Below are 52484 nucleotides of genomic sequence, written 5' to 3' on the forward strand. Positions count from 1 at the left end.
CGATATCTGCCTGCTCCGCCGCCGCCTGGGCATCCGGTGCCGCACCCAACACCCCCAACTGCACCGCCAACTGCGCCTGCTGCGGCAACAACGACGCCGACAACCGATCAACATCCAGGATAAAAGCCTGAACCCGATCCTGCGGCCCTTCGAGCTGATTGAAATTGTTCGCCGACGAAATCTGCTGCTTGAGCGCATCGAGACGCTGTTGCAAGGCTTGCAGATCACTTTGATTAATCACCGGCAGCGGCGCCGCCGCTGTCGTTGAAGGCGCCGGCAGATCCGCAGCCCACAGCGAGAAACTGCCGGGAACGAGCAGCATGAAAGCGACCAGAAACAACGACTTCATCGTGTTACGCATGGGTGGACGGGCTCGAAGGGAACACACAGCCTATGAGGTTAGGTGATCGGGCCGGAAGGGGTGGAAAAGTTTCACGGGAGGAGGTGGATCAACTGCGGTTCCAGTGTGTCTGCACGCACGTCGAGCAGGGCCAGAGTCACGGGGAGTTTGAAACGACGGCGACCGGCGCTGCCGGGGTTCAGGTACAGGCGGTTGTCGCGCCATTCGATTAACGGCTTGTGGGAATGGCCGGTGATGATGAGTCGGGTATTGGCGGCGAGGAGGGCAGGGACGTCGGCGATGTCGTGGATCAACAGCGTTTGCCAGCCGTTGAGATCGAGGCTGAGGTGGTCGGGGATATTGGCAGCCCATGGGAGGTTGAGGTCATTGTTGCCGCGCACGGCCTGGACGGGGGCTATTTGGGATAGCTGATCGAGGATGTCAGAACTGCCGATGTCGCCAGCGTGGAGGATGAGGTCGCAGCCCTGGATGGCACTGAGGGCTTCGGGACGCAGGAGGCCGTGGGTGTCGGAGATGATGGCGGTTTTCATGGGGGGAGATTAGCAGGGAATGAGTGGGTGTTTTTGGCGAGAAGCAGGCATTGGACTGCAACCGTATCTCCTGCCATGCGCTTCATCGCACGGCAGGTCAACTTCTGGCTTACATCGAACGGCTCTCGTATCATCCTCGATGATCCGCCCACCGCCGCTTCAACCTACGCTTTCACCGGTATGCCTGCGCCTTGAATCTTCGAGCATCAACATGACCACTTACCATGCCAGGTTCACGGAGGGGCCTGTCAGCAGACATGTATTGAGCATGGCAAGCACCAGCGCACTGGGCTTGCTCGCCGTATTCCTGGTCGACATCCTGACACTGATGTACGTGTCGATGCTCGACAATCAAAGCCTGCTCGCCGCCGTGGGGCTGGGCAAGACGCTGATATTCATCAACGGTGCGGTTTCCTCCGGACTGGTGATCGGTGCCAGCGCGTTGCTTTCCGAACGTATCGGCCGACATGCTTCCACAGCGTTGGCCAGACTCACCAGCCACATGCTGATCATGGCGTTGGTGCTGTCAGGCTCGATTGTCCTTGTGGAGTTGCTTTTCGCGCTGCCTCTGGCGCGATTGCTGGGTGGCAACCTGGCGGTTTATCAGGATGCACGGCTTTATATGTGGACGGTTGTGCCCTCCAGCCTGCTGATTGCCGGGACACAGATGTGCGTGCAGATGCTTCGCGCTCAAGGCCAGGTGAGGCTGGCGCTCGGCGTTTTGTTGGCGGGGGCGGTGACGTTGGCGGTGGCCGATCCGCTGTTCATTTTTGGCCTGGACATGGGCCTGGAAGGCGCCGGTGTTTCATCCCTGCTGGCGGCGGGGACGTCTTTTATCCTCGGCCTGATTCTGGTCAAACGGCACATCGGTTTGTCGGCGCTGATCAATCTTCGGTTACTGGCGCTGCACACTCGCCGTGCTCTGCGAGTCGCGCTCCCGGCGATGGTGGGAAATCTGGCCATGCCCGTGGGCATCACCTATTTGATGGTGGTGATGGCGGGCGTGGGTACGTCGGCATTGGCCGGGATGGCGGTCGTCGATCGAATCCTGCAATTTGGCTACTGTGTGTTCTTCGCCTTGCCGGGGGCGTTAGTGCCAGTGATCGCGCAGAACCTGGGGGCCGGGCGTGATGACCGGGTCAAGGCGATTGTGGTCTTTACCCGCCGCTGCGTCGTCCTTTATGGTGTGACGCTGTGGTTTTGCCTGGCGTTGGCGGGGCCTTGGATCGCCGATTATTTCCATCTGGTCGACGCGGGCCGAGCGCTGTTCATGGCGTTCTGTCAGATCGGTGCGGGGCTCTGGATTGTCTTCGGACTGGACTTCGTCGCGCAGTCGATGTTCCTGACAATGAACCGTGCCTGGTGGGTGCCGGTGTTCGGCTGGATTCGCGGAACCCTGGGAACTCTGCCGTTCGTGTACGTCGGCGTCCATGGCTTCGGTGCCAGCGGCGCGGTGATCGGCATGTGGACAGGCAACACACTGGTGGCCATTGCCGCAATCGTGACGGCCTCGTTTGTAGCGCGAGGATTTTTCGCTCGTCGCGCGCAGGCGTCGCAGTTGCATTGAACCCATACATTCACCGCAGCTGAACCGGCCGTGGTGGCGCAGACTTTTTAACGGATTTTTATGGCAGTCATGGACACTCAAAACCCACTGCAAGCGCAAAGCCCCAAACGTCGGCGCGCACCCAAAGGCGAAATGCGCCGCATGGCGTTGCTCGATGCCGCCACCGAGGTCTTCGCCCGGGACGGTTATCTGGGCGCGTCGATGCGTGATGTCGCGGATATCGCTGGCATCACCACGGTCGGCTTGCTCCACCATTTCCCCAACAAGGTCGCACTGCTGCGAGCACTGCTTGATCGTCGCGATGAGCGAGTGGTTGCTCGCTTTGGTGATCTGGCCACCGCGCCGACGCTGGAAGGGTTTTTGCAGTTTCTGCGATTGAGCATGAGTTTTAGCGTCGAGGATGCGCGCGAGTGTCAGGCATCGGTGATGATCAACACCGAAAGCCTGTCGGAAAAGCATCCGGCCTTTCCCTGGTACAAGGAAAAGTTCGATATGGTCCATGGGCATGCCCAGGCGCACCTTGGGTCATTGCAAGAAGCGGGGGAGATTCGCCAGGACGTGGAGGTGAAAGCGCTCGCCCAGGAGATTTTCTCGATGATGGACGGGCTGCAAATCCAATGGCTGAGAGGGCGGGCCGAAGTGGACGTGTTGAACGTCTTTGACGGCTATCTGCGCCGTCTGGCCGCCGATCTCAAAACGCAGCAAAAGGCTCATCCCTGAGCCTCATGTGACGGTCAGTACGTTTGCGAAGCCGATACTTGTACGGCTTTGCGCAGTGGCACTGGCAGCGGGTTGCTGTCGCGGGTGGTCAATTGCTCCGGGTACAGCGTGATCAGAGTCTGGCTCAGGGCCAGATCCTCTGAGTCGGTACCGACGCGGATCTTGAACTTGCCGGCATCGACGTTCCAGCTGGCGGTGTTATCCACGTAGTAAGCCAGCGAGCGCGAGTCGAGCGGGATGCTCACAGTCTTGCTCTCGCCAGGCTGCAGATACACCTTGGTAAAGCCCTTCAGTTCTTTTTCCGGACGGTCGACCGCAGGTTTCACCGGTTGCACATACAGCTGCGCCACTTCGAAACCGGCCTTGTCGCCCTTGTTGGTCACGGTGAACTTCACGTCAACCGTGGCGCCCGGCGTCAGCACATTGCTCGACAACTTCAGATCGCTGTAACCGAACGTGGTGTAGGACAGACCGTAACCGAACGGGTAGAGCGGCTTGGTGTGTTTCTTGTCGTAGCCGCGATAGCCCAGGTACAGGCCTTCGCTGTAGGTCAGTTCGGTCAGGGCGTTGTCGCCGCGATAAGCTGCCGGATCCGGGTAGGAGGCGTAGCTCGGGTTGTCCTCGATCTTCTTGTCGATCGTCACCGGCAGTTTGCCCGAAGGGTTGACCTTGCCGTAGAGAATCTCGGCCAGGGCCTGGCCACCTTGCTGACCCGGGAACCAGGCTTGCAGGGTCGCGCCGACTTTCTTCGCCCATGGCTGCATGTCCGCTACACCGCCACCGTGCATCACGACGATGGTGTTGGGGTTGGCCTTGGCCACGTGCTTGATCAGTTCCGCCTGTTGATCCGGCAGTTCATAACCGTGGTCGGAGCCTTCGCCTTCGTTCTCATAATTGGTGCCCGCAGCCACCACGACGGCATCGTACTTCGACAAATCCTGTGGCGGACGCAGCGCCGCCCAGCTCATTTGCACACCGGCAAGACCACCCAGCGCCGGGGTGAAGTTGCCTTGTACGCGTTGGTATTCGAGCTTGACGGTGTATTGCTTGCCGGCGACCAGATTGGCGGTCTTGCCCGATGTGGTCAGCGCATTGACCACATCGGCGGAGTACGGCACGCCGTCGCTCTGCACCACGAGCTCATCGTTGACCCACAGCTTGTATGGACCGTCCGCGCGAATCTTGAAGACCTGAGGGCCGGAAACCACAGGCTTGATCTTCGCGGTGAAGCGCGCCGAGAAATTGCCGGCGGTTGGGCTGAAACCTGCGACTGTGGTGGTGCCGGTATTGGTTTCGTTGGTGCTGGTGGTCCAGTTGAAATTCACGCCTGGCTCGACACGGGTCTGCGCCGGGGTGCCGGAAAAGCTGGTGTTGGCGAAGTATTCGGCCTTGACCCCGGAGTTGCTGATGTCGCTGCTGCCGGTGGATGGCTGATACCACACCGAACTCTTCGGATTCAGACTCATCTCGGACAGATAAGTGACGTTCGAGCTGCTCGAAGCCAGTTGCTGCAGGCCGCTCAGTTCAGTCACGTAGCTGTTCGGCGGCGAGTTGGCGGTACCGAACGGCGAGGCCGGCGCCTGGTTGGCCCAATCACCGATAACGGCGACTTTGGCGGTTTTCGCCAGCGGCAACAGCGGCGTACCAGCGCTGGTTTTCTCGTTGCGCAGCAGCACGATCGCCTCACGCGCAGTGTTCAACGCAGCGCGTGCACCGTACTCGGGATGGTCGAGGGTCTTGGCGGTGTTGAGGTTTTCCTGGAAGTCGTAGCTGACCACGGCACGCAGGTTGCGTTTGACCTTGTCGTCGATGACGTTCTGGGTCAGTTGCCCGCTCCACACGTACGGCATCAGGTTGGCTTCGGTGAATTGCAGGCCCGACGGCATGTCGATGTCGGTACCGGCCCACGCGCCTTTGAACGCATTGTGAATGGCGTTGAAATCGCTGATCACGGTGCCCTGATAGCCCCATTCACCCTTGAGCACCTCGGTGATCAGGTGATGGTTTTCGCAGGCGTAGTCGCCGTTGACCTTGTTGAAACCACACATGATCGAGGCGACGTTGGCGTTCTTGACCATCGATTCAAAGCCCGGCAAGTACATCTCGCGCAGGGTACGTTCGTCGGCGACGATGTTCACCGCCTGGCGGTTGGCTTCCTGTTCGTTGGCCAGGTAGTGCTTGCCGCTGGCCTGGATGCCTTGGGCCTGGATCGCGTTGACGATGGCCGGCGCGAGTACCGCGCCGAGGAACGGATCCTCGCCACTGACGTACTCCGCCGAGCGACCGTTGTAAGGCGTGCGATAGAGGTTCACGCCCGGGGACAACATCTGCTGGCCGCCGGAGATCTTCGTTTCATAGGCAATCGCCAGGCCGAACTCCTTGGCGCGGTTGATGCTCCAGGTCGCGGCGAGTGCCGACTGCGACGGGTATTGCGCGCCGAAGGTGGCGTTATTGACGTGCACGCCCATCGACGAGTCATACGCCGTAGTGCCCTTGATGCCCCATTTGAGCAGGGACGGGATCATGTGACCGTCGTTGACGCGGGTGAAGTTGATCTTTTCGGACAGGTTCATGTTGTCGAGGATCGAACTGACGCGGGCTTCGACTTCGTTGCCGGTGGCCGGCGTGACGGCGGCGAGCGCGAGATTGGCCTGGACGATACTGAAGGTCAGCACGCTCAAGCCAAGGGTGTGTTTGAAGGCTGACAAGGCAAAAGTCCTGTTGGCGTTGGTCGGGTTCATGGTTGCTGGACCTGCGCGGGAGCGTCATCGGTTTCCACGGGTGCATCGAGCAGGGTGCCAACACCGTTTGGCGTGGCAGGGGCGAGGGCGGCGGCGCCGGTCAGCTGATCGCGCTTGGCCTCGATCTGTTCACGAAGCTGTTGATCCGCGTTACCGCCGTTCGACGAAGAGGAATAATCCGCTGCCATGACGGGCAAACTTTGCGCGCACAAAAGTACTGCGCCCATAAGGGGCGACATGATTCGAAGCATCGATCAGTTCTCGATTGGTGAAGGAAGCGTTAATGCACGACTGCAAACTTGTAGTCTTGAAATCGCACATAAGTCCGAAGCATGCACATGAAAGTTCAATACTCGCAAAACTATTTTTTCAAATGGGAAGTGAAGCGAAGGAAAAGCGACGTTCGGGCGTAGTTTTCGATACTGGCAAATTGATAGGTTTTTGGTGTTGATAGCGCGTACCTACAGTAAATTGGTTTTTAAATGCCATCAATCATCGAAGTTATGCGTTAAAGCGGCGTTTTTTACAAAAAAAAAGCAACAAAAAACCACATCATAAACCTAGTTGCAATTAGGTTTAGTGCTCTGATAAGCTTTCCCGGCACTCAGTTTTCAGTCAGTTGCACACGCCTTTTATGGGCTGAAATATCAACGGAAAAATCCCTTTAAATCTTTCACCAGCCGTTTTGGTGATGCGCTAATTACAGATAAGTTAATGATCGATCGATTTCACCCAGTGTCTTCAAGAGCCTGGTTATTTCGATCGTTAGTTGTTTGTGCCCAAGAGAAACCAACAGTGTGATGCAACTTCCTTCGCAGTCCGCAATATGCCAATGGTTGGTCGACAATGCCGAGGTCAAGGCGTCTGACGTCAATCGCGCGCGCAAACTGTGCCTGGCTGAAAGTGGTCGCGAAGAAGAGGTGCTGCGCAATCTGCTGCGTCTGGGCAGTGTCCGTGATGATCAGGCGGTCGAGGCTTACGCGACGTTGCTCGGCGTGCCTCGTCTGCAACTCGATGAAGCCTCTTGGGACATCGAGCCATTGATGATCGGCAGCGAGCGTTTCCTGCGCCATCACGGCCTAGTGGCAGTGGCAGTGGCTGCGGATGCCGCAACGGTGACGGTGGTCGCCAGTCCGCCGCTCAGCCAATACGCCCTGGATGCCATGGGCTACTGCGCGAGCAAAAGTGTGTCGTTGCGGCTGGCGACAGCCGCTGATGTCAACACGCTGATCGAGCGTCTTTACGGCCAGGGCCGCAGCGCCATGGATGCGTTGATCGAGTCGCTGGACGAAAACGATGGTGCCGAAGATGACATCGAACACCTCAAGGATCTGGCCTCCGAGGCGCCGGTGATTCGTCTGGTCAACCTGATTCTGCAGTGCGCGGTGGAACAGCGGGCGTCGGACATTCATATCGAACCTTTCGAGAGCCAGCTCAAGGTGCGCTATCGCATTGACGGAGTGCTGCATGAAGCCGAAGCGCCGCCATCGAGTTCATCCGCTGCGATCATTTCGCGTTTGAAAATCATGGCGCGGCTCGACATCGCCGAGCGGCGTTTGCCCCAGGACGGTCGCATCATGTTGCGCATTCAGGGCAAGGAGCTGGATTTGCGCGTGTCGACGGTGCCCACCAGTTTCGGCGAGTCGGTGGTGATGCGCCTGCTTGATCGGCGCACCGTGAGCTTCGATTTCCCCAGTCTGGGCATGGACGGTGAACGCCTGAACAGCTTCCTCGACGTGCTCGAAAGTCCACACGGCATCCTGCTGGTCACCGGTCCCACCGGCTCCGGCAAGACCACAACGCTGTACACCGCGCTATCCCGGCTCAACACGGCCGAGCGCAAGATCATCACTGTCGAAGATCCGGTCGAGTATCAGCTCGAAGGCATCAACCAGATTCAGGTGAAACCGGCCATTGGCCTGGACTTTGCCAATGCGCTGCGCTCCATCGTGCGTCAGGACCCGGACGTGATCATGATCGGTGAAATGCGCGATCTCGAGACCTGCCGCATCGCCATCCAGAGCTCGTTGACCGGCCACCTTGTGCTCTCGACCCTGCACACCAACAGTGCGGCGGCGAGTATCACCCGGCTGCAGGACATGGGCGTCGAGAGCTACCTGATTGCGTCCACGGTCAAAGGCATCCTGGCTCAGCGCCTGGTGCGCCGCCTCGATCCGCAGACACGGATTGCCTTCGAAGCACCGCCGCAAATGATCGCCGAACACGGGCTTGAGCAGTTCACCGACCAACGACCGATTTTGCTCTATCGCGCGGATACCACGGCGATTGGTGGCGGTTATCACGGGCGCAGCGCGATCACCGAACTGTTGGTGATGAACGAAGAACTGCGCTCATTGCTGATGCGCCAGGCCGATGCCGCCACCCTCGAACAGGCTGCCCGGCGCGGCGGTCTGCGTACCTTGTACGAAGAAGGTTTGCGTCAGGCGGTGGCCGGCACCACCTCCCTTGACGAGGTGCTGCGCGTTACGCGCGGCGACTGACATGAGCCATTTCAAGTACCGCGCACTGGACGCCGATGGCGTTTCTCGACAGGGCAGTCTGGAAGCCGCCGATGAAGCGGGCGCCATCACTGTGCTGCAAAAACGAGGCTTGTTGTTACTCAGCCTCGAAGCCTGCGCCGGTGATCGGCTGACGGGACCTTTGCGGCGTGGCGTACTGAATGGCGCCGCACTGGTCAGCTTCACCCAGCAACTGGCGACGTTGTTGGGTGCGGGCCAACCGCTGGAGCGCGCGCTGGGCATTCTGCTCAAGCAGGCCACCGATCCGCGGCGCCGAGCGTTGCTGGAGCGGGTGCGTGAGCAGGTCAAGGCCGGTAAACCGCTGAGCCAGGCTCTGGAAGAAGAGCACGGCCAGTTCTCCGGTTTGTACATCAGCATGATGCGCGCCGGTGAGGCGGGCGGTTCGCTGGAGCACACGCTGCATCAGCTTGCCGATTATCTGGAGCGCAGCCAGACACTGCGTGGCGAAGTCATCAATGCGCTGATTTATCCGGCCTTCCTCATCGTCGGCGTATTGGGCTCGCTGGCGCTATTGCTGGCGTATGTGGTGCCGCAATTCGTGCCGATCTTTCGTGATCTCGGCGTGCCGATTCCGCTGATCACCCAGACCATCCTCGTTCTCGGCGAATTTCTCAGCGCCTATGGCCTGCTGGTGCTGGCAGCTCTGGTGCTGGCGGCGTGGGGCATCGCTGTCGCACGCCGTGATCCGCAACGCCGCCAACGTCATGACCATCGTCTGTTGTTCATCAAGGTCATCGGCCCGTTGTTGCAGCGCATCGAGGCCGCTCGGCTGGCGCGCACGCTGGGCACGTTGCTGAGCAATGGCGTGGCGCTGTTGCAAGCAATGATCATCGTCCGCGAGGTGTGTGGCAATCACGCCTTGCGTGCCCAGGTCGAGCAAGCCACGCAACGGGTCAAGGGCGGCGGCACGCTGGCGCAGGCTTTCGGCGAACAACCGCTGCTGCCGGAACTCGCCTTGCAAATGATTGAGGTCGGCGAACAGGCCGGCAATCTCGACGCCATGTTGCTCAAGGTCGCCGAGGTTTTCGATGTCGAGGCCAAACGCGGCATCGACCGTTTGCTCGCGGCCCTGGTGCCCAGTCTGACCGTGGTCATGGCCGTGCTGGTCGCGGTGATCATGCTCGCCATCATGCTGCCGCTGATGAGCCTAACCAGTAACATTTGAGGAAAAAACATGTCCCGTCCAAACGCTGCCGGCCGTCGTCGGCAAGGCGGTTTCACCCTGTTGGAAATGCTCGCGGTCATCGTCTTGCTCGGCATCGTTGCCACCATTGTGGTGCGCCAGGTTGGCGGCAACGTCGACAAAGGCAAGTACGGCGCCGGCAAGGCGCAACTGTCCAGCCTGAGCATGAAGGTCGAAAGCTACGGCCTCGATGTCGGCAGCCCGCCGGCCAACTTACAGCAGTTGCTGCACAAACCGGCCAACGCGGTCGGCTGGGCCGGGCCGTACGCCAAGCCTTCGGATCTCAAGGATCCGTTCGGCCATGCGTTCGGCTATCGCTACCCCGGTGAGCACGGCAGTTTCGATCTGATTTTCTACGGTCAGGACGGTCAGCCCGGTGGGGACGCCTACAAGGCCGACCTCGGCAACTGGGAATAACCGTGCACGCCTTGCAGCGCTCTCGCGGCTTCACTTTGATCGAACTGCTGGTGGTGATCGTCTTGATCGGCGTCAGCATCGGTTTGATCAGCTTCGGCGTGGGCAAGGGCCTGCAATCGGCGAAGGAACGTCAGGCGCTGACGCAATTGGTGCAGTCACTGCGCGCTGCGCGGGTGCAAGCCATCGTCACCGGTCAACCGGCCCAGACGCATTTCGATCTGCACAAGGCGCGCTTCAATGGCCCCGACCATAAGCCGCACAGCTTGCCGCAGGACATGCATGTGCAACTGGTCACCGCCGAGGGACTCGGCGCGGCATTCGAGTTCTATCCGGATGGCGGCTCCAGCGGCGGGCACCTGATGTTGTCGCGCAACGACAAGCGTTGGCGGATCGATATCAACTGGCTGACGGGCAGCGTTCAGTTGCACACGCTCAATTGAACCGCCAGCGCGGTTTCACATTGCTGGAAATGCTGGCTGCCCTTGCTGTGCTGGCGGTGTGCAGCAGCGTCCTGGTAGGGGCGTTCGGCAACAGCGCCCGGGCCTTGCAGCAAGTGCAACGCAGTGATCGTTTGAGTCTGGTCGCGCGTTCGCTGATCGACGACGCCAGTGACCGTGCCTTCGTAGCCGGGCGCAGCAATGGCGAATGGAGCGGGGTGCGCTGGCAAATGAATGTAAGCGTTGTCCCCGGCCCTAATGGATCGGCCAATGCTTATCGGCTGGATCTGCAAGTGGACGATGGCGGCCGGCATGCCCGGTACAGCACCTTGCAAGTGCGCAGCGCAGGCAGCGGTGCTGGCAAATGAAGGGTAATCAGCGAGGCTTCACCCTGCTGGAAATTCTGGTGGTGATCAGTTTGCTCGGCGTGTTACTGACGTTGATCGGCGCAGCGATATCGGGTGCCAATCGGGCCATGGCCAAGGCCGAGCGCTACAGCAACCGCCTCGATGAAGTGCGCTCGACGCAGAATTTCTTGCGCAGCGCCATCGGCCAGGCATTGCCTCTGGCAGAGGGAAAACCGGGTGAAAGCCAATCGCCAATCTTTCAGGGTGACGCTGACAGTTTGAGGTTTTACGCGCCGCTTCCCGCGACGGTGGGCGGTGGTATCTATCGGCACCAAGTGAGTCTCGTAGAGGGGCGTTTGCAGGTCACTCTTCAGCGTTTGCAGGGCGAAACCTTGCAGTCGGCCAGGGAACCGCAAGTGCTGTTGCAGCAGGTAAAAGCGCTACATATGAGCTACCGGGGCCTGTCGCCCGAGGGGAAAACGACGGAGTGGCTGGATCACTGGCCATGGCCCGGACGGCTGCCGCGCGCGGTGTGCATCGACGCGCAATTTGCCGGGGCTATCGTGTGGCCGAGGCAGGTTGTTCGTCTGCGTCTGGATTTGTCCGGCGAGAACATCACGCCATGAAGCGTCAGCGCGGCGTCGCGCTGCTTCTGGTGCTGTGGGTGTTGGCGCTGCTCGCCACGTTGCTCGCCGGGCTGGTGGGTTGGGTGCATTTACAGAACCGTCAGGCCCTTTGGCAGCGCCAGCATTTACAGGGGCAACTGGCTGCCGAGGCGGGTATCGCCATGGCGGTGCTGGCCCAACTCGATCACGACCCGCAACGGCGCTGGCTGGCGGACAACCAAGTGCATGCCTTGCGTTTCGATGATGCCGAGCTGGCCGTCAGCCTGCGCAGCGAGCAGGGCCAGGTGGATCTAAACGCTGCGCCTGCCGAGTTGCTCGCGCGGTTGTTACAGGCATGCGGCGCGCCCCCCGGGGATGCGCGGCAACTGGCGCAAGCCGTCGAGCGACGTCGCGCCGATGATCAGGCGCCGCTGCGAATGGTCGAGGAACTGCGCGAGCTGCCTGGCATGACCCAGGCGATTTACCAGCGAGCCGTACCCTACGTGACGTTGTGGAGCGGGTTGCCAGCACCGGATCCGCGCTTTGCGACGCCCTGGTTGCAACAGGCATTGAACCTGCCACGAGCACGCCCGAGCGTCTCACCCGCCGGGTCGATCATCACCGTTAAAAGCCGGGCGACCTTGCCCGGCGGCTACACCACGACGCTTCGCGTCACGTTGTTATTGAATCCATCGAAGGAGGGGGCACGACCTTACCGGGTCTTGCGCTGGCAAGAATGAAGCAATTGATCTCACAGCCTCTGGCTCGGCGATTTGCCCAGGTCCACGGCCACTGGCAAAGCCACTGGCGCGGCAGCCTTGCCCAGCGTTTGTGGCAGGCGTGGTTGCAGGAGCTGCGCAACGCACTGCCGGCCCAAGTGCAGCGCGGTTTGCTGCCGCGCAACCGAGAGCATCGGTTGACATGGCCGCTGCCCGAGGCGCTGCCTGATGCTGGCGACGACCGGGTTGTGTTGCTGTTGCCTTATGCGATGGTTCTGGCGCAAACGCTGGATCTTCCGCTCGCGGCCACACGCGATTTGCGCAGTGTGGTCGGGTTTGAACTGGACAAGTACACGCCGTTTCCCCGCGAGGACATGCACTTTGTCACTCGCGTGCAAAGCCGTGGAAAAAGCATCGCGCGGGTGTTGCTGGTGGCGATTGCGCGTGAGCGTCTGCAAACCGTGCTCGATCATTGCCAAGCCCGCGGCCTGCATGTGCACGCCATCGATTGCCGGGGCAGCGACGGCGAACCTTTGGGAGTCGATCTGCTGCCGGACGAATACAAACACCAGCGCGCCCGTCGCAACTACTTGCCGCGTTATCTGGCGATGACCTGCGTCGGCCTGTTGCTGGCGTGCATGGTGCTGTGGCTGGACGCGCGATCGGCGCGTATGGAAGCGATGCAGGACGCCGTCGATCAGCAACGCGAACAAGTGCAGGCGCTGCAAAACTTGCGTCGTGAGTTGGTCAACACCCAGGGTGCCGCCCGCTATCTGGCGCAACGCAAGACTGCCCGGCCCAGCGTGTCCAGTGTGTTGCTGGACCTCACCGGTTGCCTCGGCGCCGATACCTGGGTCGAGCAACTGGACATCAGCGAAGACGGCGGCGTCTCGATCACCGGTCAGAGCGCCCGGGCCAGTGCCTTGATTGCCCGCGCCAAAGACTGCCGAACCCTGAGCGATGCGCAGTTCCAGGGGATCATTCAGCCCGACGAACAGACGGGCAAGGAGCGCTTTTCATTGCACGCGCAATTGCGCAAGGAGCCAGCCGATGCGTCGTGAATTGACCGCGCGCGAACGTCGCGGCGCAGCGCTGATCGTGCTGGCACTGGCCGTGTGGGCGGGGTGGTGGCTGCTGGTGCAGAGCTGGTTTCTCGGCCCCCTGTTGCAGATCGAAAACCAGGCCGACAGCCTGCGCGAACAACAGCAGCGCTACGCCGGCGTCCTGCAGCAACGCGACGCTCTGCAACAGCAGTTGCAACAAGCCCGGCGCGACCCGGCCAGCCGCAGCAGCCTGCTGCCCGGCACCGACCCGAGCGGCGTGGCGGCCGACCTGATGCAACGCAGCCTCGATCTGGTCAAGGCACATGCCGCTCAGGGGCCCGGATGCCAGGTCACGCAACGCATGCCGATCACTCCAGAGCAAAACAGCGCCGAACCGTATCGCCAGGTCAAAGTCAGCCTCACCCTCGAATGTGCCATGGAGCCCCTGACCGGGCTGCTGCACGATCTCGAATATGGCCAACCGTTTCTGTTTGTCGACCATCTGAGCATCCGTCGTCAAACCTCCGCGCCAGCCAGCGGAGGTGCAGGGCGGTTGCAGGTGAATCTGCTGTTGCGCGGTTATCTGCAACCGGCCAACGGCAAGGAGCCCGGAGCATGAGGCTCAGCCATATGAATCTGCTCCTGCTAACCATCGCCGCGGCGCTGGGCGCAGTTTTTGTAGTGCTGTTACTCGGCGCGGGACGAGCTGAACACTGGCTGCCCGCCGATCAACCGCGTCATCTGCCGGCCAGTGCAGCGCCAAAGCCGCTGCCAACCTTGACCGCGCAAGACTTGAGCCTCAGCTGGCAACAATCGATTTTCAGTCCCGAGCGCAAACCCGACCTCGTCAGCGGTAAAGGCGGGACGGCCGCGCTGCAAGGCGTTGCGTTGACCGGCGTGGTCATCGATGGCCAGGCGCAGTGGGCGCTGTTGCGCCTGGCCAACCAACGCACGCTCAAGCTCGCGGTCGGCAAAGCGCTGGATAACGGCTGGACCCTGACCGCGCTCAGCCCACTGCAAGCCACTTTCATGTACCAGGGCCAGACCCGCCAGCTGAGTCTGCCCGTGCTACGTCTTCCGCCGCCATCTACGGCGCCCCTTATCACTCTTCCCAATGTACCGAGACCATGAACAATTGCTTTCCTGAAATCCTTCGTTTGCGCAGCCCCTTGCTTTGTCTCGCCACGGCCGTGGCTCTGGCGGGCTGCGCGTCCACGCCGTCGTCGACGCAAAATGACCCGGCCCTGATACAGGAAGCACTCAACGGTACCGGCTCGCAACGCGCGCCAGTGGTGGATGCGCCCGCCGATACGCCGGGCGCGTCAGTGTCCGATGACGTCACACCGGCGCGCCGGCAGATCATTCGCGGCAGCCAGAACTTTGTGCGTCCGGCAGCGCCTGCCGCCGGCGCAAAGGCTGGCGCCGAGCCAGGCGGGGACATCGTCTTCAACTTCACCGACCAGCCGATCGAAGCGGTGATCAACAGTGTGATGGGCGACCTGCTGCACGAAAACTACAGCATCGCCCAAGGCGTCAAAGGCAATGTGAGTTTTTCCACTTCCAAACCGGTGAACAAGCAGCAAGCCTTGTCGATTCTGGAAACCCTGCTGTCCTGGACGGAAAACGCGATGATCCGCCAGGGCGACCGCTACGTCATCCTGCCGTCGAATCAGGCGGTCGCGGGCAAGTTGGTACCGGAAATGCCGGTCGCCCGACCTTCCACCGGCCTCACCGCGCGCCTGTTCCCGCTGCGCTACATCTCCGCCACGGAAATGCAGAAACTGCTCAAACCGTTCGCTCGAGAGAACGCGTTCCTGCTGGTAGATCCGGCGCGTAACGTGCTGAGTCTGGCCGGCACCCCGGATGAACTGGCCAACTATCAGGACACCATCGATACCTTCGACGTCGACTGGCTCAAGGGCATGTCCATCGGCGTCTACGGCCTGCAACGGGCATCGGTGGCCGAATTGATGCCGCAACTGCAAAAGCTGTTCGGGCCTGACAGCGGCATCCCGTTGGCGAGCATGGTCAAGTTCATGCCCAACGAACGCACCAACTCCATCGTCGCCATCTCGTCGCAGCCGGCGTATCTGCAGGAAGTCGGCGACTGGATCGCGACCATCGACGAGGGTGGCGGCAATGAACCGCAAATGTACGTCTACGACGTGCGCAATATGAAAGCCTCGGATCTGGCCAAATACCTGCGCCAGATCTATGGCAACGGCGCGATCAAGGAAGACACTGCCGCCAAGGTCGCGCCGGGTTTGCGCACCGCCTCGCTGTCGTCGCTCAATGGCAGCGGCAATGGGCTTTCCGGCGCGACGTCGCAAGCATCTGCCGGTCTGGGCGCTGAAAACAATCGCGCGCAATCGAGCGGTGAAGAGGAGGAGGCCGAGGATGATTCCTCTGGTGGCGAATCGGGCGACAGCGAAAGCGCCGACACTGCAGAGTCCGGCGGGCAGGCTGCGGAGCAGAGTCTGCAACAGAGCGTGCGCATTACCGCGCAGAAAAGCACCAACCAGTTGCTGGTACGCACGCGACCGGCACAGTGGAAAGAGATCGAATCGGCTATCAAGCGGCTGGACAACCTGCCAATGCAAGTGCAGATCGAGACGCGGATCCTTGAGGTCAAACTGACCGGCGAACTGGATCTCGGCGTGCAGTGGTATCTGGGCAATCTGGCCGGCAATTCATCGAGCACGACGGTCGCCAACACCAGCGGTAATCAAGGCGCGCTCGGCGCCGGCGGGGCAGGGCTCGGTGCAGCGGATTCGCTGTTCTATTCCTTCGTCAGCAACAACCTGCAAGTGGCGCTGCATGCACTTGAAACCAACGGGCGCACGCAGGTGTTATCGGCGCCGTCCCTGGTGGTGATGAACAACCAGCAAGCGCAGATTCAGGTCGGTGACAATATTCCCATCAGCCAGACGACCGTCAATACGAGCAATTCCGACACGACCTTGAGCAGCGTGGAGTATGTGCAGACGGGGGTGATCCTTGATGTGGTTCCGCGAATCAATCCGGGTGGTCTGGTGTACATGGACATCCAGCAACAGGTCAGTGACGCCGATACGAGTAACGTGACCTCCTCTCAACCCAATCCGCGCATCTCGACCCGTTCGGTCTCCACGCAAATCGCTGTGCAGAGCGGGCAGACGGTGCTGCTCGGCGGGTTGATCAAGCAGGACAATGCGGAGTCCACCTCCAGCGTGCCGGGTCTGTCGAAAATTCCTGGCCTGAAATGGCTGTTCGGCAATACATCGAAGTCGCGCGATAGAACCGAGCTGATTGTCCTGATCACCCCACGGGTCGTGACCAGTGCGAGTCAGGCGCGTCAGGTTACGGACGACTACCGCCAGCAGATGCAATTGCTCAAGTGACAAGTCACGTCAGCTCGCAAGCTGCAGGCTTGGGCGAAAGCAGTCGCTGCTGACTGCTTTTGGTGGGTTGTGACAGGCAAGTATGAACTAAGCTTTTCCGTGCGCTTGAGGATGTAGGGTCTTGGCCATCCTGGCATGGTTGAAGTCATGGATGCAGCCCGAGGTTCCGTAAAAGGATGTCGCGCGCGAGAAGGTGATATTGCCCAAACGGCAGAAGCCAGGCGGCTATCGCGACCCGGATTATCCGCACCGGCGAGTGCCCGAAAAATTCTGACGGGTACGTGTAAGCAAATCTGCGTTGTACATCTAAAGGGCAAAGTTCTATGAGCGATTTGGATTCTTCGCCTCCCGTCCTCGAACCGGGCCGAATTGCCCGTCGCGATTGCGGCAACGAAACCGGCTGGGGCCGCTGGCTTCCTGGACTCCGCACGCTGCGCGGGTATCAGGTTGCCTGGTTGCGTCACGACATCATGGCCGGACTGGTGCTCACCACGATGTTGGTACCCGTCGGCATTGCTTACGCCGTGGCATCGGGCGTCCCCGGCATCTATGGCCTCTACGCGACCATCGTTCCGTTGCTCGCTTACGCGTTGTTCGGGCCTAGCCGGATTCTGGTGCTGGGCCCGGATTCCTCACTGGCCGCCGTTATCCTGGCTGTCGTCCTGCCCCTGTCGGGCGGCGACCCGCACCGCGCCGTCGCCCTGGCGGGCATGATGGCGATCGTTTCAGGCACGGTGTGTATCCTGGCGGGCATCATTCGTTTGGGCTTCATTACGGAGTTGCTTTCCAAACCGATCCGCTACGGGTACATGAACGGCATCGCGCTGACCGTATTGATCAGCCAACTGCCAAAGTTTTTCGGTTTTTCGATTGACTCTGACGGTCCGCTGAGAAACATATGGGCCATCTCCACCGCAGTAATGGAAGGAAAGACCAACTGGACTGCGTTCATGATCGGCGCGGCCACATTGGTCGTGATCCTTCTACTCAAACCCTATAAACGGGTACCGGGCATCTTGGCCGCAGTGGTCGGTGCGACTGTCGCCGTCGGTGTGCTGGACCTTGGCGCGCGGGCCGGGGTGTCGGTGCTCGGTGTTCTTCCACAAGGTTTACCTGGGTTCGCCATCCCCTGGATTACCCGCGCTGATATTGTCCCCGTGCTTATCGGCGGTTGTGCCGTCGCTCTGGTGTCATTCGCCGACACCAGTGTGCTTTCTCGTGTCTATGCAGCGCGGACCCGCACATACGTGGACCCGAACCAGGAGATGGCAGGGCTCGGCTTTGCCAATCTGGCGGCTGGATTTTTCCAGGGCTTTCCAATCAGTAGCAGTTCTTCACGTACCCCCGTGGCTGAAGCCGCAGGCGCCAAAACCCAGTTGACCGGCGTTGTTGGCGCGTTGGCAGTTGCCTTGCTGCTGGTGGTGGCGCCGAATTTGTTGGAGAGTTTGCCCAGCAGCGCATTGGCAGCGGTGGTGATCGCATCAGCCATTGGCTTGATTGAAGTCACCGACCTGCGGCGAATTTATCGGATCCAGCGCTGGGAGTTTTGGCTGTCGATCGTGTGCACCCTCGGTGTGGCTGTATTTGGCGCGATTGAGGGCATCGGCCTGGCCATCGTAATAGCCGTCATCGAATTTCTGTGGGATGGCTGGCGACCATATTCCGCAGTGCTGGGGCAAGCCAAAGGCGTCAAGGGGTACCACGACATCCAGCGTTATCCTGACGCGAGCCTTATATCGGGCCTGGTCCTGTTTCGCTGGGATGCACCGTTGTTTTTTGCCAACGCCGAACTGTTCAACGAGCGAGTGCTTGACGCAGTGGCTGCATCGCCTACGCCCGTGCGCTGGTTAGTCGTAGCGGCAGAACCCGTCACCAGTGTGGACGTGACCTCGGCCGACATGCTGGGTGAACTGGACGAAACCTTGCACGCGGCGGGCATCAAGTTGTGCGTGGCCGAGATGAAGGACCCGGTCAAGGACAAGCTGAAGCGATTCGGGCTTTTCGCAAGGCTCGGCGAAACGGCGTTCTTTCCAACTATAGATGAGGCAGTCAGCAGCTATCTCGGCATGCGTCACGTGGATTAGCCGGTTCGGCAGGACGTCGCAGTCTGACTACATTCTGTTCATTCTGGGTTGAATTTGTTGTCGGGGAATTATTCCCGTCCCCGTGCGAGCCGGGCTGCCATCCATCGTTTGCTTGTTTTGCAAATTTTCTTCTTCTTTTTGGTCGTGACAAGACGCGCCAACGAGACAGATGGTAGCGGCAAGTAAAAAAACAGGAATAAAACGCTTGATCATCGGAACCTCCACGCTTTGAAAATCAAGTGGCTCAGATTCTCTCCATGTAATCGCACTAGGTAAAAGCTTAGGTGAACGCTTGAGTTACCTATGGCTGCCCGACAGCCGGACCACGCTGATTGTGTCTGGATTGCCTTGATGGCTGGGAAACCGAAAAAGACCCCAAGTCGACGATGCCCGCGGTAAAGCGGGCACCGCTTCCTTTAAGGGAAAAAGGCTTACACGCCTGCTTACCAGTTGTAACTCACTTTGGCGGTAATCTCGCGACCCGGGTTGTAGAAATTCGCTGTGCCGGAGCCGACCACGTGCTGTTCATCCATCAGGTTGCTGACGTTCACCGCAAGGTCGGTGCCCTTGGCAATCTTGTAGTTGAAGGCGGCGTCGAACAGCGTGGTGCCATCGCTTTTGCCGGAGTTGGCTGCATCGAAGTAATAAGAGCCGACGTAGCGCGCACCCAGGCCAACGCTGACATCAGTGGCGGGGACGTCGTAATAACTCCACAGCGAAGCGGAATGCTTGGGTGCCGTGGAGAACTCATTACCCTTCAGGGAGCTGCCGTCATACAACGAACCGCGCAGTACCTCGGACTCCATATAGGAATAGCCACCGATCAGGCTGAGGTTCTGCGTCACCTGCGCCTTGGCCTCCAGGTCGAGACCACGGGCCCGCGATTCGCCCACCGTCTGTTGCTCAATGATGCCGCTCGGCAGCACCACGGCGATGGTGACGTTTTCCTGGGTCAGGTCATAAACGGCGGCGGAGAACAGTGCGTCCATCCCCATCGGCGCATATTTCACGCCCACTTCGTACTGCCTGCCCGTCTGCGGTGTTACGCCAACCTGCGGCGGCGAGACGGATTCCACCATGCTCACATAGGTGGACACCTCATCGTTGACGATATAGGTCAACGCACCTCGGTAGGAGGTTTCGGAGAAGGTGTCTTTCTCAGTGGATTGCAAGCCTTTGCTGGTCAGGTCCATCGAGTCGTTGCGCACACCGCCGGTGACGATGAAACGTTCGTAGAACGACAGGTTCTGCTGCAGGAATACGGCCTTGGTGGTCGCGTCTCGCTTGTTCACGGCATACGGCGCGATTGAGCGTGAAACCCCGGTAAACACGGGGTTTGCAATGTCAATCGGGGTCGTCAGGGCGTAGATCGAGCTTTCCTTGGTGGTCGAATCGAGGTACTCCACGCCCACCAGGCTGCTGCTGTCGATGTTCTCGAAGCGGGCATCGTATTGCAGCATCAGATTGCCGTTGAACTGGTCGGCTTCACTGTCTGTTCCAAACATATACCGGTCAACGGTAGTACCGACTCGTGCGGCGCTGTCGCTGAGGTAAACGTAGCCAAAATCATCGGTCAACTTGCTGTAACGCAGATTGCTGCGCAGTACGAAGCCGTTATCGAAGTCATGGGTGATGTTACCGCTGAGGCTGGTGCGCTCGACATCGTGGAAGTTGTAGCTGGGCTCGCCATAGAACTTGCTGCGGTCGTATTCCTTGTCCAGCGGATAACCGCCGCTGTTGGGCGAACTTTCGGTTTTCAGGTAGTCCAGAATCATCGTCGCCGACGTGTAATCCGTCGGTGCCCAGGTGAGGCCACCCATAAACAACTGGTTGTCGTCCTGTGAGTGATCGTACTCGCGGTCGCTGTTCTGGCCTTTGGCAGTAAAGCGGCCAGCCAGGGTTTTCTCGTCGTTCAGCGCATCCCCCACATCGATGCCTGTCTCGACATGGTCAAACGAACCGTAGGTCACATAGCCTTGGCCAAACTGCTCGAAGCGCGGCTGTTTGGTCACGAAATTCACCGAGCCGCCTGGGTCTGCGGGGCCAAACAGCGTGGAGTTGGCGCCACGCAGAATCTCGATGCGCTCATAAGCGAATGGATCTTCGCGTACGCCGCGCATCGAACTCAGGGTCAAGCCGTCACGGTAGGTGGTGGCCTGGAAACCCCGGATCTGGAAATAGTCGTTGCGGTCATCCGTACCATAGAAGTCAGTGATCACGCCCGGCGTGTATTGCAGCGCCTCTTCCGTGGTGCTGACGCTGCGTTGCTGCATTTCCTTGTTGGTAACAACCGACACCGATGCCGGTGTATTGAGAATGCTGGTTGCCACCTTGCCGCCAACCCAGAGCTCCTTGGCGACCACCGAGTTGGCGTCGTCGTCGGCACTGACCCTGACCTTGGCATTGATGATCAGGGGGGCAAGGCGGTAGTCCTCGACGTCCGTTGCATCGAGCTCCAGCGGGCCGGCGGGCTTTGCTTGAGGGAGCAGCAGGTAGGCGTTCGGGCCTTGCTGTTCGATTTGCAATTCGCTCCCCTGCAGCAACGATGACAGCGCTGCCGACGTATCGAGCGTGCCATTCACGCCAGCAGTGGTGCGGTTCACTACACTCGACGCGTCGAATGAAAGACTGATGCCAGCCTCGCGCGCAAAGCGGTCAAGCGCCGGCGCCAGTGGGCCCGCAGCGATGTTCCACTGCTTGATTTGATTGCTGTGATCAGCGCTCGACGTTTGCGCCAGCGATGGCAATGCGTAGCTGCTTACGATCAAACCCAACATCGCACCGTGCAAGGCACGATTTAATGGATGGCGCTGTGAAACCGGGGACGAACTCATTTTCTCGCTCCAAGAAAGGACATCGGCAGACTGGCCTGTATTCCGGCCTTCCAAAGAGGTCGAACGAGAATGAGAAACCACCTCATTATTTTTCACGAACTACAAAGTTCAAATCGGCTCAGGTGGCAGCAGCGGTCACGGTCACCCAATAACGGGTCCGATAATCAATCTGCAAGTGCAGTGACTGCGCGATCAAAGCCAGGACCTGATCGTTGTCGGCGAGCTGGAAGGTGCCGGAAACGCGCAGATCAGCAACCTCTTCGGCGCAGCGCAGTACCCCGGGGCGATAACGCGACAACTCCACGATGAAATCACTAAGGCGCATGTTGCGCGCACTGATCACGCCGTCACCCCAGCTCCATAGATCAAGACCGTTGTCCCTGACCATTTGGGCGCCACTTGATGTGAACAGCAGCTGATGTCCGGCCTGGACGCTGCGGCTGGCAGACGTTTGACTGGAGCCGGGGAATACCGTGACTGATCCTTCCTGAGCCGCGACCAGAGTGCCGTCGTCAAGCTCGCGCGCCAGAAAGCGCGAACTCTGAGCGCGCATGATCCCGTCACGTGATTGCACCCAGAACGGTCGCGCTTGAGGCGAGTGTTGATCCGCGCCGACATTCACGATGATTTCACCACGCCGCAGAATGAGCAGGCGTCGCTGGGCGTCGAAATCGCTATCGACGGCGCTATCGCTATTGAGCTGGATAAGGCTGCCATCATCGAGTTGGAAGCGTCGTTGCTCGCCGGTGCTGCTGCGTTGCTGCGCCAGCATGGCGGGTACGGGCGTGTAGTCCCGGCCGAGCCAGGCTGCCGTGCCAACAGTCGCCAATATGCCCAGTAGCTTCAGGCTTTCCCGCCGGCGCAATCCATGATGGGTGCCATCAAGGGTTTGTCGGGCCAGTTGAGCTGGCACGCCTGTGAGTTCATCCCCAAGCGTTTCCACACGCTGCCACGCCAACACATGCTCTGGGCGCTGCTGCAGCCAGTGCTCGAAAGTGCGTTGTGTTTGTTCATCGGCTTGATTGAAGCGAAGGCGCACCTGCCATTGAATCGCCTGCTCGACAATCGCCGGATCCAGCGCCTGCGGCTCACGCCTCGACATAACGCAAGCGATAGCAGTGTTGCAGGGCCGTGGCCAGGTCGCGTTCCACGGTCGCGCGGGAAACACCCAGCTTCTCGGCTATTTGCGCGCAGGTCAGACCGTCGAGTCGGGCAAATAAAAACGCTTGGCGAACTCTCGGTTTAAGCGTACCGAGCATGCGGTCAATGCGCTCGAGCGCATCAAGAATCATCAGCCGGCTTTCTTCCGAGGGAACCTCGTGTTGAGGCAGCAACGTGACGCTTTCCAGGTAGGCACGTTCGAGTTCGCGACGACGGAACTGATCAATCATCAGTCCGCGGGCGATACTGCTCAAATAGGCGCGTGGTTCGCGCAAGGGGCTGGACTGACGGGATTTGAGCAGACGTACGAAGGTGTCCTGCGCCAAATCCGCTGCGTTATCGCGACATCCAATGCGTCGGATCAGCCAGCCGTGCAACCACGAGTGGTGGGTGCGATAGAGCAGCCCTAGATCTGCAGTACCTAGTGTTTCGTCGCTGCGCATCGGAATCCCAGCAAGTACATGATTGATAATTAATCGCATTCTACTCACGCGATAGGCCTTAGGTAAATACGTGGCGCTCAGTGTCTGCTTTTGCCGACCGCAGAGCGCCGCTCCAGGCATGCATTCCCCGCAGGAATGCACCGCATAAAATTTATGCATTTTTTTTATCCGGTTTCTCGGCGTACCTTGCTGCAAAGACAAGGAGATCGCCCATTGAACTCATCCACTGCCAATCCCGCCGATAAATTCGATACCTCCCGCGCCAGCGAATACGCCAGGCAAAGCCGCATCGCATTGGCCGGTTACGATGCCTGTCACGATCTTGCGGCGTGCATGTTGGCCGCCAGTCTCGGTCACTCGCGGTCGGCCAAAGTGCTGGTCGTCGGCGCTGGCGGTACGGCGCAGGAAATCATCGCAATGGCCACGCTGGAGCCGAACTGGAGCTTCACCGCAGTTGATCCTTCCGAGCCAATGCTGGAAGCCGCGACGCAGCATTTGCAGGCCAACAACTTGCTGCACACAACGAAGGTGCACCTGGGGTATGTCGACGACTTGCCAGCGGACGAGTCATTCGACGCAGCGACCCTGATCGGCGTACTCCATCACCTGAATGGCGACGAGCAAAAACACGCCATCCTGCAATCGATCAAGGCTCGCTTGAAACCGGGCGCGCCGTTGATCGTGGCAGGCAATCATTACGCTTACGCGAGTCAACCGCTGTTGTTGAGCGCTTGGGGTCAACGCTGGCGGCAACAGGGCGCCAATGCGGAGGAGGTGAGGGCAAAGCTTGGCAAGATTCTTCAGGGCGCGGATCCGCCGCATTCCGAGGCGGCGGTTCAGGCGTTGCTGCATGAGGCGGGGTTCGGCGAGGCTACGCGGTTTTTTAGCAGCCTGTTCTGGGGGGCGTGGTTAACCTGTCGAACGGTCTGAACGCAAGCTGTCGGTGGTATTCTTCTGCCGCCGCGCTTGGCTGATGTTTGAAGAGCATGAATTCTCGGGGCCGGTCAAAATAACAAATCTCAGAGCATAGGCTCGCGCCACTAAACCCCTTCGCGCAGCGCATTCGCAACCAATGTAAATGCAGGCGAAGGTTGCCGGCGATTGGGGTAGTACAAGTAATATCCAGAAAATGGTAAGCACCAGTCTTCCAGAACCCGCACGAGCCGGCCTTCCTGAAGATGCGGTTCAAACTCCTCTTCGGGGAGGTAGGCAATGCCCAGCCCGGCCAAAGCGGCATAGACGATGTGGGTGGACGTGTTGAAAATGAGCTGGCCGTCTACGCGCACGTTCACTTGTTTGCCGCGCCGCTCGAAATCCCATACGTAGAGCCCCCCGGATGTCTGCATACGCTGATTGATGCAGTTGTGGTTCATCAGGTCTCGTGGATTTTTCGGGCGCTCGTGCGCGATGAAGTACGCTGGCGAGGCTACGACGGCCATGCGTAAGGGCGGCCCTATCGGAACGGCGACCATGTCTTTGTCGATGGTATCCCCAAGACGCACACCCGCATCAAAACGATCCGCCACGATATCTCTGAAGCCGTAATTGACGTCGAACTCGACATTGATATCGGGGTATTCGTGTAGCAATGCGGTGAGTTTTGGAAGGAGTGTTGTCCGCAAAACGTGATCGCCGCAGGTGATGCGTACCGTGCCGGCAGGCTTGTCGCGCAGGTCCGTCAGGATATCCAGTTCCGTTTCGATTTCATCGAAGCGGTGGCCGATCGCCTGCAACAGCCGTTCGCCGGCTGCTGTCGGCGAAACGCTGCGTGTGGTTCGCGTCAACAACCTGATTTGCAGACGTGTTTCCAGACCGCTGATGGCCTGACTCAGTGCAGATTGCGTGACGCCCAAAACTCCCGCTGCTCGCGTAAAGCTGCCTTCGCGCGCCACCGTCACGAAGGACAGCAGATCGTTGAGATTTCTTCTGACCATTTTGCAAACGCCGTTACAGTCGATTGATTAGCTGAGCTTATAACCTTGTTAAGCATTCATTAGCTAGTCGCGCACGCGTTCACTCGTCACCATTGTCGGCATGAATATGAATGTTAGTGAGGCCCCAATGGTCGCTGTCTCCAATCCCCAGAATGCGCCCGCTCATTGGAGTGGCGTCTTTGCAATGACGCTTTGTGTCTTCGCGCTGATCGCGTCGGAGTTCATGCCGGTCAGTCTGTTGACGCCGATGGCCGATGATCTTCAGGTGACGCAAGGGATGGTCGGGCAGGGCATTGCGATCTCCGGAGCATTTGCCGTTTTAAGCAGCCTGACCATCTCCTGGATGGCGGGGACCCTCAACCGCAAGATTTTGCTGATGGCATTGGCAGGGTTGATGGCCGCTTCCGGCGCGATCGTCGCACTGGCCCCCAACTATCTGACGTACATGGTCGGTCGTGCCTTGATCGGTGTGGTCATTGGTGGGTTTTGGTCGATGTCCGCTGCGACCGCGATGCGACTGGTACCCGCCTCGCAGGTGCCCAAAGCCTTGGCCATATTCAATGGCGGCAATGCGTTGGCTACCGTGATCGCCGCACCGCTGGGCAGCTATCTGGGCTCGATCATCGGTTGGCGCGGGGCGTTTTTTTGTCTGGTACCCGTAGCGACGATTGCCTTCATCTGGCTGTGGATCAGCCTGCCGACCATGAAGGTAGCGCCGCGCACGTCGGGAACGGGCAATGCCTTGAAGCTGTTGCAGAACCGATCTGTCGCAATCGGCATGGCCGGGTGCGGCGCCTTTTTCATGGGGCAGTTCGCCCTGTTTACCTACCTGCGACCTTTCCTCGAAACGGTGACGCGTGTCGATGTATCCACACTGTCGCTGATCCTGTTGGTGATCGGAGTAGCAGGCTTTATCGGCACTCTGATCATCGGCCCGTTTTTACGGCGCGGTCTCTTCCGGACATTGATCGTCATACCGATGCTGATGGCGTTGATCGCTTTGGCACTGATTCCGTTTGGCGCCTCGGTCGTAGTCGTTGCCGCGCTGCTTGGCTTTTGGGGGTTGTTGGCCACCGCGGCGCCAGTCGGATGGTGGAGCTGGATCGCGCAGGCCTTGCCCAACAATGCCGAGGCCGGGGGAGGTTTGATGGTGGCGGTGATTCAACTGGCCATCGCCCTGGGTTCAAACATCGGCGGACTGCTTTTCGATCATGGCGGCTATCAGAGCACTTTCGTGTTTAGCGCAGGCGTGCTGCTACTTGCCGCGTTCGTGACGTTGCTGACATCACGCTCCCCAATATCGCAATCCGCTTGAGTCCGACAACTTTTCGGGAGATAGACCATGAGAGCACTTCGCTGGCTTGGTTTGCTGTCTGCAATGCTCATGCTGGGCGGTTACGTCGCTGTATGTGATGCCGCGTCGGCGTCCTTAAAACCGGAGAAATCTCGCATGTGGATGACCGTCGGGGAACAACGCTTCGCCATCACTTTGGCCGACAACGCCGCCGCCGGCGCGTTTGCCAGGCTACTGCCGTTAACAATCGAGATGAGCGATCTCAACCGCAATGAGAAACACGCCAGCCTTCCAGAAACTTTGCCCGCCAACGCGAGCAAACCGGGAACGATCCACCGCGGCGACTTGATGTTGTATGGCGCGGATACGCTGGTGGTTTTCTATTCAACTTTTAATTCGACGTATTCCTATACGCGGCTCGGGCGTGTGGATGACATCGCTGACCTGGCTCGGGCGCTAGGGCGAGGGGATGTGCACGTGATGTTCTCTAAAGACTGATCAATCCGAATCAACAGGGATTCCAATGAAAAAGCTCATTGTTCTATTAACGCTTCTTGTCAGTTCACTCTCAGCAACAGGAGCCGATATGTCCAACGGCGCGGATAATTTTTACACCAGCGAAAAAGTGACGGTGCAGAAGGTTACTTTCAAAAACCAATATCAAATGAATGTGGCGGGGAATCTGTTCATCCCGAAAAACCTCGACGCAAAATCGAAGAGCCCGGCGATTGTTATCGGCCACCCGATGGGCGCGGTCAAGGAGCAGAGCGCTAACCTCTATGCCACGAAAATGGCCGAGAAGGGCTTTGTGACTCTGTCACTGGATCTTTCATTCTGGGGTGAAAGCGAGGGGCGTACGCGCAATGCTGTTTCGCCGGACATCTACGCCGAAGACTTCAGTGCGGCAGTGGACTTTCTCGGTTCACAGACTTTCGTCAACAAGGAGCGTATTGGCGCAATCGGCATCTGTGGCAGCGGCAGTTTCGTCATCAGCGCGGCCAAGATCGACCCGCGCATGAAAGCCATCGCAACGGTCAGCATGTATGACATGGGCGCAGCCAATCGCAATGGTTTGAAGCACTCGCAAACGCTTGAGCAACGCAAGTCGATCATCGCGCAAGCGGCACAGCAGCGTGATGTTGAGTTCGCTGGTGGTAAAACCGCTTACACCAGCGGCACGGTACATCAACTGGATGAAAACACTCATCCCATTCAACGCGAGTTCTATGACTTCTACCGCACGCCCCGCGGCGAGTACACACCGTCCAGTTCCTCTAAAGAGTTGACGACGCACCCGACTTTGACGAGCAACATCAAGTTCATGAACTTCTACCCGTTCAATGATATCGAGACGATTTCTCCGCGCCCGATGTTGTTCATTGCCGGCGCTGATGCGCACTCAAGGGAGTTCAGCGAGGAGGCCTACAAGCTCGCCGGACAACCCAAGGAGTTGGTTATCATCCCGGGCGCCGGGCATGTTGACCTCTATGACCGTGTCAATCTGATTCCTTTCGACAAGTTGGCTACCTTCTTTCAGAACAATCTGAAGTAACCAACACGCAGGAATTGCCTCGCCCAACAGCCTCACGATCGTGAGGCTTTCGCGAGAGTTCGAGTGACATTCTTTTCAATACGCTTATTGAATGGTGACAGTGACTTTGCCTTTTGATCTGCCTTGCTCGACGTACTGCAACGCTTGTGCAATCGATTCAAAAGGGAAGGAACGATCGATAACGGGTTTGATGACACCTGCTTCGATAAGCGCGGTAATTTTTTGCAGTTGTGTGCCGTCAGCGCGCATAAACAGAAATGCATAGCTCACCCCGTGCTTGCGGGCTTTTCTGCGGATGCCGCTGCTCAGCAGGCGCATGACTTGCCGCAACACCCAAGACAAGCCTCGCTCCTGGGCAAATTGCGCGGTCGGCGGCCCCGACAGGGAAATGAGCTGCCCGCCAGGCTTGAGAACCTTGACTGATTTATCCAGTACGTCGGCGCCGAGGCTGTTCAACACCACGTCGAAGTCGCGCAGTTCGTTTGCAAAATCCTGCTGTTGGTAATCGATGACCACATCCGCGCCGAGTGCTTTCACCCAGTCGACATTCGCCGCGCTGGTGGTGGTCGCAACGAAGGCGCCAAGGTGTTTGGCAAGCTGAATGGCCAGCGTGCCGACGCCGCCGGATCCGGCGTGAATCAGCACCTTCTGGCCTGTTTTGACTTGAGCGATCTCAACCAGCGCCTGCCAGGCCGTCAGGGCAGCCAAGGGGATGGAAGCCGCTTCGGCCATATCGAGATTCGCGGGTTTCAACGCGAGCGCGTTTTCGTTCACCGCGATCAGTTCAGCAAACGTCCCGATGCGTGACTCGGGAGGGCGTGCATAGACTTCGTCTCCTGGCTTGAATCGCTTTACCGCCGATCCCGTGCGTACGACTACGCCGGCCAGGTCATTGCCCAATATCAGTGGGAATGTATAGGGCAGGATGAGTTTGAATTCCCCGGTTCTGATCTTGGAGTCCAGCGGGTTCACACTCGCTGCATGCACCTGGACCAGTACGTCATGCACACCGACTACCGGGTCGGGCACTTCGCCGATTCGTCCGTTCTGCTTGCCGTAGCGATCGATAAAAAATGCTTTCATGTTGCAGATGCTCTGGTCGGTGGAGTGAGAAGGGCGCGGGGTTCCAGGTCGCGATAGGCGAAGGGTATTGCGCCAACCAACACCGACTGATTAGGCGCGTTAATCAATGACGTGCTCGCCATGATTCAGACTAGCGTCAAATAGCGTTGCGCCACGGCGGACTGGCGGATCTGCGACAAAAGCCCCTGACGCGCGGTTTGCAAGGCATCCCAGCGCTCGCCTTCATGCAGTGGCGGAATGGTCACCGGTTCGCGTCGGTCGAAGCCAACCAGTGCGGCGTCGACCAAGTCACCGACTTCCATGATTTCGCTCAAGGTGTTGATGTCGATACCGGCGCGATCCCAGATCTCCGTGCGGGTGGCGGCGGGCAGTACGGCTTGCACATAAACACCCTGGGGCGAGAGTTCCAGGCTCAGGCCCTGGGACAGGAACAGCACAAACGCTTTGGTCGCGCCATAGACCGACATGCCGAACTCAGGTGCCAGACCTACCACCGAACCGATGTTGACGATCGCGCCGTCACCTGCTTTGGCCAGGCGTGGTGCGATGGCGCTGGCGAGTCGCACCAGCGCAGTGGTGTTGAGGGCCACCAGTTGTGCAACGTTGTCGGTGCTTTGTTCGATGAAGGTGCCGGACTGCGCTGCGCCCGCATTGTTGACGAGGATGCCGATGCGCGCGTCATCACGCAGGCGCGCTTCAACGGTATGCAAGTCGCAGAGTTGCGTCAGATCGGCCTTGAGCACTTCGACGGTGACGTTATGTGCGCCACGCAACGTTGCGGCAAGGGTTTCCAGACGCGCGTGGTCGCGGGCGACCAACACCAGATCATGCCCGCGCTGGGCAAAACGCTCGGCGTAAACCGCGCCGATGCCGGTGGAAGCGCCAGTGATGAGAACGGTAGGGCGAGTAGTCATGATGTCAGCTCTTTTCAAGTCACACGGTTTGGGATGTGGGATGTTCGTACTGTCTGCATTTAGGATGATGATCGGAATCTAAGCTGTCAATGTTTTAATTACGAGCAACATCTATGTATCATCAGGCGATGTATTTCCAGCGGTAGCGAGGTATCCAACATGCGAGTATCCAAGGCTCAGGCCCAGGCGAACCGGGAACACATCGTCGAAACGGCGTCAGTTGTATTTCGCGAAAAGGGTTTTGATGGTATCGGCGTGGTCGACGTGATGGCCGCCGCCGGTTTTACCCATGGCGGTTTCTACAAACATTTCGGCTCGAAGGCTGACCTGATGGCTGAAGCCTCGGCCAAGAGCCTTGCGCAGTCTCTGGCCAGTGCCGAAGAGCTGAGCGTGAAGGATTTCATCGATGTGTATGTGTCCCGGGATCATCGCGATGGGCGCTCCACGGGTTGCACCCTGGCGGCGTTGTGCGGTGATGCGGCGCGTCAGTCGGACGATTTGAAATCGGCCTTCGCTGAAGGCATCGAGCGCACGTTGCAGACGCTGGGCGAAAAATGCCCGACGGGGCCGGAGGCGGCATCGGGTGAGGCCAGGGTGAAAATGATCGACCTGCTGGCGCGTGCGGTCGGCGCGATCATGCTATCGCGCGCTTGCCCGGACGACTCGGCGCTGGCTGATGAGATTCTGGCGGTGTGCCACGCGCAAATGACCGAATCATTGGTCGTTCAGTCGTAGACGGGGTAGATGGATGTCTTACAAAGCGTTCTGACTTGCGTTTATTCCGGTGTTGGCCAAGACGTACTGGCCGAACGCAGTCGTCCAAAGCAGTCTGTTCTGGAGGCCTTGGCTAACGCCTACAGCGAATCAGGGCTAAACGCAGCCTCGACAAATGCCTCGAGCGATTTTTCTTCCAGAATTTCGATGGAAAAGTGTCCGAAGCGTTTGGGCAGCCAGATGATGCGTGTCCCGGACGGTGATTGAAGGTCTGCGCGTAGCAATGGTTGTCCATTTTCATCTTCAGGCTGCACACCGGCGATCAGCAATTCGTCATACGCCTTTTCGATGTCCGGTGTCGAATAGCAGTGACGGTAGATCATCCCTTCGCCAGCGTTATCCAGCAGCGTCTTCAGGTTCCCCGCCAACGGTTGCACCAGCATGAAACGCTCTTGCCCGATCACCGCAATCGAGTAGCGCACATGCAGTCCGCCTCGCTCCCATATCTGGGTTTTGGAGATTTTGGCTTTGAGGATCAGTGCGTAGTAAGCACACGCTTCTTCGAGATCGTTGACCAGTACGTCGACATGACTGAACTTCAGTTCCATTGAATGCCTCCCGCCGAAACGGCCGTGCGGATTAATCTCGGGGGCCGGGAACTCGATCAAGATTGATGAATGGTTCCCCAACGGTTTCCAGTGGCCGTGCCCTTGAGGGTGTTGCCTCAGCTATCGGTAGAAACGACCGGCTCGGCAACAGTTTCCTCAGCCATCTTCAGCCGGTCAGCCTTGCTGATGTACTTTTCTTTTTTCGGGGCCAGTTTCGCGCTGGCCTTTTTGGCTTTTTCCCTGAACAACTGCTTCAGTTTTTTCTGGCGGTTCATGTTGATGACTCGGGTTGTCTGTTGAATATCGACGATCGAAGGGTTTCTCGCTCGCCTTGACCAGAGAGTCGCATAAGCAAGTGTCGCTGTCTCTGGCCCAAAAGGGCAGGCATCCTGACGCATGGCCGGGGTGCAGGCAACATCAATTCCTGACATCGCAATAAAGTTGCGAACAGACTTGATCGTCGGGCCGGCGCTTCTTACATGGACGAATGCCCCGCACCCGGAATCAAGTGAGCGTAGACGCGTTTTGGCATCTGCATTTGAGCGTCGATCAATACGGCCGGTTACGCGCGCAGTCGGGCGGGAGATCACCAATCTGGATCAGGCCGACCATAACGGAAGGGTCGTCTCTGGAGCCCCAGGACACCGGCGCCCCATGCGCCACCAGGTCGTAGATCCTGCTTACGCCGAGCAACTGACCATTGCGGTTATCGTATAAGCGGAAAAATGCCGGGCTCTCCCAACGGATGAACCAGGACAGATCTTGCGGATCGTCAGGATGGAACTGAGGATGAAAGGAGTTTGGCAACACCCAATAAGGCCTGAATGCCTGGACCCGAACGCAGCCATCGGGGCTGATGTCAGCGTCGCCGTAAGGGTTGGCCAGCGCTTTTTCCCACCACTGGGACGCCGCCCACAGTCCAATGTAAAACACCACTAAACCGAGGACGATCATCAAGAGTCGGCGTTGCCTGCTCATGCCAGACGCATGCCCATTTCAACTGCACGGTCCTCGAAACCGAACTCGGCATACATGCGCGCCGCACGCTCATTGAACGGCCAGACTGTCAGGCGCAAATCCTGTGCGTCATGTTCAATCGCCCAGTCCCTGACGAGTTGCATCAGCGCCCGACCAATGCCTTTGCCGGAAAACCGCTCGGCGACACACACCGAGCCGATGCGCACCACCTTTTGTGGCTGCATCAGCGGTGGCGAACTGGCCGACAGACTGCCCGTAATGAGTGCGGCGGGTTGATCGCCGACGTGCGCAATAAACACCTCCTGATCCGGCTTCTCGAAAACCCCCGACCAATGCGGCAGGTCGCGGGAGAAGTCTTCAGTGGCGGCAGCATAAATATCGGGACGGGCTGCGTGGTGTACGGAGTTGAGCAACTGGCCCAACTCGCACATGGTCAGTGCGTCTTCAGCGGTTGCGATGCGGTAGGTGATGGTGTCGTCCATGATGAGTCACGTTCCTTGAGTAAGTGGAGGGGGCGCGGCAAAGCCAAATCTTCAGGTTGAACTGACCGGTCGCTCCCCCAGACGCTCTACCAGCCTTACCAGATAACCATCCGGATCCTGAACGATGAATTCGCGTTGCCCCACTTCTATCGTGTCAGCCCGGTACCAAGTGTCTCGGCATTCCCGGTAAAGTGCAAAGCCTGCTTCGCCAAGTTTGCGGATGACGGGGTCCACAGCCTCGACATCAATCTGCAAATTGATGCCTCTGCCAAATGGTTTGCTCAGCGTAGCGGTCAGCCATTGACCAGCGTTCGGATCAACTTGCTCGAGCATGACTTGAGCGCCGTTCAGATCCAGATAAGCGAAGCCATCTTCCGCACGTTGATAAGCAATGCTGAAACCAAGGCATGACACCCAGAAAGCCAAGCTGTTATCCAGATGGGTAACCATGAGTTCAGGAACCAGTTTGTTGCGTTCAAACATGAGATGACTTCCTTTTCGAGCTGTAGCCCATGAATTGAATCTTCAGTCGAATGCCACAGCGGGCGCTGATTCTGGATACTCGCTTGCCATTTGTGCCAGACATTTTTGCAGCAGTGCCGCCTCTCTGGGCAGGCGGCTGGAAAAACCATCCCACCCGCAAATGTTCAAATGCATGGGCATTTCGACGAGCCCTGTGATGGCGTCCCAAAAAGCGTCCCAGTTGCAGCCGTACCAGTCGGGGAATCCGAGGGCTTCTTTCAACATGCCATGGAGTGCCTGGCTACTTTGCACTTCACTTAGATCAATACTCACAAGCTCAAGTCGCGACATCATTCACCCTCACCAATAACGCTATCGCTGTCGATGCTGTGACCACGTGCCGGTTTGTTCAGACCCGCCACAAACGCCGAAATCTGCCGCGTCCCGCTCAGGTGAATAACCGGAATCTGCGGTGCTATCGCCATTCGCCTGGCCTCGCTGGCTGGGCGATTGACTCGGTCAAAGTGCCAGACATATTTCAGAAGGACCAGAAAGGCTTTATCCATTCGTTCGGTGCATCCTGCCGGCAGGTCCGGGCGTGGCCGGTTCATTGCGCTGCGCGTGATGACCCGTCGCAGGCAGGTCAGGCGCGGTGTTTCGAGCCAGATGATCAGGTCTGCACGGGGCAGGCGCAGATCGAAGGTGCGTCGGGAATAATTGCCCTCGCATACCCAGGCATCTCCGGCGATGGCTTGTCGTACCCGCTCGCGGAAGACCTCGTCATCCGGTTCGATCCAGCCGGGTTCCCAGAACAGCGGATCAAGGTGAACAACGGGCACGTTCAGACGCTGGCCGATTTCCCGGGCCAAGGTGGACTTCCCACTGCCGGAGTTGCCCAGAATGGCGATGCGTTGCATATGCAAATCCCTTGCGGCAAAAGTTGGCAATTCTAAGCCACCAAGGCCTGGGGCAGGCCATCGACCGCAAAAAAAAGCCCGGCAGTACGCCGGGCTCGGGATCGCTCAAAGCATTACGCAGCCATATTGCCGGCCGCCATGTCCTTCTTGTAGCTGGCCTTCATGGCTTCCATTTGCGCGCCGAGTTCATCGAGCTTGGCTTTGCCCAAGAGCTTTTTCGCCTGAGGGAACATTTCTGTTTCTTCCTCTTCGATGTGGTGCTCCAGCAACTCCTTGACCACTTTCACCCGGCCGGCAAATTCCGGCGTGCCGGGATCGGTCATTTTCAGGTCCGGCAGCACCAGCGAGTCCACCGTGCGGTGCTCTTCCTTGGCCTCGAAGTACATGATGTCCTGCTCTTTGCTACCGGCTTCCTTGAACGCGGGGTAGAGGATTTCTTCTTCCAGACGCGTGTGGATCGAGATTTCCATTTCCAGCTTGGCCAGCAACTCGGTGCGTTTTTTCAGCGCCCGCTCGGTGGATTCGCTCAGTTGGGTGAGGATGCCTTTTACTTTTTCATGGTCGGCTTTGAGAAGGTCGATGGCGTTCATGGTGGTTGCCTCTGCTATCACGGGTTGTACACAGGCCGTTGTGCCACGGCGCTATGGGATTCCCTGTAGCTATCGCATTTGCTGTGCCAACTTGCAGCGCAACCCTGAACCGCGCTGGATCAAAGGTTTGCGCCGCATGCGGCAAAAAGCCTTCGTGCAGGCTGCATGAACTGCGTCCGGCGAGCATTGCAGATCACAGTCTGTATGACATTTGCCGAAGAACAATCGCAGGTCGCTCTACATTCCACTAATCCGAATAAGCAAAAACGCAATGAACTCGTGGCGCCTTTCATCCTTCCGAAAATGAAGCAGCAATCCTTTCATCAGAAAGTACGAGGACGCCCCCATGCGAGCAATGACTTACCACGGCGCACATGATGTCAGAGTCGAAACCGTGCCGGACCCGATCATCGAAGCGCCTGACGACATTATCCTGCGCGTCACGGCCACGGCCATTTGCGGCTCGGATCTGCACCTGTATCGCGGCAAGATTCCCACCGTTGAGCATGGCGATATCTTCGGCCATGAATTCATGGGAATCGTCGAGGAAACAGGCTCAGCAGTGACGGCCGTGCAGCGCGGCGATCGCGTGGTGATTCCTTTCGTGATTGCGTGTGGTGATTGTTTCTTCTGTCAGCTGGAACAGTACGCCGCGTGTGAAACCACCAATTCGGGCCCCGGTGGGGCGTTGAACAAAAAGGTCATTCCACCGCCGGCCGCGCTGTTCGGTTACAGCCGCCTGTACGGTGGCATTCCCGGTGGCCAGGCGGAATTGGTCCGGGTGCCGAAGGCCAACACCGGGCCCTTCAAGGTGCCGGGGACCTTGTCGGATGAGAAAGTGTTGTTCCTCTCCGATATCCTGCCGACGGCGTGGCAAGCGGTGACCAATGCCGGTATCGGCCAAGGGTCGAGCATTGCGATTTTTGGCGCCGGCCCTGTCGGTTTGCTCAGCGCGGCGTGCGCCAGAATGCTCGGTGCCGAACGCATTTTCATGGTCGATCACCACGCCTATCGACTCGAATATGCGCAACGCACGTACGGCGTGATCCCGATCAATTTCGATGACGACGATGACCCGGCGGATACCATCATTCGCCAGACCCCGGGCAATCGCGGCGTGGATGCGGTAGTCGATGCGGTGGGTTTTGAAGCCAAGGGCAGCACCACGGAAACCATCATGGCCACGCTCAAGCTTGAAGGCGGCAGCGGCAAAGCGCTGCGTCAGTGCATCGCAGCCGTGCGTCGCGGTGGCGTGGTGAGTGTCCCGGGGGTGTATTCCGGACCGATTCACGGTTTCCTGTTTGGCGATGCATTCGACAAAGGCCTGACATTCAAGATGGGCCAGACCCATGTCCAGCGCTTCCTTCCTGAACTGCTCGGGCATATCGAGACCGGACGCTTGCAGCCGGAGGCGATCATCACCCATCGGATGTCGCTTGAGCAGGCGGCCGAGGGCTACAAGATCTTCGACAAGAAAGAGGAAAGCTGCCGCAAGGTCATTCTCACGCCGGGCGGCAGCGATGTGCCGTTGGCGGAGACGTTTGAGACGCCTGCATTAGTGCCGGCGACCTGAGTCATTGTTCATGGGCAGTGGAGTGCGCAGGCACTCCATTGTCTGACGCTCACTCCACTTTCGACTCGACATCGATCTCATCGGCTTCACCGAGCGCTCTGTAGTGCTTGCGCAATTTACGCAGTTCACGGGTGCCCATTTTGTCCAGCCCCAGCGTGGCGTTCTGCGCATCCTTGGTGGCGCGAATCAGTTCGTCGATCTTCAGGTGCAAGATATCGTTGTCGCGGTTTTGCGTGTTTTGGATCAGGAACACCATCAGAAACGTGATGATCGTGGTCGAGGTGTTGATGATCAATTGCCAGGTGTCGTTGTAATGAAAGAAGGGCCCGGTAAGTGCCCAGATGATGATCAGGACAATGGCGGCGATGAAGGTTTTGGAGCTGCCGGCCCAATTGGACAGGGCCTGGCAGAAAGACGCGAATTTCATGTTCGTACAAGCTCTTGAGGAAGGTAAGGCATAGACCTCAGCAGTCCTTTGAAATTCTTTTTTACAATTTGGTGAGGCGGATTCATGGGTAAAACCATCTCGGCAGAAGATCTGGAGATCAGCTTTGGCGACGCGGCAGATGAGGTGGCGCTGTTCAAATGGTTGATCGCCAGTTTCCTGATGGGCAAACGCATACAGGCTGATATTGCTGCGCAAGCCTATCGGGTGATCGTCGAAAAGCGTCAGCGCGACACGCCGCGCAAGTTGGCGAACTGCAGCCATCGTGAATTGGTGGTGATGCTTGGCGAAGCGCATTACGTGAGGTACGACGAAACCACCGCTACGCGCCTTCTGGCGTTGGCACACAAGCTCAATGATGAATACGCAGGGAAGGTCGGCAATATCGTGGTCGAGAGTGCCGACCGCCAGGCGTTCGAGAAACACCTGGCGGAATTTGACGGGATCGGTCCGAAGACCGTCGAGATTTTTATGCGTGAAGCAGGGCCGGTACTTTTTGGTTAACGGCCAGGACGCGCGGCGGTGCTCGGGCTGATGTGTTTAGGGCCGGCGATTGCCCAGGCGATGAGCCCGAACAGCGGCACAAACACGATCAATACAATCCAGACCCCCTTGTTGTTCGATTTCCCCTCACTCTTGCGCACCCGATTGATGGCCCACAGTTCAATCAGTAGAAGAACTGCCGCCAGTACGATCCACACGGTTTCGATATGCATTGGCTACCTCCTGATGGTCTTTCTTAGGTGGCTTGAGGTTCGGCGGGTTCATTTATTTTTCTGCAGCGCCTGGAATTGCTGCGCCAGGTGCAGCGCGACACGGCCGCTGCCCACCGTCGGCAGCAGGTGGGTGAAGGGGATGTCGATCAGGCGATTCTCACGCACGGCGCGCAAGCGCGATAACACCGGATCATTTTGCAGCAGCTGACGTTTGCGCCAGGCCGGCGACCATTCGGCGTCGGCCAGCAAGATGACGTCGGGATCGCTGATCAGCAGGGTTTCGCGATCTATGGTCACGCGATACTGGTTGACCTCGGCGAATAGATTGCGCGCCCCGGCAGCAGCGAGCAGGGTGGTCACGAAGCCGCGCCCGCCCTCTGAATCCAGCCCGTTGACCTCGCTGTCCAGATAGAACACCGACAGCGGTTTTTCGCTGCCGATCAGTGCGCGGGCGCGGGCCAGATCGGCGTCCATGGCGGCGCTCAGTTGCTGCGCTTTTTGCTGTTTGTGCAGCAGCGCACCGAGGGTCAGCAGGTCATTGCGCACAAGCCCGAAATAATCCAGCGAATGCCCCGCGCAAGCGGACTCCAGTAAATAGGAGGCCACGCCGTTGCGCGCCAGACCCGAGCGTGATGTCACGCCATCGCCGAACGCCGTGGCAAAGCCGCCGACCACCAGATCCGGTTTCTGCGCGTACAGCACTTCGCTGGATGGATAGCGCGGCGCGATCACCGGAACCCCGGCGTACTCGGTCTTTCGACTCCCGGTATGGGTGTCGTCCAGATAGGCAACGCCAACTAACGTCGGGCCTGCATCCAGGGCGATCAGCAGATCAGCTGCGTGCTGATTGAGTGCGATGATGCGCGATGGCGGTAATTGTGCAGCGCTCCAGGTTTCGCCGCAGTTTCGATAATTGTCAGCGAGTGCCGGTGATGTGCAAAGCAGGGCCATCAGGCATAACCCAAGCGTTCTCATGCGCGCTCCTTGATCAGTAAATCCTCGACCATCTCACCACCGACCAGGTGCACCTCGACCAGCCGTTGCACGTCGGCGTCGCTGTGCACGCCATACCAGCAGGTCTCGGGATACACCGTCAGAATCGGCCCCAGATTGCACGGGAACTGACAATGCGTGCGCGTCAGCAACACGCCGCCCGGGGTTTCGATGCGGTTGTGCGCCAGCAGGTGCCGGCGCAGGGTTTTCCATAACTGCAAAGCGCCGCGCTGGGTGCAGCGCGGGCCGGTGCAGAGGAACACGTGGCGCGCATGTTCGGGAACGTGCGACCAGTCCGGGTGCGTGTCGATGCCGTCGACCGTTTTGAAGTCAGCCATCAGAAGCGGTACGTGTAGCGTACTTCTGAGGTGAACGGCCGTCCGAGGTTGTCAACGTTGCTGGCGCGGCTGGTGACGAAATCGCGGTCGAAGAGGTTCTCTACCAGCAGGCTGACGCGGTGTTGACGGGCATTGTCGAGGTAGCGATAAGCATCGGCATCGATCACTGAATAGTGACCGTACTCGACCTGTTTCGAGCTGGTCACATCGCGGATATAGCGGATCGCGCCGCCGGCACCCCACATGCGATTTTCCGACTCGAAGCCTATGCGCGAACGGGCGAAGAAGCTCGGGATGTCATTGATGGTCACGCCGCTGCGCGACTCGGTGAGGTTGCGGGTCATGTCCGCTTGCAGGCTCCATTGCGCGTTGATCGCCAGTTTCGCGTCAGCCTCGAAACCGCGCATGCGCACCTGGCCCTCGCCGTTGACCCAGTGGCTATCGTCGAGGGTGATCAGGTCGTCGATCTTGCGTTTGAACACGGTGACGCTGGCACTGAACGCGCGATCGAGCAGCAGGCCCTTGTAGTCGAGGCCCAGTTCGGCGTTGCGGCTTTTTTCCGGTTTAAGGTTGCGGTTGCCGATCTCGTCGCCCGGTTCGTTGACGAACAATTGCTCGGCGTTCGGCAGTTTGTAGGCGCTGCCGTACTGACCGCGCAGTGCCCAGTTGTCGTTGAGATCGTAGAGCGAAGTGAGCATGCCGACCGTGGCGCTGTCGCCGCCGCCCATGGCTTCGTGACGAAAGCCGACGCTCGGGTGCCAGTCGGGCAGGGCGTCGATTTGCGGACGCAACTGGGTGTAGATCGCGTGGGCTTCGGCCTTGTCGTTGTCGATGATCAGCACATCGTCCTGGCCTTTGAACCATTGGTTGTCGGTGCCGAACACCAGCACATGACCGCCGGACGATTCAGCCTTGCCTTCGGCCTGCACACCCCAATCGGTAAAGCCCCAATAGTCGTTGTGGTTGATGGCTTTGGTGGCGCCGCCCTCGACATTATTGATGCGCGTGTAGCGGGTGTCCCAATCGTTGATATGGCCTTTGACGAAGTAGCTCAGACGTTCATTGAGATTTTGCTCGAAGGTCGCTGTGGCGATCTGTTGCACGCGGTCGTTGGTGGTTTTGTGGTTATCGACCGGGCGGGCGAAATCGAGGTTGGCGTCGGCATATTGGTAGAACAACTCCAGCCGCGAGTCGTCGCCAAACGATTGAATCGCCTTGCCACCGAACGTGGTGACTTCATAAGCACGGTTTTTCTCGGTGACGTTTTTCATGTCGCGGTTGCGATACGGCTGGTAACCGTCGGAGACGTTGTGGCTGACATACGCCAGCAAGCCCAGATCGCCGAAACCGTTGCTGAAGATGTTCTCGAGCCGGGCATCGCCGGTGGTGCCGCCGAAGGTGTCGAGGCCCATGTTCACCTCGCCCGAGGCCTTTCGACGCTGCGGCGAACGGGTGACGATGTTGATCACCCCCGACACCGCTTGCGTGCCGAACAACAGGCTCTGCCCACCCTTGAGCACCTCGATACGTTCGATGGCGTTGGCCGGCAAGGTGTCCAGGTACAAGCCGCCGTACAAGCGGTTGTTCAAGCGCACGCCGTCTAGCAGGATCAGCGTATCGTCGTTGCGCCCGCCCAGCAGGGAATAAGTACCGTAGTCGAACGGGCCGTTTTTCGGGGCGACGTAGAGGCCGGGAATGAACATCTGCATGACGCGACTGACATCCGCCGCGGGGCCGGCGCGCTCGATCTGTTCGCGGCTGACGATGTCCACTTTGCTGCCGTAATGCGCCATGTCGGCGACGGTGGTGGACTCCACCGACGGTGCGGAAACGATTTGCTGATTGAGTTCCAGTGGCGCGTCGTCAGCCAGCAGCAGCGGACTGAACAGGCAACCGAATAACAGGGATGGAGCAGAGGTGTTGAAAGGTCGAATCATTGTCTTCTCGAAAGGATCTTCGCAGAAGAGCATGCAGGAGAAGGCATCGCGCACACGCCGACACCGGCCCATGCCCGCCCACCGCAGGATTTTGCCAAACAGATATTTCGGGCCGGTCTCCGGGCTCACGCGTATCGATGCTTTCACCTTCCCATGGCCGTCTGGCCACAGTGGTGTGTCGAAAGCATCACGCGCATACCGTTGCGGGGGCAGCACCGGACTTGTTCAAAAAGAACGTACCGGTTTCCCGTTTCACCCCATGCACGGCGGCATGGGACACCTGAAACTGGACGGCATCTGAACACTCGAATGACCGTTCGTCAACGCCGCAGCTATTATCGGACGCTCAGTTCAGCCCCGCTGTAGAGCGGCAAACTGGTTGCTCAACCACGCATACAGTTGCGATACCGCGGGGGAGATTTGTTTGCGATGCGGGCACACCAGACTCAACGGCGAGGCCTCTCCCGCAAAGTCCGGCAGCAGCACAAGCAGGCGTCCTGCGCTCACGTCAGCGCTGACATCCAGCCAGGATTTGTTGGCGATACCTTCACCGTCCAGTGCCCAGCGCCGAACCACATCGGCGTCGTCGCTGAACAGCGGGCCAGAGACTTGAATCGTCTGTCCGGCCAGGCACCATTTGTCGTAGACCCGACCATTCTGCAGGTAGAGCAGGCAAGGATGATTCAACAAGTCGTCCGGCGTTTTCGGTTGCCCGTGGCGTTGCACATAGGCTGGAGATGCGACCAGCACCCGGTTATTCCAAGGCGCGAGTGGCAGAGCCACGTAGTTGGCGTCTTCGTTGGTACCGTATCGAATGGCGACGTCCACCGGGTCGCGAAACAGATCGGCTTTCTGGTCCGACAGCACAAGGCGCAGTGTCAGTTCCGGATGCTGACGACGGAACATCGTTAACCAAGGCAGCAGAATATTGCGCCCCAGATCAGACGGCGCAGTGACTTGCAGCACGCCGCGCAGCGTGGCGTTTTCACCCCGCAGGTTTTCCTCGCCTTGCTTCAGGGCTTCGAGCACGGCGTGGGCGGTGGGCAGGTATTGCTCACCTTCGGCAGTCAAACGCAGGCTGCGGGTGGTTCGCGCAAACAGGCGCACATCCAGTTCGCGCTCCAGGCGTTTGATGGCGGCGGCGACCTGCCCCGGCAACAAATCGGCCTCCAGCGCCGCGGCGGTAAAGCTGCCCAGCGCTGCGCTGCGGGTGAACAGGGCGAGATCATCGATACGGATCATTTTCTCTTCTGTAGTGAAAGTGTTGGCGCATTCTGCAGGTTTTTCTTTCTCCGTGGGAAGCCGAAGATGGTGGCACGTGAATGCTTCAACCCTTCAGACAGCGAGCCCCCATGAAAGCCATCACATTTGTACAACACGCCCTGCCCATTGAAGATCCGCAATCCTTGCAAGACATCGAGATGGCTACGCCAGTGCCCGGTCCGCGTGATCTGCTGGTCGAGGTACGGGCCGTTTCAGTCAACCCGGTCGACACCAAGGTGCGCGCAGGCACTTTCACCAAAGAACCGAAAATTCTCGGTTGGGATGCGGCTGGCATCGTCCGCGAAGTCGGTTCGCAAGTGACGCTGTTTCAACCGGGCGACGAAGTGTTTTACGCCGGCTCGATTATTCGCAGCGGTAGCTACAGCGAATTGCATTTGGTGGATGAGCGGATTGTCGGGCACAAGCCGCGTTCGTTGAGTGCTGCCGAGGCGGCGGCACTGCCGTTAACGTCGATCACGGCGTGGGAATTATTGTTCGACCGTCTCGGTGTCGCCGAGGCCAGCGGGGAGGGCAAATGCCTGTTGATCACCGGCGCGGCAGGTGGCGTCGGTTCGATGCTGGTGCAACTGGCTCGCCAGTTGACCCGACTCACGGTGATTGGCACCGCCTCGCGCCCGGAGACCGCTGGTTGGGTGAAGCAGTTGGGCGCCCATCACGTCATCGATCACAGCCAGCCACTGCTCGCTCAGTTGCAGGCCCTCGGGATTGCCGAAGTCGATTACGTCGCCAGCCTGACCCACACCGAACAGCACTTTCTACAGTTGATCGACGTGCTGCGACCACAGGGGCGTCTAGCGGTGATTGATGATCCCGAGAGCCTTGATGTCATGCCGCTCAAGCGTAAGTCATTGTCGCTGCATTGGGAGTTGATGTTCACCCGTTCGCTGTACGAAACGGCGGACATGATCGAGCAGCATCACCTGCTGAGCCGGGTCTCTGACCTGATTGATCTGGGGGTTTTGCAGACCACCGTCGGCGAGCACTTCGGCGCGATCAACGCCGCCAACATGCGCCGGGCCCATGCGCTGGTCGAGAGCGGCAAAGCCCGGGGCAAGATCGTTCTCGAAGGTTTTTGATAATCGTCACTTGAATCGTCAGACGGGCTCCATAAAGGGCCTGTCAGGAGCACTTTATGCGTATGAAAAAACTCTCCGCGGTTATCGCCTTGTTATCGGCTGCCGCGTTTGGTGCGCCGTTCGCCCATGCCATCAACGCTGTCGCCTTGCCGGCGGACGCACCCACCGATCGATCCTTCGGCAAGCTTGAACAAGTGCATGCGTTCTACGATGCGATGCCCACCGGGGTGACCGTCAGCGAGACCGGGCGGGTCTTCGTCAACTTTCCGCGCTGGGGCGACAACGTGCCGTTCACCGTGGGCGAGATCCGCGACGGCAAAGTGGTGGCCTATCCGAACGCCGCGATCAACACGGAAAACCCCAACGACCCAAGCGACGGATTAATCAGTGTGCAAAGTGTGGTGGCCGATGGTCAGGGGCGTGTCTGGCTGCTCGACACAGCAGCGCCGGGCTTCGCTGACCCCAAGCCGCGAGGAGCGAAACTGGTCGCGATAGACCTTGCCAGCAACAAAGTCGTCAAGCGGCTGGTGTTCCCGGACAACGTCATGTTGCCCAGCACATATGTCAACGACATGCGTTTCGACTTTCGCAACGGCGCCGAGGGCACCGTGTATCTGACCGACTCCTCGCTGCGAGGCCCGGGCGCGATCATTGTCATGGACATCGCCAGCGGGCGTGCCATGCGTCGTTTGAGCGGCGTGCCGGCAACGTCGGTTGATCCGGCTTTCGTCCCGGTCGTTGAAGGCTTGCCAGTGATGGTCGAAGGCGCCGGCGGCAAACCCAAACCGCTGGGTGTGGCGTCGGACGGTATTGCCCTGTCAGCCGATGGCCAGACGCTGTATTTCACGCCTCTGTCCAGTCGACACCTGTATGCCGTGTCCACTGCGCTGCTGCGCGATGCCACCGTCAGCGAGCAACAACTGGCTGCCGCCGTACAGGATCTGGGCGAGAAAGGTGCCTCCGATGGCATGGAGGCTGACGCCGACGGCGCCGTCTATGCCGGGGACTACGAACACAACTCGATCCGCAAGCGGCTGCCGGATGGCCAATGGCAGACGCTGGTGCACGACCCCCGTTTGCTCTGGCCTGACACGTTGTCGATCGGCCCAGATGGCTATCTGTATTTCATCGCCAACCAGTTGCACCGCCAGGCGGCGTTTCGCGGCGGACAGGATCAACGACAGAAACCCTACAGCCTGCTGCGTCTGAAAATCGATGCGGCGCCTGCGCCTACCCGGTAATACCTGTTTTATCTTTCGGAGAACTGATGATGAATGCGTCCACTGAAGTGTTGGTTTCAATTGCCGTACTCAAGGCCAAAAAGGGTCAGGAACAGGCCTTGAAAGAAGGGCTTCTGGCACTGGTCGAACCGACCCGGGCAGAGCCAGGCAATCTCGATTATGTGTTGTTTGAACTGCGCGACGAGCGCGGTACCTTTTACATGCGTGAGGCGTTCAAGGATCAAGCGGCATTGGATGCACACTTCGCCATGCCGTACTTTCAGCGCTTCGCTGCTTCGGCGGATGACCTGCTCGAAGAGCCCTTGCAACTGATCTTTCTTGAACAGGTATCGAGCTGACGGCATCGCGCAATTGTTGAGTGGCTTGTGGGTGCCCGGGTCTATATTCTTCACGGCTGTTTATGCGCGTCGAATAGTGGCTGAGAACAGCCTTTCAATTAGGGAAGAATTGAATGCCGTTCAGGGTGATGGTGGTCGGTGGCTACGGTAATTTCGGTAGCATCGTTTGCGGGCATTTGGCGGTCATGCCGGGGGTAGAACTGCTGCTCTCGGGACGCGACCCGCATAAGTTGCAGCGCAAGGTCGATGAACTGAACAGCCAATCGGCTGCTGTCGCCGAAGGTTGGTGCGGTGATGCCATGGGCCCTGCGTTCAGCGCCGCTTTGCGCTCGCTGAATATCCGCTTGGTCATCCACACCGGTGGGCCGTTTCAGGGGCAATCCTATGCGGTCGCCGAAAACTGCATCGCTGCCGGAGTGAATTATTGCGACCTGGCGGACTGTCGAACCTTCGTCAACGGCGTGGGTATTCTCGACGCACGGGCGAAAGCGGCGGGCGTGGCGATCCTCAGTGGTTGCAGTTCGGTGCCGACGCTTTCGTCAGCGATCATCGATCAGCAGCGTCACCGATTCTCGCGTATCGATTCGATCGAATACGGCGTATCCGCTTCGGCGAAAATGCCAGGCCTGTCGACGATCGAAGGTGTGCTGGCCTACGCCGGCAAGCCGATCAAACAACTGAAAAACGGCAAGGTGCATGAAGTGTCGGGTTGGCAGGATCTGACCCTGCGCAAAATACCGCAACTGGGCACCCGCTTGCTGGCGAATGTCGACGTGCCGGACCTGGATATTTTTGCCGGACGCTATGGCGCGCACACGCTGAGCTTCAAGGCAGGTGCGGGGCTGAAACTCGCCGGTGTTGCCAACGCTTTGTTAGCGCAGGCAGTAAAGATCGGGCTGGTTCGCGACCATCTCCCTTGGGCTGCCAGACTGCATCGGCTGGGCACCCGATTCGAGCGTTTTGGCGATGGCAAAAGTGCGATGTACATCGACGTTCAGGGCGCTGGCGTTGAAGGACAACCGCTGACCATGACCGCACAACTGACCGCACTGAACGACAAAGGCCCGGAAATCCCCAGCTGCGCCGCCGTCGCGCTGGCCGCGAAAATGGCTGAAGGTTATGTGCCACAACCGGGTGCCCGGCCCTGCGTCGGCGAAATCAGCGTCGCTGAATACCTGTCCGCGATCAACGATCCGGGCAACTTGAGCCTGTCCGTGCAGTTTTCTGACGGGCAGTCCTGAGCACGCTTTATCGGTGTGCTTGTTCTGAAGATGGCGCAGGTATTTTCAGAAATCGCTGCTCGTGATCAGGACTCGGCAGCAAGCAGCTGTCGTACTTGCCGAACAGCCGATAACGGTTTAGCGCGATGCGGTCGTACGCCCAGTCCCGCAGCACCCGCGGCAAAATCCGCAGCATGCGCAAGGGCTGCCAACGGCCTGACAACTGGCCGATGACTTCGAAAAAGGCCTCCGATCGTTCCCAGTAATTCCGGTCGCGAATCACCGCCATGGTGTCGAACTGGTCCATCGGCAACCCCGCCCACGCGAGCAGCGCCTGCCCCTCGGGCGACTGCACTGCTGCCAGCCGCACACGCCGCTGATGATCATGCCGAATCAGATACCGCGCCCAGCCATTGCATAGCTTGCACACACCGTCGAACAGCACCACGGTTTCGCCGGGTTTGAGCAATGGCGCGGGGGTAGGGCGGGTTTGCGCGGTTGGCATGAGCGTGAGTCCATCGCAATCGGGTTGCTGCGGATCATATCGCAATGCTCCCGGCCGACTGAAATGTGCTGGATTATCGTATTGACATATCGAAAAATATCGATATCCTCGCGGCATGGACTTACTCGAAATATTCAAAGCACTTTCAAACCAGACCCGACTTGAAATCCTCAAGGGTTTGAAAGACCCCGAAAAGAACTTCCCGCCACAGGATGAAGGTGACGTTCATACGGTGGGCGTTTGTGTGAGCAGTATCCAGGAAGGTGTCGGGCTGTCGCAGTCGACGGTGTCTTCTTACCTCGCAACGCTGCAACGCGTGGGTTTGGTTGAAGTCAGGCGTATCGGTCAGTGGACCTACTACAAACGCAATGAAGCGGCCATCAGCGTTCTTGCCGAGATCATCGGGAAGGACCTGTAGTTTTCAGCTGTCTTTTTACCTGAAGATATCGAGAAATCTCGATATCCCTTTTTGTCGAAATGAGGATATACGATGAAAGCTCTGATACTTAAATCATTTGGCGGCCCGCAAGCGTTCGAACTTTGCGACGTGCCCAAGCCCGTGCCCCAAGCTGGGCAGGTTCTGGTGCGGGTGCACGCGACTTCGATCAACCCGTTGGATTTCCAGGTTCGACGCGGCGATTATCCAGACCTGGTGCAACTGCCGGCCATAACCGGGCATGACGTTTCAGGCGTCGTCGAAGCAGTGGGGCCGGGCGTGACAACCTTCGCTCCCGGAGACGAAGTCTGGTACACCCCGCAAATATTTGACGGGCAAGGCAGTTACGCCGAGTACCACGTTGTATCCGAAAGCATTGTCGGCAAGAAGCCTGCTGCGCTAAGCCATCTGGAGGCAGCCAGCCTGACGTTGGTCGGCGGGACGGCGTGGGAAGCATTGGTCGTACGTGCCGCGCTCAGAGTGGGCGAAACCATTCTGATACACGGTGGTGCCGGGGGCGTCGGGCATGTGGCGATCCAACTGGCAAAAGCCATCGGCGCCAAGGTGTTCACGACCGTGCGCGAAGCGAACAGTGAGTTCGCACGCAGTATGGGGGCCGATGTGATCATTGATTATGAAAAGGAGGATTACGTCGACGCCATCCTGCGGGAAACCGCTGGGCGCGGAGTCGATGTGGTGTTCGACACTATCGGCGGCAACACATTGTCACGCAGCCCCGACGCGCTCGCTCAATTGGGGCGGGTTGTATCGATTGTGGATATCGCGCAGCCACAAAATGTCGTTCAGGCCTGGGGCAAGAACGCCAGTTATCACTTCGTTTTCACCCGACAAAACCGCGGCAAGCTTGATGAACTGAGCGCGTTGATTGAACGCGGTCAACTGCGCTCGCACGTGGGGGCCGTCTATTCGCTTGCCGACATTCCACTCGCGCATGCCCGGCTGGAAAGCCCCAACAATGGAATTCAAGGGAAGATCGCGATTGCCATCGAGGACAGTCTCATTGCGTCAGTACGCACTTTCAAACATTGAAAACCTATTTGGAGACACGCCATGATCTATGAAATCGCTTTGCTTCCCGTTCGAAAAGAACAAATAGAACAGTTCCGCCATGCGTTTGCCGAGGTCGCGCCCTTACTTACTCGCGCAAAGGGTTACCTCGGTCACACGTTCGCGCAAGGGATCGAAAGTCCCGAGGTCTTCAACCTGATTGTGCAATGGCAAACACTCGAGGATCACACCCCGGGTTTTGAAGCGAGTGATGACCATCAGAGGTTCATGCTGGGCTTGCAGGATTACTTTTCGCAAGAGCCGACGGTGTATCACATTGACGGGCCGGAGTTTGCTAAAGGCTGACGGGAAAAGCCGAACAGCCCCCGGTACCTTTTAGAGAAGGGTATCGGGGGCTGATGTCGGAGATATGCGAACTCACTTTGGCTATCAGTCGCGCTTGGGCAACTTCCAGTTCGGGCGGATAAAGTGGCAGGTGTAGCCATTCGGAATACGCTCCAGGTAATCCTGGTGTTCCGGCTCCGCTTCCCAGAAGGGCCCTGCCGGTTCGATTTCGGTGATCACGCGGCCTGGCCACAACTTTGAAGCGTCAACGTCTGCTGCAGTGTCTTCGGCAACATCGCGTTGCTGTTCGCTGAGGTAGTAGATCGCCGAGCGATAGCTGGGCCCGAGGTCGTTACCCTGACGATTGGGTGTGCTCGGATCGTGTATCTGAAAGAAGAACTCGAGGATCTGCCGGTAACTGATCACGGCGGGATCGAAGACGATTTCGATCGCTTCGGCATGATTGCCATGGTTGCGATAAGTGGCATTTGGCACATCGCCGCCGGTGTAGCCGACCCGCGTTTGCAACACACCGGGGTAGCGCCGCAGCAGGTCCTGCATACCCCAGAAGCAACCGCCGGCGAGGATGGCAGTTTCGGTTTGGCTGGTCATGGGTCTGTCCTTCCCCTCGGGGAATGTCGGGTGTAGTCATTGTTATGAGGGCGTGTCGGCGAATTCCAAGGCTGAAGCGTTCAATTGAATCATTGACTGCGTCAATAACAGCCATTAACCCAATCAGGTTCTCATATCGAGTGGGCGGCGTAAGATCGGCTCCATACCCAACCACTGCACACGGAGCACATCAATATGAAACGCCAAACCATCCTCGGCCTCGCTTTCTCGCTGTTCGCACTGAATGCTGTTGCCGGCGCTACTCAAACCGATCCACTGTTCAGCGATGCGGTTGCAGCAGCCACTCAGACTGACCCATTGTTCAGCGACGCTGTGGCTGCTGATGGTGCGGATCGCCTGAAGGGCAATCTGGTTGCCGAAGGTGGTGCAGATCGGCTGCTCGAACGCCGTGCTGTGTGAGTGCATGGCTTGATCGCAGTTCTCAAAAGAAGCCCGGCCTTATCAGCCGGGTGTTTTACGTCAGTTCAATAACGAATGCCCGCCGACCCTAGCGCAAATCCATTCACGGCTGTAGCTCAATACGCTTTCAGCAATGGCGGTTGGAAAATGGATGAAACCGTGGGGCGAGGAGGGCAGCAGGTACATCTCGACAGGCGCCGATCGCATCCAGCGCTCGGCCATGTCGAGGGTGTCGTCGCGTAGCGGATCGAGTTCCCCGGCAAACATCAGCGCCGGCGGGAAATCACTGAAGTCGCCATACAGCGGTGACAACGGTGGCTGACGGCGCTCTTCGTCACTCAGGTCTGGCGTGAGCATGCGCAACGCTTCCACCATGCCGGGACCGTCCAGTACCAAAGTTTGCGGCGGCGCTGAGCGGACGCTCGGCGTGCCGGTCAAATCGTATACCCCGTAATACAACAGCGCGCCGCTTACCCGTTGCAGCAAATCGGGCGATTGCTTGAGCCCCAACAAAGTAGCTGCCGCCAGATGACCTCCGGCCGACTCGCCAACGACAATCACCGGCAGATCGGCAAACTCGTCGTCAGTCAGTAACCATCGAGCCGCCGCCAGACAGTCTTGCATCACTCCTTCAATGGGGGTCGATACCGCGAGCCGATAATCCACCGAGACGACAGTCACATTGCACGTATTAACGATGGCAACGTTGAAGTTGTCATTCATCTGCGCGTTGCCGATCACCCAGCCGCCACCGTGATAATCCAGCACAACACCTTTTGCTCGACCTTTGGGCCGAATGATCCGCACGGCCACCGGCATGCCGCCGCTATCAATCACCCTTCTTTCAGCCGTGAGGCCATGTTTGCGCAGCTTGCTCGCGCCGCCGATCTGACTGGCGCGCAGCAGCGTTTGAATCATCCTCGGCAGCACGCGATTGCGAATTTTGAAGCGCGGCAACCAGGCGAGTTTTTTGTTGAAGGCGTGTACCTGCGCCAACTCGCGCTCGCCCTCCGGCCAAGGTGCTTTTCGGGTGAATGTATTCATCAGCGGTTCTTGATCAGAATGGAGAAATTCAACGCCGCGGCGACGCATAGCCATGCCAGATATGGAAACAGGATTAAACCAGTGATCAGATCAAGCTGCACGGCCAGTACCACCATTGCCGCAACCACCAGCCAGAGCAGCGTCAGGATCACCATGGCGGCAAGAATTTGATGTGCGCCGAAGAACACCGGAGTCCACAGTGTATTCAGGGCAATCTGCGCGGCCCACAAAGCCAGCACCGTCTGACTCCCGGGAATAAGGCTCAAGCGGTAACCCGCCCAGGCCAGCAACAGATAGATCACTGTCCAGGCCACCGGAAAGGCCCAGTTGGGTGGCGTGAAGCCGGGTTTGGCCAGCGATTCATACCACTCGCCCGGTTTGAACATGACGCCAGTGGTCGCGGCGGCCGCGCAGGCCAGAAGGAATATAAAGAAGGTCATCGCCAGTCCTTAGCTGTGATCAGCTGTTTGGGAGTGTAAGAAAAGGACGCCGGGTGGCGCGAAAAGTTTGCATTGAGTGAAGACATTTCTCCAGGCGCGCACGGAGCGACATGCAGTTGAACTAAAAGCTGACTGGTGCGTCAGGATAAACAGTTGCTTCTTCCTACAACCCTGGATGAAACCATGCACACCTATCTTCTGGAATACCTGTTCAACGGCGAGCCTCGCACTCACACCTTCGAGCTCAAGGAGCCTCAATTGGCCGATCACGAGGCGGCCATGCATCTGCTGGAACTGCATCTGGGTGATGCCGAAAACGGCCTGATCATGCCCACCGCAAACTCGACGCCGCAGGAGATTCTGCAGCAGGCCGAGCGGGTGGGGATCACACAGATTCAGGTGATCGCTAATCACTGAAGCATATCCATGTAGGAGCTGCGGCACGCTGCGATCTTTTGATCCTGGTTTTTAAAAGCCAGATCAAAGGATCGCAGCCTCGTCTCACTCGAATGCTCCTACATGGATTTGGCTTGCGACTCCCATGGATGGACAGATCGCGCACCGCACGGCCCGATCGCGCCGCCATTTCCATCTGCACTCAATCTGTCATATTCAGTATCACTTCATTACCGATAGTAGCCAGCCCAACGCTTATTCCATGAGGCTGCACTGTGTTCCGACGTCTTCTGTTTTCGCTGTCCGTTATGAGTCTGTCCATCGCCGCTGCTAACGCCGCCGAATCCCTCCCGCTCGATACGCCGCGCCTGAGCAGCATCGACAACTTCCGCGATATCGCCGGCCTCACCACCGCGTACTCCACGGCCAATGACGGCACGATGCGCAGCGGCGTGTTTTACCGTTCCAATGCGTTGACCCCATCGGCGGCGGATCTGGATACCCTCAACAGTCTGGGCATCAAGGCCATTTACGACCTGCGCACCCCAAGCGAAATCGCAGCGACCCCGGACACGCTGCTTACCGGTGCGACTTACGAAAACATCGACATCATCGGCAGCACCACCTCCGGTGCGAACATCACTACGGTCTCGTTCAAAAGCGCCGCCGACGCCATCGCGATGATGGAGCAGACCAATCGCGCGTTCGTCAGCGATGCGGGAATGCGCGGCCAGTTCGGCAAATTGTTCAACGAGCTCGCGAGTGTCGATGCTGCCCAGCTATTCCACTGCACCGCTGGCAAGGACCGTACAGGCTGGACGGCCGCTGTGTTGCAGAGTATCGCTGGCCTCGACGATGCGACGATCATGGCCAACTATCTGGCGACCAACGATTACACTGCCGCTCGCGTCGCCGCGACATTGAAGGCACTACCGCCGAGCATGGCGGTTATCTATGAGCCGTTACTCGGCGTCGAGGCAAGTTACTTGCAGGCAGGTCTCGATGAAGTGGCCGCGCAGTACGGCACGATGGATAACTACCTGAAACAAGGTTTGGGTCTGTCACAGGAAACGATCTATGTCCTGCGCGGCAAACTGGTCGAGTACAACAGCTTGCCGGGTCAGGCGGGTCTGGTCGGCAACGCTGCGGCAGGTGCCGAGTTGCTGCGACAGTTACAGAACTCTGACTTGTCAGGCAGCTACAGCGCCTATAACTACTACCTGCAATCAGCCATCGATGCCGGAACCCTCGGCGGTGTCGAATCCACGGTTGGCGGTCAGGTCCACGCCGACGCGGCCAGCTACCTGCTGCGCCAGAACGCGCTGATCGACCAGGCCGCCGCACCGTTCGCCAGCGGCACCGACCTGAAAATCGGCCAATACCGTTTGTGGACCACTGCGCTCGCAGGCTACCTCGGCACCGACGGCTCCTCCCACGCCGAAAGCAGCAACGAACACAGCCAGGGCCTGATGGTCGG

At 58.8% G+C, this 52484-nt stretch carries 60 protein-coding genes, 1 pseudogene and 1 riboswitch (2 of these 62 only partly in view); of the genes and pseudogenes, 32 read left to right on the forward strand and 29 right to left on the reverse strand.

From position 1 onward, the window contains the following. On the reverse strand, positions 1-361 hold the start of the coding sequence (locus tag ACA061_RS11850) for a DUF3772 domain-containing protein (protein ID WP_150605009.1). 2021 nt of this gene lie to the left of the window's left edge; 361 of the gene's 2382 nt are visible here — the first part of the coding sequence; the start codon lies at positions 359-361; its stop codon lies off the left edge, out of view. A 71-nt stretch (positions 362-432) separates the two neighbouring features. Further along, positions 433-891 (reverse strand): metallophosphoesterase family protein, encoded by a 459-nt coding sequence (locus tag ACA061_RS11855; protein WP_497301647.1) that lies wholly within the window; start codon positions 889-891, stop codon positions 433-435. A gap of 211 nt (positions 892-1102) precedes the next feature. Here ACA061_RS11855 and ACA061_RS11860 point away from each other — a divergent pair, with 211 nt between their 5' ends. Then, positions 1103-2458, forward strand: coding sequence for an MATE family efflux transporter (locus tag ACA061_RS11860; protein WP_497301648.1), 1356 nt, complete (start codon positions 1103-1105; stop codon positions 2456-2458). A 132-nt stretch (positions 2459-2590) separates the two neighbouring features. Then, positions 2591-3178, forward strand: coding sequence for a TetR/AcrR family transcriptional regulator (locus tag ACA061_RS11865; RefSeq protein ID WP_191627728.1), 588 nt, complete (start codon positions 2591-2593; stop codon positions 3176-3178). A 14-nt stretch (positions 3179-3192) separates the two neighbouring features. Here the strand turns inward: ACA061_RS11865 and ACA061_RS11870 are convergent, their stop codons facing one another. Both ACA061_RS11870 and ACA061_RS11875 read right to left on the reverse strand, forming a co-directional pair. Continuing rightward, positions 3193-5919: a beta-glucosidase gene (locus tag ACA061_RS11870; RefSeq protein ID WP_210701986.1), complete on the reverse strand. Its 2727-nt coding sequence runs from the start codon at positions 5917-5919 to the stop codon at positions 3193-3195. Then, the gene (locus ACA061_RS11875; protein WP_191627730.1) at positions 5916-6158 is read right to left on the reverse strand and encodes a hypothetical protein; all 243 of its coding nucleotides are present in this window, start codon (positions 6156-6158) and stop codon (positions 5916-5918) included. Before ACA061_RS11875 ends, ACA061_RS11870 begins: the two co-directional genes overlap by 4 nt. Positions 6159-6719: 561 nt before the next feature. Between ACA061_RS11875 and gspE the strand changes: the two genes are divergently transcribed. The 13 genes and pseudogenes from gspE to ACA061_RS11940 all read left to right on the forward strand — a co-directional run bounded on the left by gspE (position 6720) and on the right by ACA061_RS11940 (position 18674). Then, a complete protein-coding gene (gene gspE, locus ACA061_RS11880; RefSeq protein WP_497301649.1) occupies positions 6720-8420 on the forward strand; it encodes a type II secretion system ATPase GspE in 1701 nt (566 codons plus the stop codon). A 1-nt stretch (position 8421) separates the two neighbouring features. After that, the gene (gene gspF, locus ACA061_RS11885; RefSeq protein WP_497301650.1) at positions 8422-9624 is read left to right on the forward strand and encodes a type II secretion system inner membrane protein GspF; all 1203 of its coding nucleotides are present in this window, start codon (positions 8422-8424) and stop codon (positions 9622-9624) included. A 9-nt stretch (positions 9625-9633) separates the two neighbouring features. Further along, positions 9634-10059 (forward strand): type II secretion system major pseudopilin GspG, encoded by a 426-nt coding sequence (gene gspG, locus ACA061_RS11890; RefSeq protein ID WP_150618227.1) that lies wholly within the window; start codon positions 9634-9636, stop codon positions 10057-10059. A 2-nt stretch (positions 10060-10061) separates the two neighbouring features. Continuing rightward, positions 10062-10499, forward strand: coding sequence for a GspH/FimT family pseudopilin (locus ACA061_RS11895; RefSeq protein WP_150618228.1), 438 nt, complete (start codon positions 10062-10064; stop codon positions 10497-10499). Continuing rightward, positions 10496-10864 carry a type II secretion system protein gene (locus tag ACA061_RS11900; protein ID WP_210701989.1) on the forward strand — a complete coding sequence of 123 codons (369 nt, stop codon included), beginning with the start codon at positions 10496-10498 and terminating at the stop codon, positions 10862-10864. Before ACA061_RS11895 ends, ACA061_RS11900 begins: the two co-directional genes overlap by 4 nt. After that, complete coding sequence (locus ACA061_RS11905) at positions 10861-11469, forward strand: type II secretion system protein GspJ (RefSeq protein ID WP_210701990.1); 609 nt, start codon at positions 10861-10863, stop codon at positions 11467-11469. The genes ACA061_RS11900 and ACA061_RS11905 overlap by 4 nt, the downstream gene beginning before the upstream one ends. Then, positions 11466-12188 (forward strand): type II secretion system protein GspK, encoded by a 723-nt coding sequence (locus tag ACA061_RS11910; RefSeq protein WP_150618231.1) that lies wholly within the window; start codon positions 11466-11468, stop codon positions 12186-12188. The genes ACA061_RS11905 and ACA061_RS11910 overlap by 4 nt, the downstream gene beginning before the upstream one ends. Beyond that, positions 12185-13228 carry a type II secretion system protein GspL gene (locus ACA061_RS11915; RefSeq protein WP_224450924.1) on the forward strand — a complete coding sequence of 348 codons (1044 nt, stop codon included), beginning with the start codon at positions 12185-12187 and terminating at the stop codon, positions 13226-13228. Before ACA061_RS11910 ends, ACA061_RS11915 begins: the two co-directional genes overlap by 4 nt. Beyond that, complete coding sequence (gspM, locus tag ACA061_RS11920; protein ID WP_497301652.1) at positions 13218-13829, forward strand: type II secretion system protein GspM; 612 nt, start codon at positions 13218-13220, stop codon at positions 13827-13829. The genes ACA061_RS11915 and gspM overlap by 11 nt, the downstream gene beginning before the upstream one ends. Beyond that, a complete protein-coding gene (locus ACA061_RS11925) occupies positions 13826-14341 on the forward strand; it encodes a type II secretion system protein, XpsN-like (RefSeq protein ID WP_150618234.1) in 516 nt (171 codons plus the stop codon). The genes gspM and ACA061_RS11925 overlap by 4 nt, the downstream gene beginning before the upstream one ends. Next, a complete protein-coding gene (gene gspD / locus ACA061_RS11930) occupies positions 14338-16590 on the forward strand; it encodes a type II secretion system secretin GspD (protein WP_497301653.1) in 2253 nt (750 codons plus the stop codon). The genes ACA061_RS11925 and gspD overlap by 4 nt, the downstream gene beginning before the upstream one ends. Positions 16591-16762: 172 nt before the next feature. Then, positions 16763-16864, forward strand: a pseudogene (locus ACA061_RS11935) (polyphosphate kinase 2); the annotation flags it as partial. A 49-nt stretch (positions 16865-16913) separates the two neighbouring features. Continuing rightward, complete coding sequence (locus tag ACA061_RS11940; protein ID WP_497301654.1) at positions 16914-18674, forward strand: SulP family inorganic anion transporter; 1761 nt, start codon at positions 16914-16916, stop codon at positions 18672-18674. A gap of 27 nt (positions 18675-18701) precedes the next feature. Here ACA061_RS11940 and ACA061_RS11945 read toward each other — a convergent pair whose 3' ends face one another. The 4 genes from ACA061_RS11945 to ACA061_RS11960 all read right to left on the reverse strand — a co-directional run bounded on the left by ACA061_RS11945 (position 18702) and on the right by ACA061_RS11960 (position 23112). Further along, positions 18702-18887 (reverse strand): hypothetical protein, encoded by a 186-nt coding sequence (locus ACA061_RS11945; protein WP_497301655.1) that lies wholly within the window; start codon positions 18885-18887, stop codon positions 18702-18704. A 230-nt stretch (positions 18888-19117) separates the two neighbouring features. Next, a complete protein-coding gene (locus ACA061_RS11950) occupies positions 19118-21508 on the reverse strand; it encodes a TonB-dependent siderophore receptor (RefSeq protein ID WP_497301656.1) in 2391 nt (796 codons plus the stop codon). Between the two features lie 118 nt (positions 21509-21626). After that, complete coding sequence (locus ACA061_RS11955; RefSeq protein WP_497301657.1) at positions 21627-22610, reverse strand: FecR domain-containing protein; 984 nt, start codon at positions 22608-22610, stop codon at positions 21627-21629. After that, positions 22597-23112: a sigma-70 family RNA polymerase sigma factor gene (locus ACA061_RS11960; RefSeq protein ID WP_150618240.1), complete on the reverse strand. Its 516-nt coding sequence runs from the start codon at positions 23110-23112 to the stop codon at positions 22597-22599. The genes ACA061_RS11955 and ACA061_RS11960 overlap by 14 nt, the downstream gene beginning before the upstream one ends. Positions 23113-23325: 213 nt before the next feature. Here ACA061_RS11960 and ACA061_RS11965 point away from each other — a divergent pair, with 213 nt between their 5' ends. Beyond that, positions 23326-24042 carry a class I SAM-dependent methyltransferase gene (locus tag ACA061_RS11965; protein ID WP_497301659.1) on the forward strand — a complete coding sequence of 239 codons (717 nt, stop codon included), beginning with the start codon at positions 23326-23328 and terminating at the stop codon, positions 24040-24042. A gap of 110 nt (positions 24043-24152) precedes the next feature. Here the strand turns inward: ACA061_RS11965 and ACA061_RS11970 are convergent, their stop codons facing one another. Next, positions 24153-25046 carry a LysR family transcriptional regulator gene (locus tag ACA061_RS11970; RefSeq protein WP_497301660.1) on the reverse strand — a complete coding sequence of 298 codons (894 nt, stop codon included), beginning with the start codon at positions 25044-25046 and terminating at the stop codon, positions 24153-24155. Between the two features lie 127 nt (positions 25047-25173). Here ACA061_RS11970 and ACA061_RS11975 point away from each other — a divergent pair, with 127 nt between their 5' ends. From ACA061_RS11975 to ACA061_RS11985, 3 genes are read left to right on the forward strand one after another with little or no spacing between them, the layout of a single operon-like run. Continuing rightward, on the forward strand, positions 25174-26361 hold the full coding sequence (locus ACA061_RS11975; RefSeq protein WP_497301661.1) for an MFS transporter: 1188 nt from the start codon (positions 25174-25176) through the stop codon (positions 26359-26361). 27 nt (positions 26362-26388) lie between these two features. Beyond that, on the forward strand, positions 26389-26838 hold the full coding sequence (locus ACA061_RS11980; protein WP_497301663.1) for a cyclophilin-like fold protein: 450 nt from the start codon (positions 26389-26391) through the stop codon (positions 26836-26838). A gap of 25 nt (positions 26839-26863) precedes the next feature. After that, positions 26864-27892 carry an alpha/beta hydrolase gene (locus tag ACA061_RS11985; protein WP_497301664.1) on the forward strand — a complete coding sequence of 343 codons (1029 nt, stop codon included), beginning with the start codon at positions 26864-26866 and terminating at the stop codon, positions 27890-27892. 84 nt (positions 27893-27976) lie between these two features. On the opposite strand, the gene ACA061_RS11990 is transcribed toward ACA061_RS11985, so the two are convergent. After that, a complete protein-coding gene (locus ACA061_RS11990) occupies positions 27977-28975 on the reverse strand; it encodes an NADP-dependent oxidoreductase (protein WP_497301665.1) in 999 nt (332 codons plus the stop codon). Between the two features lie 125 nt (positions 28976-29100). Further along, positions 29101-29889, reverse strand: a complete 789-nt coding sequence (locus tag ACA061_RS11995) for an SDR family NAD(P)-dependent oxidoreductase (protein WP_497301667.1) — start codon at positions 29887-29889, stop codon at positions 29101-29103. A gap of 159 nt (positions 29890-30048) precedes the next feature. Here ACA061_RS11995 and ACA061_RS12000 point away from each other — a divergent pair, with 159 nt between their 5' ends. Further along, entirely contained in the window at positions 30049-30624 is a 576-nt protein-coding gene (locus ACA061_RS12000; RefSeq protein WP_210702005.1) for a TetR/AcrR family transcriptional regulator, read from the forward strand. Between the two features lie 119 nt (positions 30625-30743). On the opposite strand, the gene ACA061_RS12005 is transcribed toward ACA061_RS12000, so the two are convergent. The 8 genes from ACA061_RS12005 to ACA061_RS12040 all read right to left on the reverse strand — a co-directional run bounded on the left by ACA061_RS12005 (position 30744) and on the right by ACA061_RS12040 (position 34640). Further along, the gene (locus ACA061_RS12005; RefSeq protein WP_497301668.1) at positions 30744-31211 is read right to left on the reverse strand and encodes a VOC family protein; all 468 of its coding nucleotides are present in this window, start codon (positions 31209-31211) and stop codon (positions 30744-30746) included. 116 nt (positions 31212-31327) lie between these two features. Next, complete coding sequence (locus ACA061_RS12010; RefSeq protein WP_115146881.1) at positions 31328-31486, reverse strand: DUF2986 domain-containing protein; 159 nt, start codon at positions 31484-31486, stop codon at positions 31328-31330. A 274-nt stretch (positions 31487-31760) separates the two neighbouring features. Beyond that, a complete protein-coding gene (locus ACA061_RS12015) occupies positions 31761-32189 on the reverse strand; it encodes a hypothetical protein (RefSeq protein ID WP_497301669.1) in 429 nt (142 codons plus the stop codon). Next, positions 32186-32671 (reverse strand): GNAT family N-acetyltransferase, encoded by a 486-nt coding sequence (locus ACA061_RS12020; RefSeq protein ID WP_497301671.1) that lies wholly within the window; start codon positions 32669-32671, stop codon positions 32186-32188. The genes ACA061_RS12015 and ACA061_RS12020 overlap by 4 nt, the downstream gene beginning before the upstream one ends. 51 nt (positions 32672-32722) lie before the next feature. Further along, the gene (locus tag ACA061_RS12025; RefSeq protein WP_497301672.1) at positions 32723-33154 is read right to left on the reverse strand and encodes a bleomycin resistance protein; all 432 of its coding nucleotides are present in this window, start codon (positions 33152-33154) and stop codon (positions 32723-32725) included. Between the two features lie 42 nt (positions 33155-33196). Continuing rightward, positions 33197-33484 (reverse strand): barstar family protein, encoded by a 288-nt coding sequence (locus ACA061_RS12030; RefSeq protein WP_497301931.1) that lies wholly within the window; start codon positions 33482-33484, stop codon positions 33197-33199. Beyond that, positions 33484-34050 carry a P-loop NTPase family protein gene (locus ACA061_RS12035; protein ID WP_497301673.1) on the reverse strand — a complete coding sequence of 189 codons (567 nt, stop codon included), beginning with the start codon at positions 34048-34050 and terminating at the stop codon, positions 33484-33486. Before ACA061_RS12035 ends, ACA061_RS12030 begins: the two co-directional genes overlap by 1 nt. 113 nt (positions 34051-34163) lie before the next feature. Then, positions 34164-34640, reverse strand: a complete 477-nt coding sequence (locus ACA061_RS12040) for a PA2171 family ribosome-binding persister protein (protein WP_150605027.1) — start codon at positions 34638-34640, stop codon at positions 34164-34166. Positions 34641-34986: 346 nt separating this feature from the next. On the opposite strand from ACA061_RS12040, the gene ACA061_RS12045 reads away from it, so the two are divergent. After that, positions 34987-36213 (forward strand): zinc-dependent alcohol dehydrogenase, encoded by a 1227-nt coding sequence (locus tag ACA061_RS12045; RefSeq protein WP_210702011.1) that lies wholly within the window; start codon positions 34987-34989, stop codon positions 36211-36213. 49 nt (positions 36214-36262) lie between these two features. On the opposite strand, the gene ACA061_RS12050 is transcribed toward ACA061_RS12045, so the two are convergent. Further along, on the reverse strand, positions 36263-36640 hold the full coding sequence (locus ACA061_RS12050) for a low affinity iron permease family protein (RefSeq protein ID WP_210555238.1): 378 nt from the start codon (positions 36638-36640) through the stop codon (positions 36263-36265). 84 nt (positions 36641-36724) lie between these two features. On the opposite strand from ACA061_RS12050, the gene ACA061_RS12055 reads away from it, so the two are divergent. Beyond that, a complete protein-coding gene (locus ACA061_RS12055) occupies positions 36725-37162 on the forward strand; it encodes an HhH-GDP family DNA glycosylase (RefSeq protein WP_497301674.1) in 438 nt (145 codons plus the stop codon). Here the strand turns inward: ACA061_RS12055 and ACA061_RS12060 are convergent. The 5 genes from ACA061_RS12060 to ACA061_RS12080 form a co-directional block, all read right to left on the reverse strand. After that, on the reverse strand, positions 37159-37374 hold the full coding sequence (locus ACA061_RS12060; protein ID WP_042558859.1) for a PLDc N-terminal domain-containing protein: 216 nt from the start codon (positions 37372-37374) through the stop codon (positions 37159-37161). The two genes, ACA061_RS12055 and ACA061_RS12060, sit on opposite strands and share 4 nt — an antisense overlap. Positions 37375-37422: 48 nt before the next feature. Continuing rightward, on the reverse strand, positions 37423-38349 hold the full coding sequence (locus ACA061_RS12065) for an ABC transporter substrate-binding protein (RefSeq protein ID WP_497301675.1): 927 nt from the start codon (positions 38347-38349) through the stop codon (positions 37423-37425). Continuing rightward, positions 38346-38705: a (2Fe-2S) ferredoxin domain-containing protein gene (locus ACA061_RS12070; protein WP_210555241.1), complete on the reverse strand. Its 360-nt coding sequence runs from the start codon at positions 38703-38705 to the stop codon at positions 38346-38348. Before ACA061_RS12070 ends, ACA061_RS12065 begins: the two co-directional genes overlap by 4 nt. After that, complete coding sequence (locus tag ACA061_RS12075; RefSeq protein WP_497301676.1) at positions 38705-40642, reverse strand: TonB-dependent receptor plug domain-containing protein; 1938 nt, start codon at positions 40640-40642, stop codon at positions 38705-38707. Before ACA061_RS12075 ends, ACA061_RS12070 begins: the two co-directional genes overlap by 1 nt. Positions 40643-40735: 93 nt before the next feature. Then, positions 40736-40941, reverse strand: a riboswitch (cobalamin riboswitch). A gap of 52 nt (positions 40942-40993) precedes the next feature. Next, positions 40994-41884: a LysR family transcriptional regulator gene (locus ACA061_RS12080; protein ID WP_497301678.1), complete on the reverse strand. Its 891-nt coding sequence runs from the start codon at positions 41882-41884 to the stop codon at positions 40994-40996. A 110-nt stretch (positions 41885-41994) separates the two neighbouring features. On the opposite strand from ACA061_RS12080, the gene ACA061_RS12085 reads away from it, so the two are divergent. The 4 genes from ACA061_RS12085 (at position 41995) to ACA061_RS12100 (ending at position 45822) form a co-directional block, all read left to right on the forward strand. Next, positions 41995-43002: a zinc-binding alcohol dehydrogenase family protein gene (locus ACA061_RS12085; RefSeq protein ID WP_497301680.1), complete on the forward strand. Its 1008-nt coding sequence runs from the start codon at positions 41995-41997 to the stop codon at positions 43000-43002. 62 nt (positions 43003-43064) lie between these two features. Further along, a complete protein-coding gene (locus tag ACA061_RS12090; protein WP_412071429.1) occupies positions 43065-44243 on the forward strand; it encodes an L-dopachrome tautomerase-related protein in 1179 nt (392 codons plus the stop codon). 29 nt (positions 44244-44272) lie between these two features. Continuing rightward, on the forward strand, positions 44273-44581 hold the full coding sequence (locus ACA061_RS12095) for a putative quinol monooxygenase (RefSeq protein ID WP_150618259.1): 309 nt from the start codon (positions 44273-44275) through the stop codon (positions 44579-44581). A 113-nt stretch (positions 44582-44694) separates the two neighbouring features. Continuing rightward, on the forward strand, positions 44695-45822 hold the full coding sequence (locus tag ACA061_RS12100) for a saccharopine dehydrogenase family protein (protein ID WP_497301682.1): 1128 nt from the start codon (positions 44695-44697) through the stop codon (positions 45820-45822). 7 nt (positions 45823-45829) lie between these two features. Here ACA061_RS12100 and ACA061_RS12105 read toward each other — a convergent pair whose 3' ends face one another. Then, complete coding sequence (locus ACA061_RS12105; RefSeq protein ID WP_497301683.1) at positions 45830-46306, reverse strand: thiol-disulfide oxidoreductase DCC family protein; 477 nt, start codon at positions 46304-46306, stop codon at positions 45830-45832. A gap of 115 nt (positions 46307-46421) precedes the next feature. Here ACA061_RS12105 and ACA061_RS12110 point away from each other — a divergent pair, with 115 nt between their 5' ends. The 3 genes from ACA061_RS12110 to ACA061_RS12120 all read left to right on the forward strand — a co-directional run bounded on the left by ACA061_RS12110 (position 46422) and on the right by ACA061_RS12120 (position 48116). Then, positions 46422-46724, forward strand: coding sequence for an ArsR/SmtB family transcription factor (locus ACA061_RS12110; protein WP_150605040.1), 303 nt, complete (start codon positions 46422-46424; stop codon positions 46722-46724). Positions 46725-46796: 72 nt separating this feature from the next. Beyond that, entirely contained in the window at positions 46797-47792 is a 996-nt protein-coding gene (locus tag ACA061_RS12115) for a zinc-dependent alcohol dehydrogenase family protein (RefSeq protein WP_497301685.1), read from the forward strand. Between the two features lie 21 nt (positions 47793-47813). Beyond that, positions 47814-48116, forward strand: coding sequence for an antibiotic biosynthesis monooxygenase family protein (locus ACA061_RS12120; RefSeq protein WP_497301686.1), 303 nt, complete (start codon positions 47814-47816; stop codon positions 48114-48116). Positions 48117-48200: 84 nt separating this feature from the next. Here the strand turns inward: ACA061_RS12120 and msrA are convergent, their stop codons facing one another. Continuing rightward, positions 48201-48707: a peptide-methionine (S)-S-oxide reductase MsrA gene (gene msrA, locus ACA061_RS12125; RefSeq protein ID WP_497301687.1), complete on the reverse strand. Its 507-nt coding sequence runs from the start codon at positions 48705-48707 to the stop codon at positions 48201-48203. Positions 48708-48902: 195 nt separating this feature from the next. On the opposite strand from msrA, the gene ACA061_RS12130 reads away from it, so the two are divergent. Next, positions 48903-49127, forward strand: a complete 225-nt coding sequence (locus ACA061_RS12130) for a hypothetical protein (protein ID WP_150618265.1) — start codon at positions 48903-48905, stop codon at positions 49125-49127. A gap of 60 nt (positions 49128-49187) precedes the next feature. Here the strand turns inward: ACA061_RS12130 and ACA061_RS12135 are convergent, their stop codons facing one another. Continuing rightward, positions 49188-50171 (reverse strand): alpha/beta hydrolase, encoded by a 984-nt coding sequence (locus ACA061_RS12135; protein ID WP_497301688.1) that lies wholly within the window; start codon positions 50169-50171, stop codon positions 49188-49190. Further along, the gene (gene tspO, locus ACA061_RS12140; RefSeq protein WP_150605046.1) at positions 50171-50611 is read right to left on the reverse strand and encodes a tryptophan-rich sensory protein TspO; all 441 of its coding nucleotides are present in this window, start codon (positions 50609-50611) and stop codon (positions 50171-50173) included. Before tspO ends, ACA061_RS12135 begins: the two co-directional genes overlap by 1 nt. 183 nt (positions 50612-50794) lie before the next feature. On the opposite strand from tspO, the gene ACA061_RS12145 reads away from it, so the two are divergent. Further along, positions 50795-51028, forward strand: coding sequence for a hypothetical protein (locus ACA061_RS12145; protein WP_497301690.1), 234 nt, complete (start codon positions 50795-50797; stop codon positions 51026-51028). A 254-nt stretch (positions 51029-51282) separates the two neighbouring features. After that, positions 51283-52484, forward strand: the 5' portion of a protein-coding gene (locus tag ACA061_RS12150; protein ID WP_497301692.1) for a tyrosine-protein phosphatase. It continues 718 nt past the right edge of the window; 1202 of the gene's 1920 nt are visible here — the first part of the coding sequence; it begins with the start codon at positions 51283-51285; the stop codon falls past the right edge of the window.

Source organism: Pseudomonas sp. LBUM1668, from assembly GCF_059695715.1.

What these genes read in the sequence shown, in the direction of transcription:
- ACA061_RS11855 (WP_497301647.1), bottom strand. Translation starts at nt 891, where the DNA reads ATGAAAACCGCCATCATCTCCGACACCCACGGCCTCCTGCGTCCCGAA.
- ACA061_RS11860 (WP_497301648.1), top strand. Translation starts at nt 1,103, where the DNA reads ATGACCACTTACCATGCCAGGTTCACGGAGGGGCCTGTCAGCAGACAT.
- ACA061_RS11865 (WP_191627728.1), top strand. Translation starts at nt 2,591, where the DNA reads ATGCGCCGCATGGCGTTGCTCGATGCCGCCACCGAGGTCTTCGCCCGG.
- ACA061_RS11870 (WP_210701986.1), bottom strand. Translation starts at nt 5,919, where the DNA reads ATGAACCCGACCAACGCCAACAGGACTTTTGCCTTGTCAGCCTTCAAA.
- ACA061_RS11875 (WP_191627730.1), bottom strand. Translation starts at nt 6,158, where the DNA reads ATGTCGCCCCTTATGGGCGCAGTACTTTTGTGCGCGCAAAGTTTGCCC.
- gspE (WP_497301649.1), top strand. Translation starts at nt 6,720, where the DNA reads ATGCAACTTCCTTCGCAGTCCGCAATATGCCAATGGTTGGTCGACAAT.
- gspF (WP_497301650.1), top strand. Translation starts at nt 8,422, where the DNA reads ATGAGCCATTTCAAGTACCGCGCACTGGACGCCGATGGCGTTTCTCGA.
- gspG (WP_150618227.1), top strand. Translation starts at nt 9,634, where the DNA reads ATGTCCCGTCCAAACGCTGCCGGCCGTCGTCGGCAAGGCGGTTTCACC.
- ACA061_RS11905 (WP_210701990.1), top strand. Translation starts at nt 10,861, where the DNA reads ATGAAGGGTAATCAGCGAGGCTTCACCCTGCTGGAAATTCTGGTGGTG.
- ACA061_RS11910 (WP_150618231.1), top strand. Translation starts at nt 11,466, where the DNA reads ATGAAGCGTCAGCGCGGCGTCGCGCTGCTTCTGGTGCTGTGGGTGTTG.
- ACA061_RS11915 (WP_224450924.1), top strand. Translation starts at nt 12,185, where the DNA reads ATGAAGCAATTGATCTCACAGCCTCTGGCTCGGCGATTTGCCCAGGTC.
- gspM (WP_497301652.1), top strand. Translation starts at nt 13,218, where the DNA reads ATGCGTCGTGAATTGACCGCGCGCGAACGTCGCGGCGCAGCGCTGATC.
- ACA061_RS11925 (WP_150618234.1), top strand. Translation starts at nt 13,826, where the DNA reads ATGAGGCTCAGCCATATGAATCTGCTCCTGCTAACCATCGCCGCGGCG.
- gspD (WP_497301653.1), top strand. Translation starts at nt 14,338, where the DNA reads ATGAACAATTGCTTTCCTGAAATCCTTCGTTTGCGCAGCCCCTTGCTT.
- ACA061_RS11940 (WP_497301654.1), top strand. Translation starts at nt 16,914, where the DNA reads ATGAGCGATTTGGATTCTTCGCCTCCCGTCCTCGAACCGGGCCGAATT.
- ACA061_RS11945 (WP_497301655.1), bottom strand. Translation starts at nt 18,887, where the DNA reads ATGATCAAGCGTTTTATTCCTGTTTTTTTACTTGCCGCTACCATCTGT.
- ACA061_RS11950 (WP_497301656.1), bottom strand. Translation starts at nt 21,508, where the DNA reads ATGAGTTCGTCCCCGGTTTCACAGCGCCATCCATTAAATCGTGCCTTG.
- ACA061_RS11955 (WP_497301657.1), bottom strand. Translation starts at nt 22,610, where the DNA reads ATGTCGAGGCGTGAGCCGCAGGCGCTGGATCCGGCGATTGTCGAGCAG.
- ACA061_RS11960 (WP_150618240.1), bottom strand. Translation starts at nt 23,112, where the DNA reads ATGCGCAGCGACGAAACACTAGGTACTGCAGATCTAGGGCTGCTCTAT.
- ACA061_RS11970 (WP_497301660.1), bottom strand. Translation starts at nt 25,046, where the DNA reads ATGGTCAGAAGAAATCTCAACGATCTGCTGTCCTTCGTGACGGTGGCG.
- ACA061_RS11975 (WP_497301661.1), top strand. Translation starts at nt 25,174, where the DNA reads ATGGTCGCTGTCTCCAATCCCCAGAATGCGCCCGCTCATTGGAGTGGC.
- ACA061_RS11980 (WP_497301663.1), top strand. Translation starts at nt 26,389, where the DNA reads ATGAGAGCACTTCGCTGGCTTGGTTTGCTGTCTGCAATGCTCATGCTG.
- ACA061_RS11985 (WP_497301664.1), top strand. Translation starts at nt 26,864, where the DNA reads ATGAAAAAGCTCATTGTTCTATTAACGCTTCTTGTCAGTTCACTCTCA.
- ACA061_RS11990 (WP_497301665.1), bottom strand. Translation starts at nt 28,975, where the DNA reads ATGAAAGCATTTTTTATCGATCGCTACGGCAAGCAGAACGGACGAATC.
- ACA061_RS11995 (WP_497301667.1), bottom strand. Translation starts at nt 29,889, where the DNA reads ATGACTACTCGCCCTACCGTTCTCATCACTGGCGCTTCCACCGGCATC.
- ACA061_RS12000 (WP_210702005.1), top strand. Translation starts at nt 30,049, where the DNA reads ATGCGAGTATCCAAGGCTCAGGCCCAGGCGAACCGGGAACACATCGTC.
- ACA061_RS12005 (WP_497301668.1), bottom strand. Translation starts at nt 31,211, where the DNA reads ATGGAACTGAAGTTCAGTCATGTCGACGTACTGGTCAACGATCTCGAA.
- ACA061_RS12010 (WP_115146881.1), bottom strand. Translation starts at nt 31,486, where the DNA reads ATGAACCGCCAGAAAAAACTGAAGCAGTTGTTCAGGGAAAAAGCCAAA.
- ACA061_RS12015 (WP_497301669.1), bottom strand. Translation starts at nt 32,189, where the DNA reads ATGAGCAGGCAACGCCGACTCTTGATGATCGTCCTCGGTTTAGTGGTG.
- ACA061_RS12020 (WP_497301671.1), bottom strand. Translation starts at nt 32,671, where the DNA reads ATGGACGACACCATCACCTACCGCATCGCAACCGCTGAAGACGCACTG.
- ACA061_RS12025 (WP_497301672.1), bottom strand. Translation starts at nt 33,154, where the DNA reads ATGTTTGAACGCAACAAACTGGTTCCTGAACTCATGGTTACCCATCTG.
- ACA061_RS12030 (WP_497301931.1), bottom strand. Translation starts at nt 33,484, where the DNA reads ATGTCGCGACTTGAGCTTGTGAGTATTGATCTAAGTGAAGTGCAAAGT.
- ACA061_RS12035 (WP_497301673.1), bottom strand. Translation starts at nt 34,050, where the DNA reads ATGCAACGCATCGCCATTCTGGGCAACTCCGGCAGTGGGAAGTCCACC.
- ACA061_RS12040 (WP_150605027.1), bottom strand. Translation starts at nt 34,640, where the DNA reads ATGAACGCCATCGACCTTCTCAAAGCCGACCATGAAAAAGTAAAAGGC.
- ACA061_RS12045 (WP_210702011.1), top strand. Translation starts at nt 34,987, where the DNA reads ATGCGAGCAATGACTTACCACGGCGCACATGATGTCAGAGTCGAAACC.
- ACA061_RS12050 (WP_210555238.1), bottom strand. Translation starts at nt 36,640, where the DNA reads ATGAAATTCGCGTCTTTCTGCCAGGCCCTGTCCAATTGGGCCGGCAGC.
- ACA061_RS12055 (WP_497301674.1), top strand. Translation starts at nt 36,725, where the DNA reads ATGGGTAAAACCATCTCGGCAGAAGATCTGGAGATCAGCTTTGGCGAC.
- ACA061_RS12060 (WP_042558859.1), bottom strand. Translation starts at nt 37,374, where the DNA reads ATGCATATCGAAACCGTGTGGATCGTACTGGCGGCAGTTCTTCTACTG.
- ACA061_RS12065 (WP_497301675.1), bottom strand. Translation starts at nt 38,349, where the DNA reads ATGAGAACGCTTGGGTTATGCCTGATGGCCCTGCTTTGCACATCACCG.
- ACA061_RS12070 (WP_210555241.1), bottom strand. Translation starts at nt 38,705, where the DNA reads ATGGCTGACTTCAAAACGGTCGACGGCATCGACACGCACCCGGACTGG.
- ACA061_RS12075 (WP_497301676.1), bottom strand. Translation starts at nt 40,642, where the DNA reads ATGATTCGACCTTTCAACACCTCTGCTCCATCCCTGTTATTCGGTTGC.
- ACA061_RS12080 (WP_497301678.1), bottom strand. Translation starts at nt 41,884, where the DNA reads ATGATCCGTATCGATGATCTCGCCCTGTTCACCCGCAGCGCAGCGCTG.
- ACA061_RS12085 (WP_497301680.1), top strand. Translation starts at nt 41,995, where the DNA reads ATGAAAGCCATCACATTTGTACAACACGCCCTGCCCATTGAAGATCCG.
- ACA061_RS12090 (WP_412071429.1), top strand. Translation starts at nt 43,065, where the DNA reads ATGAAAAAACTCTCCGCGGTTATCGCCTTGTTATCGGCTGCCGCGTTT.
- ACA061_RS12095 (WP_150618259.1), top strand. Translation starts at nt 44,273, where the DNA reads ATGAATGCGTCCACTGAAGTGTTGGTTTCAATTGCCGTACTCAAGGCC.
- ACA061_RS12100 (WP_497301682.1), top strand. Translation starts at nt 44,695, where the DNA reads ATGCCGTTCAGGGTGATGGTGGTCGGTGGCTACGGTAATTTCGGTAGC.
- ACA061_RS12105 (WP_497301683.1), bottom strand. Translation starts at nt 46,306, where the DNA reads ATGCCAACCGCGCAAACCCGCCCTACCCCCGCGCCATTGCTCAAACCC.
- ACA061_RS12110 (WP_150605040.1), top strand. Translation starts at nt 46,422, where the DNA reads ATGGACTTACTCGAAATATTCAAAGCACTTTCAAACCAGACCCGACTT.
- ACA061_RS12115 (WP_497301685.1), top strand. Translation starts at nt 46,797, where the DNA reads ATGAAAGCTCTGATACTTAAATCATTTGGCGGCCCGCAAGCGTTCGAA.
- ACA061_RS12120 (WP_497301686.1), top strand. Translation starts at nt 47,814, where the DNA reads ATGATCTATGAAATCGCTTTGCTTCCCGTTCGAAAAGAACAAATAGAA.
- msrA (WP_497301687.1), bottom strand. Translation starts at nt 48,707, where the DNA reads ATGACCAGCCAAACCGAAACTGCCATCCTCGCCGGCGGTTGCTTCTGG.
- ACA061_RS12130 (WP_150618265.1), top strand. Translation starts at nt 48,903, where the DNA reads ATGAAACGCCAAACCATCCTCGGCCTCGCTTTCTCGCTGTTCGCACTG.
- ACA061_RS12135 (WP_497301688.1), bottom strand. Translation starts at nt 50,171, where the DNA reads ATGAATACATTCACCCGAAAAGCACCTTGGCCGGAGGGCGAGCGCGAG.
- tspO (WP_150605046.1), bottom strand. Translation starts at nt 50,611, where the DNA reads ATGACCTTCTTTATATTCCTTCTGGCCTGCGCGGCCGCCGCGACCACT.
- ACA061_RS12145 (WP_497301690.1), top strand. Translation starts at nt 50,795, where the DNA reads ATGCACACCTATCTTCTGGAATACCTGTTCAACGGCGAGCCTCGCACT.